Source organism: Alkalihalobacterium chitinilyticum, from assembly GCF_029028005.1.
Classification (GTDB): domain Bacteria; phylum Bacillota; class Bacilli; order Bacillales; family Bacillaceae_F; genus Alkalihalobacterium; species Alkalihalobacterium chitinilyticum.
The window spans coordinates 115,344-171,828 of record NZ_JAOTPO010000011.1; the positions used below are offsets into that span (position 1 = coordinate 115,344).

The 56,485-nt window shown below is 39.0% G+C and carries 53 protein-coding genes (1 of these 53 running past the window's edge); 31 read left to right on the forward strand and 22 right to left on the reverse strand.

Annotation, left to right across the window (positions count from 1 at the left end; all coding sequences use genetic code 11):
* Window positions 1–706 carry the 5' portion of a tyrosine-protein phosphatase gene (locus N7Z68_RS15830; RefSeq protein ID WP_275119440.1) on the reverse strand. It extends 113 nt beyond the left edge of the window, so 706 of the gene's 819 nt are visible here — the first part of the coding sequence; it begins with the start codon at window positions 704–706; its stop codon lies beyond the left edge, outside the window.
* A gap of 250 nt (window positions 707–956) precedes the next feature.
* On the opposite strand from N7Z68_RS15830, the gene N7Z68_RS15835 reads away from it, so the two are divergent.
* The 3 genes from N7Z68_RS15835 to N7Z68_RS15845 all read left to right on the forward strand — a co-directional run bounded on the left by N7Z68_RS15835 (window position 957) and on the right by N7Z68_RS15845 (window position 4,865).
* Window positions 957–2,291, forward strand: coding sequence for a S8 family peptidase (locus tag N7Z68_RS15835; RefSeq protein ID WP_275119441.1), 1,335 nt, complete (start codon window positions 957–959; stop codon window positions 2,289–2,291).
* A 294-nt stretch (window positions 2,292–2,585) separates the two neighbouring features.
* The gene (locus N7Z68_RS15840; protein WP_373323163.1) at window positions 2,586–4,043 is read left to right on the forward strand and encodes an alanine/glycine:cation symporter family protein; all 1,458 of its coding nucleotides are present in this window, start codon (window positions 2,586–2,588) and stop codon (window positions 4,041–4,043) included.
* Between the two features lie 129 nt (window positions 4,044–4,172).
* Complete coding sequence (locus N7Z68_RS15845; protein WP_275119442.1) at window positions 4,173–4,865, forward strand: pseudouridine synthase; 693 nt, start codon at window positions 4,173–4,175, stop codon at window positions 4,863–4,865.
* A gap of 401 nt (window positions 4,866–5,266) precedes the next feature.
* Here the strand turns inward: N7Z68_RS15845 and N7Z68_RS15850 are convergent, their stop codons facing one another.
* Complete coding sequence (locus N7Z68_RS15850) at window positions 5,267–5,581, reverse strand: DUF3817 domain-containing protein (RefSeq protein ID WP_275119443.1); 315 nt, start codon at window positions 5,579–5,581, stop codon at window positions 5,267–5,269.
* Between the two features lie 165 nt (window positions 5,582–5,746).
* A complete protein-coding gene (locus N7Z68_RS15855; protein WP_275119444.1) occupies window positions 5,747–6,517 on the reverse strand; it encodes an endonuclease/exonuclease/phosphatase family protein in 771 nt (256 codons plus the stop codon).
* A gap of 159 nt (window positions 6,518–6,676) precedes the next feature.
* Here N7Z68_RS15855 and N7Z68_RS15860 point away from each other — a divergent pair, with 159 nt between their 5' ends.
* The gene (locus tag N7Z68_RS15860; protein ID WP_275119493.1) at window positions 6,677–7,783 is read left to right on the forward strand and encodes a nitric oxide synthase oxygenase; all 1,107 of its coding nucleotides are present in this window, start codon (window positions 6,677–6,679) and stop codon (window positions 7,781–7,783) included.
* Window positions 7,784–7,848: 65 nt separating this feature from the next.
* Here the strand turns inward: N7Z68_RS15860 and N7Z68_RS15865 are convergent, their stop codons facing one another.
* Window positions 7,849–8,712 carry a metal-dependent hydrolase gene (locus N7Z68_RS15865; RefSeq protein ID WP_275119445.1) on the reverse strand — a complete coding sequence of 288 codons (864 nt, stop codon included), beginning with the start codon at window positions 8,710–8,712 and terminating at the stop codon, window positions 7,849–7,851.
* 78 nt (window positions 8,713–8,790) lie between these two features.
* Between N7Z68_RS15865 and N7Z68_RS15870 the strand changes: the two genes are divergently transcribed.
* The 3 genes from N7Z68_RS15870 (at window position 8,791) to N7Z68_RS15880 (ending at window position 10,115) form a co-directional block, all read left to right on the forward strand.
* Window positions 8,791–9,261, forward strand: coding sequence for a DUF3052 domain-containing protein (locus N7Z68_RS15870; protein WP_275119446.1), 471 nt, complete (start codon window positions 8,791–8,793; stop codon window positions 9,259–9,261).
* Window positions 9,262–9,458: 197 nt separating this feature from the next.
* Entirely contained in the window at window positions 9,459–9,623 is a 165-nt protein-coding gene (locus N7Z68_RS15875; RefSeq protein WP_275119447.1) for a hypothetical protein, read from the forward strand.
* A 189-nt stretch (window positions 9,624–9,812) separates the two neighbouring features.
* A complete protein-coding gene (locus N7Z68_RS15880) occupies window positions 9,813–10,115 on the forward strand; it encodes a hypothetical protein (protein WP_275119448.1) in 303 nt (100 codons plus the stop codon).
* Here N7Z68_RS15880 and N7Z68_RS15885 read toward each other — a convergent pair whose 3' ends face one another.
* The 7 genes from N7Z68_RS15885 to N7Z68_RS15915 form a co-directional block, all read right to left on the reverse strand.
* The gene (locus N7Z68_RS15885; protein WP_275119449.1) at window positions 10,116–10,316 is read right to left on the reverse strand and encodes a PLDc N-terminal domain-containing protein; all 201 of its coding nucleotides are present in this window, start codon (window positions 10,314–10,316) and stop codon (window positions 10,116–10,118) included.
* A 175-nt stretch (window positions 10,317–10,491) separates the two neighbouring features.
* A complete protein-coding gene (locus N7Z68_RS15890) occupies window positions 10,492–10,878 on the reverse strand; it encodes an ectoine synthase (RefSeq protein WP_275119450.1) in 387 nt (128 codons plus the stop codon).
* Between the two features lie 114 nt (window positions 10,879–10,992).
* Window positions 10,993–12,276, reverse strand: a complete 1,284-nt coding sequence (gene ectB / locus N7Z68_RS15895) for a diaminobutyrate--2-oxoglutarate transaminase (RefSeq protein WP_275119451.1) — start codon at window positions 12,274–12,276, stop codon at window positions 10,993–10,995.
* A 120-nt stretch (window positions 12,277–12,396) separates the two neighbouring features.
* The gene (ectA, locus tag N7Z68_RS15900) at window positions 12,397–12,921 is read right to left on the reverse strand and encodes a diaminobutyrate acetyltransferase (protein ID WP_275119452.1); all 525 of its coding nucleotides are present in this window, start codon (window positions 12,919–12,921) and stop codon (window positions 12,397–12,399) included.
* Between the two features lie 510 nt (window positions 12,922–13,431).
* On the reverse strand, window positions 13,432–13,593 hold the full coding sequence (locus N7Z68_RS15905) for a YfhD family protein (protein WP_275119453.1): 162 nt from the start codon (window positions 13,591–13,593) through the stop codon (window positions 13,432–13,434).
* Window positions 13,594–13,735: 142 nt separating this feature from the next.
* Window positions 13,736–13,846, reverse strand: coding sequence for a YfhE family protein (locus tag N7Z68_RS15910; protein WP_275119455.1), 111 nt, complete (start codon window positions 13,844–13,846; stop codon window positions 13,736–13,738).
* Between the two features lie 113 nt (window positions 13,847–13,959).
* A complete protein-coding gene (locus N7Z68_RS15915; RefSeq protein WP_275119456.1) occupies window positions 13,960–14,871 on the reverse strand; it encodes a TIGR01777 family oxidoreductase in 912 nt (303 codons plus the stop codon).
* A 244-nt stretch (window positions 14,872–15,115) separates the two neighbouring features.
* Between N7Z68_RS15915 and recX the strand changes: the two genes are divergently transcribed.
* The 3 genes from recX (at window position 15,116) to N7Z68_RS15930 (ending at window position 18,084) form a co-directional block, all read left to right on the forward strand.
* Window positions 15,116–15,922 carry a recombination regulator RecX gene (recX, locus tag N7Z68_RS15920; protein ID WP_275119457.1) on the forward strand — a complete coding sequence of 269 codons (807 nt, stop codon included), beginning with the start codon at window positions 15,116–15,118 and terminating at the stop codon, window positions 15,920–15,922.
* 96 nt (window positions 15,923–16,018) lie between these two features.
* Window positions 16,019–17,692: an L-lactate permease gene (locus N7Z68_RS15925; protein ID WP_275119458.1), complete on the forward strand. Its 1,674-nt coding sequence runs from the start codon at window positions 16,019–16,021 to the stop codon at window positions 17,690–17,692.
* Between the two features lie 80 nt (window positions 17,693–17,772).
* The gene (locus N7Z68_RS15930) at window positions 17,773–18,084 is read left to right on the forward strand and encodes a YfhH family protein (protein WP_275119459.1); all 312 of its coding nucleotides are present in this window, start codon (window positions 17,773–17,775) and stop codon (window positions 18,082–18,084) included.
* Window positions 18,085–18,202: 118 nt separating this feature from the next.
* Here the strand turns inward: N7Z68_RS15930 and N7Z68_RS15935 are convergent, their stop codons facing one another.
* Together N7Z68_RS15935 and sspK are read right to left on the reverse strand one after the other, a co-directional pair.
* Window positions 18,203–18,349: a YpzG family protein gene (locus tag N7Z68_RS15935; protein WP_075388112.1), complete on the reverse strand. Its 147-nt coding sequence runs from the start codon at window positions 18,347–18,349 to the stop codon at window positions 18,203–18,205.
* Window positions 18,350–18,399: 50 nt separating this feature from the next.
* Window positions 18,400–18,546: a small, acid-soluble spore protein K gene (gene sspK / locus N7Z68_RS15940; protein ID WP_275119460.1), complete on the reverse strand. Its 147-nt coding sequence runs from the start codon at window positions 18,544–18,546 to the stop codon at window positions 18,400–18,402.
* A gap of 144 nt (window positions 18,547–18,690) precedes the next feature.
* Here sspK and N7Z68_RS15945 point away from each other — a divergent pair, with 144 nt between their 5' ends.
* Entirely contained in the window at window positions 18,691–18,957 is a 267-nt protein-coding gene (locus tag N7Z68_RS15945) for a YfhJ family protein (RefSeq protein ID WP_275119461.1), read from the forward strand.
* An 81-nt stretch (window positions 18,958–19,038) separates the two neighbouring features.
* On the opposite strand, the gene N7Z68_RS15950 is transcribed toward N7Z68_RS15945, so the two are convergent.
* On the reverse strand, window positions 19,039–20,022 hold the full coding sequence (locus N7Z68_RS15950) for a metal-dependent hydrolase (protein ID WP_275119462.1): 984 nt from the start codon (window positions 20,020–20,022) through the stop codon (window positions 19,039–19,041).
* 395 nt (window positions 20,023–20,417) lie between these two features.
* Here N7Z68_RS15950 and N7Z68_RS15955 point away from each other — a divergent pair, with 395 nt between their 5' ends.
* From N7Z68_RS15955 to N7Z68_RS15985, 7 genes are read left to right on the forward strand one after another with little or no spacing between them, the layout of a single operon-like run.
* The gene (locus N7Z68_RS15955) at window positions 20,418–20,732 is read left to right on the forward strand and encodes a hypothetical protein (protein ID WP_275119463.1); all 315 of its coding nucleotides are present in this window, start codon (window positions 20,418–20,420) and stop codon (window positions 20,730–20,732) included.
* A gap of 43 nt (window positions 20,733–20,775) precedes the next feature.
* Window positions 20,776–21,834 carry an A/G-specific adenine glycosylase gene (gene mutY, locus N7Z68_RS15960; RefSeq protein WP_275119494.1) on the forward strand — a complete coding sequence of 353 codons (1,059 nt, stop codon included), beginning with the start codon at window positions 20,776–20,778 and terminating at the stop codon, window positions 21,832–21,834.
* A 9-nt stretch (window positions 21,835–21,843) separates the two neighbouring features.
* Window positions 21,844–22,602 carry an SDR family NAD(P)-dependent oxidoreductase gene (locus N7Z68_RS15965; RefSeq protein ID WP_275119464.1) on the forward strand — a complete coding sequence of 253 codons (759 nt, stop codon included), beginning with the start codon at window positions 21,844–21,846 and terminating at the stop codon, window positions 22,600–22,602.
* A gap of 12 nt (window positions 22,603–22,614) precedes the next feature.
* The gene (gene bluB, locus N7Z68_RS15970) at window positions 22,615–23,268 is read left to right on the forward strand and encodes a 5,6-dimethylbenzimidazole synthase (RefSeq protein WP_275119465.1); all 654 of its coding nucleotides are present in this window, start codon (window positions 22,615–22,617) and stop codon (window positions 23,266–23,268) included.
* 30 nt (window positions 23,269–23,298) lie between these two features.
* Entirely contained in the window at window positions 23,299–24,912 is a 1,614-nt protein-coding gene (locus tag N7Z68_RS15975; protein WP_275119466.1) for a gamma-glutamyltransferase family protein, read from the forward strand.
* Window positions 24,913–24,934: 22 nt separating this feature from the next.
* Complete coding sequence (locus tag N7Z68_RS15980) at window positions 24,935–25,501, forward strand: chromate transporter (RefSeq protein ID WP_275119467.1); 567 nt, start codon at window positions 24,935–24,937, stop codon at window positions 25,499–25,501.
* A complete protein-coding gene (locus tag N7Z68_RS15985; protein WP_275119468.1) occupies window positions 25,498–26,028 on the forward strand; it encodes a chromate transporter in 531 nt (176 codons plus the stop codon). The genes N7Z68_RS15980 and N7Z68_RS15985 overlap by 4 nt, the downstream gene beginning before the upstream one ends.
* 206 nt (window positions 26,029–26,234) lie before the next feature.
* Here N7Z68_RS15985 and N7Z68_RS15990 read toward each other — a convergent pair whose 3' ends face one another.
* From N7Z68_RS15990 to yfhS, 4 genes are all read right to left on the reverse strand, one after another.
* Complete coding sequence (locus N7Z68_RS15990; RefSeq protein WP_275119469.1) at window positions 26,235–26,570, reverse strand: hypothetical protein; 336 nt, start codon at window positions 26,568–26,570, stop codon at window positions 26,235–26,237.
* Window positions 26,571–26,761: 191 nt separating this feature from the next.
* Window positions 26,762–27,724 (reverse strand): NADPH:quinone reductase, encoded by a 963-nt coding sequence (locus tag N7Z68_RS15995; protein ID WP_275119470.1) that lies wholly within the window; start codon window positions 27,722–27,724, stop codon window positions 26,762–26,764.
* A 12-nt stretch (window positions 27,725–27,736) separates the two neighbouring features.
* On the reverse strand, window positions 27,737–28,888 hold the full coding sequence (locus N7Z68_RS16000; RefSeq protein ID WP_275119471.1) for an LL-diaminopimelate aminotransferase: 1,152 nt from the start codon (window positions 28,886–28,888) through the stop codon (window positions 27,737–27,739).
* A 196-nt stretch (window positions 28,889–29,084) separates the two neighbouring features.
* On the reverse strand, window positions 29,085–29,306 hold the full coding sequence (gene yfhS, locus N7Z68_RS16005; RefSeq protein WP_275119472.1) for a mother cell protein YfhS: 222 nt from the start codon (window positions 29,304–29,306) through the stop codon (window positions 29,085–29,087).
* Window positions 29,307–29,476: 170 nt separating this feature from the next.
* Here yfhS and N7Z68_RS16010 point away from each other — a divergent pair, with 170 nt between their 5' ends.
* The 5 genes from N7Z68_RS16010 to N7Z68_RS16030 all read left to right on the forward strand — a co-directional run bounded on the left by N7Z68_RS16010 (window position 29,477) and on the right by N7Z68_RS16030 (window position 40,891).
* Complete coding sequence (locus tag N7Z68_RS16010; RefSeq protein WP_216830517.1) at window positions 29,477–29,671, forward strand: gamma-type small acid-soluble spore protein; 195 nt, start codon at window positions 29,477–29,479, stop codon at window positions 29,669–29,671.
* Window positions 29,672–30,306: 635 nt separating this feature from the next.
* A complete protein-coding gene (locus N7Z68_RS16015; protein ID WP_275119473.1) occupies window positions 30,307–30,765 on the forward strand; it encodes a DUF3939 domain-containing protein in 459 nt (152 codons plus the stop codon).
* Window positions 30,766–30,783: 18 nt separating this feature from the next.
* Complete coding sequence (gene ntdP / locus N7Z68_RS16020; protein ID WP_275119474.1) at window positions 30,784–31,314, forward strand: nucleoside tri-diphosphate phosphatase; 531 nt, start codon at window positions 30,784–30,786, stop codon at window positions 31,312–31,314.
* A 687-nt stretch (window positions 31,315–32,001) separates the two neighbouring features.
* Window positions 32,002–33,747, forward strand: a complete 1,746-nt coding sequence (locus tag N7Z68_RS16025) for an ABC transporter ATP-binding protein (protein ID WP_275119495.1) — start codon at window positions 32,002–32,004, stop codon at window positions 33,745–33,747.
* A 499-nt stretch (window positions 33,748–34,246) separates the two neighbouring features.
* The gene (locus N7Z68_RS16030; RefSeq protein ID WP_275119476.1) at window positions 34,247–40,891 is read left to right on the forward strand and encodes a pullulanase; all 6,645 of its coding nucleotides are present in this window, start codon (window positions 34,247–34,249) and stop codon (window positions 40,889–40,891) included.
* 106 nt (window positions 40,892–40,997) lie between these two features.
* Here the strand turns inward: N7Z68_RS16030 and N7Z68_RS16035 are convergent, their stop codons facing one another.
* The 3 genes from N7Z68_RS16035 to N7Z68_RS16045 form a co-directional block, all read right to left on the reverse strand.
* Window positions 40,998–42,080 (reverse strand): FUSC family protein, encoded by a 1,083-nt coding sequence (locus tag N7Z68_RS16035; RefSeq protein WP_275119477.1) that lies wholly within the window; start codon window positions 42,078–42,080, stop codon window positions 40,998–41,000.
* Between the two features lie 416 nt (window positions 42,081–42,496).
* Window positions 42,497–46,984 (reverse strand): glutamate synthase-related protein, encoded by a 4,488-nt coding sequence (locus N7Z68_RS16040; RefSeq protein WP_275119478.1) that lies wholly within the window; start codon window positions 46,982–46,984, stop codon window positions 42,497–42,499.
* A gap of 741 nt (window positions 46,985–47,725) precedes the next feature.
* A complete protein-coding gene (locus tag N7Z68_RS16045; RefSeq protein WP_275119479.1) occupies window positions 47,726–49,018 on the reverse strand; it encodes a glutamate-1-semialdehyde 2,1-aminomutase in 1,293 nt (430 codons plus the stop codon).
* A gap of 153 nt (window positions 49,019–49,171) precedes the next feature.
* On the opposite strand from N7Z68_RS16045, the gene N7Z68_RS16050 reads away from it, so the two are divergent.
* The 7 genes from N7Z68_RS16050 to perR all read left to right on the forward strand — a co-directional run bounded on the left by N7Z68_RS16050 (window position 49,172) and on the right by perR (window position 54,744).
* Window positions 49,172–50,188 (forward strand): ABC transporter ATP-binding protein, encoded by a 1,017-nt coding sequence (locus N7Z68_RS16050; protein WP_275119480.1) that lies wholly within the window; start codon window positions 49,172–49,174, stop codon window positions 50,186–50,188.
* Window positions 50,178–50,972: an ABC transporter permease gene (locus N7Z68_RS16055; protein ID WP_275119481.1), complete on the forward strand. Its 795-nt coding sequence runs from the start codon at window positions 50,178–50,180 to the stop codon at window positions 50,970–50,972. Before N7Z68_RS16050 ends, N7Z68_RS16055 begins: the two co-directional genes overlap by 11 nt.
* Before the next feature lie 4 nt (window positions 50,973–50,976).
* The gene (locus tag N7Z68_RS16060; RefSeq protein ID WP_275119496.1) at window positions 50,977–51,762 is read left to right on the forward strand and encodes an ABC transporter permease; all 786 of its coding nucleotides are present in this window, start codon (window positions 50,977–50,979) and stop codon (window positions 51,760–51,762) included.
* A gap of 754 nt (window positions 51,763–52,516) precedes the next feature.
* Window positions 52,517–52,939, forward strand: a complete 423-nt coding sequence (locus tag N7Z68_RS16065; protein ID WP_275119482.1) for a potassium channel family protein — start codon at window positions 52,517–52,519, stop codon at window positions 52,937–52,939.
* A 59-nt stretch (window positions 52,940–52,998) separates the two neighbouring features.
* Window positions 52,999–53,469 (forward strand): thioredoxin-dependent thiol peroxidase, encoded by a 471-nt coding sequence (gene bcp, locus N7Z68_RS16070; RefSeq protein WP_275119483.1) that lies wholly within the window; start codon window positions 52,999–53,001, stop codon window positions 53,467–53,469.
* A 423-nt stretch (window positions 53,470–53,892) separates the two neighbouring features.
* Window positions 53,893–54,180: a cyclic-di-AMP receptor gene (locus tag N7Z68_RS16075; protein WP_308447230.1), complete on the forward strand. Its 288-nt coding sequence runs from the start codon at window positions 53,893–53,895 to the stop codon at window positions 54,178–54,180.
* Window positions 54,181–54,306: 126 nt separating this feature from the next.
* Window positions 54,307–54,744: a peroxide-responsive transcriptional repressor PerR gene (gene perR / locus N7Z68_RS16080; RefSeq protein ID WP_275119485.1), complete on the forward strand. Its 438-nt coding sequence runs from the start codon at window positions 54,307–54,309 to the stop codon at window positions 54,742–54,744.
* 32 nt (window positions 54,745–54,776) lie between these two features.
* On the opposite strand, the gene N7Z68_RS16085 is transcribed toward perR, so the two are convergent.
* A complete protein-coding gene (locus N7Z68_RS16085; RefSeq protein ID WP_275119486.1) occupies window positions 54,777–55,127 on the reverse strand; it encodes a YgzB family protein in 351 nt (116 codons plus the stop codon).
* Window positions 55,128–55,324: 197 nt separating this feature from the next.
* On the opposite strand from N7Z68_RS16085, the gene N7Z68_RS16090 reads away from it, so the two are divergent.
* Window positions 55,325–56,191: a nucleotidyltransferase-like protein gene (locus N7Z68_RS16090; RefSeq protein ID WP_275119487.1), complete on the forward strand. Its 867-nt coding sequence runs from the start codon at window positions 55,325–55,327 to the stop codon at window positions 56,189–56,191.
* Window positions 56,192–56,485 lie beyond the last annotated feature (294 nt).

The following is a 56,485-nucleotide window of genomic DNA, read 5'->3' on the forward strand; positions in this document are numbered from 1 at the left end:
CTTTTAAGTAATCAGGTCTGGCTTCTAATAAAGCATCAATAGCTTTCGGGTCAACATCCTTTGTTTTTTCTATAAATTTCTTAGTGAAAACTTTTTGTCTCAACTGGTCAAGGTATTTATTAGTGTACGTAAAATCTTCGAGTACGATTTCTTCGGGAACACCTAAAGTCATTAAAATAACTGAGCTGCAAACTCCTGTCCTGTCTTTCCCAGCAACACAATGGAACACTAAAGGAACATGTTCTTCTTCAAATATCATTTTTAAAAATTGAGTGTAAGCATCGGTTTGATGAGCAATCACACGATTTAAACGTAACAGCATTTCTCCCGGCTCACCTAAGTTGATTTGTTTCCCGTGTAACGATAGTTCCCCGATTTGCTTTACTTGTTCTTTATCTTTATTCTCCGGAATGATCGGTAAGTGAACGTTATCAATCCCAGGAATAACAGGATTAGGCTGTGCTTTCGTTTCATTCGTACGTCGGAGATCACATATTCTTTTAATACCTAGCTTTTGAAGGTGAAGAATATCATTTTCTGTCAGGTCGCTTAGAGCCGCCGATCTAAAAAATTGCCCCCATTTTACTTTTCGTCCATCACCGGTCGGATATCCGCCTAAGTCACGGAAATTGATTGCTCCTTCTAAGGAAACATCCCGCACATCATTCTCACCTTCGTATTGTGAAGAAAACTTTAGTTTATTCATTAATTTAACTCCTCTACCTATTTTTTTGAACCGCTCCTATAATCCTGTTTTTTTATTAAAATAGATCTAGGTTGAACGTACAGGTTTTACAAAAATCTCCTTTTAGTTTAACAGATTATTCTGAAAGTAATCAAATGACCAAATAACGTGTGTTAGTTTCTCGCACAATTTTTAAGAGTATGGACATTGACCAAATCAACTCCTATAAAAATCTCATAGAGTAATACATGTGAGGAAAGGAGGAATTGAATTGTTCGGATACTCTATGGTTCAACTCGTACGGACCCATGCTCATAAATTAGACAAACCATTGCGGGAGAAGGTGTTAAATCAATACAAGCCTTTTAAGTGGACACCTTGTTTTCTTCATAAAATGTTCGAAGGTTTTATAAAGAGAACGAAAAAACTCTCGGTTATTATTGAGTTTGAAGAAGGGTGTTATGAAGAGGGTTATGACCAAGTAAGGCAAATTTTTAGCCGTCATTTTGGATGTAAGATTCGAAATGAGTTTACTAGTGTATCATGTTGTAGTGCGCAAATGACACCTAGCGCTTTAGAGAAGGTATTAACAACCTGCAGCCATGTGAGAAAAATTTATTTAAACCGTGAAGTTCATGCTTTATTAGATACGGCTGTTGCTGCATCTAATGCACGGGATGTTGTCAGAAATGGTACAACACTTACCGGCGAAGGTGTAACGATTGCTGTTATTGATACGGGAGTTTATCCTCACGAAGATCTTTCTGGTAGAATTGTAGACTTTGTAGATTTTATTAATCAACGCTCTGATCCATATGATGATAATGGACATGGAACTCATTGTGCAGGTGATGCGCTAGGAGATGGATCTGCTTCTGACGGAAGCTATCGAGGGCCCGCACCAAAAGCTAATTTAGTAGGGATAAAAGTGTTAAATAAATTAGGGTCTGGCTCATTAGAAACGGTAATGCAAGGGGTAGAGTATTGTATTCATTACAACGAAAGTAACCCTGAGAATAGAATCGATGTCATTAACTTGTCTTTAGGTTCACCTGCGCTACGCTATGAAAATGAGAATGAGGATCCTATGGTGCGAATGGTAAACCAAGCGTGGGATGCAGGGATTGTTGTCTGTGTCGCTGCCGGAAACAGCGGACCAGAATTTGAGACTATTGCAAGTCCTGGCGTTAGTCAGCAAGTAATCACAGTTGGTGCAATAGATGATAGAGACACGGTGGAAAGAGAAGGTGACGATGTTGCTAGTTTTTCGAGCAGGGGCCCAACCGTATATGGGGAGATAAAACCTGATATTTTAGCTCCTGGTGTAAATATCGTTTCGCTTCGATCACCGAAATCATTCATAGATAAACTGCAAAAAGGAAACCGCGTTGGTTCAGACTATATTACTCTATCAGGTACATCCATGGCGACACCAATATGCGCGGGTATTGTCGCATTAATGTTAGAACATGATCCTGCACTGACTCCTAACCAAGTTAAAGAGAGACTAATGGAAGGTACAGATCTATGGAATAATTTTGGGGTACCTGAAGTTTATATTTACGGTGCTGGTTATATCAATGCAGAAAACTCTATCCCTGAATAAAAAAATGGTGCCAGGTACCTTTTTAAGGTACCTGGCACCATTTTTTTTATTTTCACTTCGGTCTATTTTGGATGGGTAAGCAATAAATTAATATTGTTAAACATTAGAATATTAAAACTATTTGTAATGAAAAACATTTCTTAGTTGTTGCTTTATGTAAGATTTTTTACCATAATACTTTAGTTAACTAATTAATTAACGTTTTAGTATATTGCCATAAGGAAATTTTTAGATTATAATTCGAATATAAAAAAAGTTCAAAAAATTATAACGGGAAAAAGAGGAGGGATTTACTTGGAAAGTTTGATAAACTGGCTTAATGGTATTTTGTGGAGTAATCCGATGATTTACTTTTGTTTGGGAGTAGGGTTATTATTCTCCATCCTTACTCGCTTCTTACAAGTAAGACACATTAAGGATATGGTCACTTTAATGTTTAGAGGAAAAAGCTCAGATGCTGGGGTATCATCGTTTCAAGCGATGTCAATTGCACTCTCAGGAAGGGTTGGAACAGGTAACATCGCAGGTACCGCAACTGCTATAGCATTCGGGGGACCTGGTGCAGTATTTTGGATGTGGACGATCGCATTTATCGGAGCATCAAGTGCATTTATTGAGTCAACATTAGCTCAAGTTTATAAAGAAAAGCAAGATGGATTATACCGCGGGGGACCAGCCTATTATATTGAAAAAGGTATTGGCTGGAAATGGTACGCAGTTATTTTTGCGGTAGCTACTCTTCTTGCTATGAGTCTATTAATGCCTGGAATTCAATCTAATTCAATTGCAATCGCTGTTGATAATGCATTTTCGATTAATCCTTATATAACAGCTTCAATTTTAATTGCTATTATTGGTATTATCATTTTTGGTGGGGTTAAAAGGATTGCAAACGTTGCACAGCTAGTTGTTCCTTTTATGGCTGTAGCCTATATCTTACTTGCTTTCGTAATTATCGGTGCAAACATTACACAATTACCAGCTGTAATCTCATTAATTGTTAGCAGCGCATTTGGAGCAGATGCTGCATTTGGCGGGATTATTGGTTTAGCGATTGCATGGGGTGTTAAGCGTGGTATTTATTCAAACGAAGCAGGACAAGGAACAGGCCCGCATGCGGCAGCAGCAGCTGAAGTTTCTCACCCTGCAAAACAAGGTTTAGTTCAATCATTCTCAGTATACATTGATACATTACTCGTTTGTTCGGCAACAGCATTCATGATCCTATTTACAGGAATGTATAACGTTGTTGATGGAGCAGGAAACACGATCGTAAGTTATATTGCTGAAGTACCTGCCGGCGCTGGTTATACGCAAGCCGCCATTGAATCTGTAATCCCTGGATTTGGTGCAGCATTTGTTGCAGTAGCGTTATTCTTCTTTGCATTTACTACGATTATGGCATACTACTATATGGCTGAAACGAATGTGGCCTACCTCATTCGTGGTAAAGGGAAAAAAGCAGCGATGTTTGTGTTAAAAGTTATTTTACTTGGTGCAGTATTCTTCGGTGCTGTTCGTGAAGCGGACCTTGCTTGGGCTTTAGGAGACGTTGGTTTAGGATTGATGGTTTGGTTAAACTTAATCGCCATCCTTATCCTTGCGAAACCTGCATTACGAGTCCTTAAAGATTATGAAGAACAGAAGAAACAAGGTCTTGACCCAGTATTTGATCCGAAGAAATTAGATATCAAAAACGCGGATTATTGGGAAAATGAGTATAACAAAGATAAAGACAAAATGTCGAGTTAATTAGATAGTTAAATGGAATAACTGCAAAGAAAACTACAGTTTCAGATGAAGCTGTAGTTTTTTGCGTATATTAAGATATGATCTAATAGGATAACCTTTAAGTTCTCAACTGTAAGAAAGGAAGACAAAATGAGAATAAACAAATTTATTAGTTTAACAGGTGTTTGTTCAAGACGAGAGACGGATCGTTTGATTGATGCTGGACGAATAACGATTAATGACAGGATCTGTGAGCATGGGGATACAGTCGAACTCACTGACATTGTCTGTATCGACGGAAAGCAAATCAAAATCAAAGAAAATGAGGAAAAGACGTACATTGTCCTAAACAAACCAGTCGGTATAACATGTACCGCACAGCCTTTAGTCGAAGGAAACATCATACAATTTATAAACTATCCGAAGAGAATTTTTCCGGTCGGGCGGTTAGATAAAGCTTCAGAAGGTTTAATCTTGCTCACAGATGATGGGGATATCGTCAATAAAATGATGCGTTCTGAACATAATCATGAAAAAGAATATATTGTAACGGTGGATCAGCCAATTACAGATGAATTTATAGAGGGGATGTCTAATGGAGTAGAAATTCTTGGGACAACAACAAAATTATGTCGCGTGTCCCGCGTCAATGATGATACGTTTCGGATCATACTTACTCAAGGGCTTAATCGGCAAATCAGAAGAATGAGTAAAGTGTTTGGCTATAAAGTTACGCGTCTGCAGCGGATTCGGATTATGAATATTGAGCTCGGAACCCTTAAGGCGGGGGAGTGGCGCGAACTAAGTGATAGTGAACTCTGCGGATTACTAGAGTCGTTATAGGACATGATGACAAAGTTGAGCAGCGCAGATATAGGAAGAAAATTGATCTAAAGAATGAATTAGAGCAAGGAAATTACAGTAAAAGGGATAAAACTGATCTAAAAAATGATTTAGAGCAAGAAAATTACAGTAAAAGGAAGAAAACTGATTTAAAGAAAGCTTTAGAGTAAGGGAATTACAGTAAAAGGAAGAAAACTGATCTAAATATAGCTTTAGAGTAAGAAGGTTCCAGTAAAAGGAAGAATATCGGCTATAGCCGATAAAATGCTAATAAAAGGAAGATTATCGCCCGTATCACCCGCAGTACCAAACTCAAATCAGCGTAAACCACAAAAAAACCGCTAGCCTTCAATGCAAGGCTGGCGGTTTTCATCTTTCACTACATGTATAGTAAATGTCTTTTACACACTTTCTTTCACTTCGATTTGGTACTGCTTTAAGATGCGGGCATCGTAGATAAACGGTCCAAACGGAAGCATCGCTGCAATGGTAGCACCGATAAAGCGGGTTAATGGCCACTTGTATTTTACAGTAACGTATAGCGCAATGGATAAGTAAAGAACAAATAAAGCTCCGTGTGCAGCCCCAATGACTGTAACGAACTGAGGAATATCTGCAAGGTATTTTAAAGGCATAGCCAGCCCTAGAAGTAATAAATATGACCAACCTTCTAAAAAGCCAATATTTCGAAACCATTTTAGTGGTGTATCTAACATGTTGAACCTCCTCTTGAGATAAACAAGCTTTATATAGTGATTATATCAGTAAATGTTTACACTTAAAAACAACAATATTGTGAAGGGAACTTTCAGCAATATGAATAAATGTAACGCTCTCATTTTAAAAGCTTCCTATCTTCATTCAGTGTGAAGAGTAGGAAGCTAAGAAGTTAGTGATGAATTATTGTTTAATTTGATGAGTGAGGTTATCGGTAAATGATCAGAGGCTTCTTTATACGTAGTGATGACGTCAGAATAGATGACTTCGAACTTGTCGTTAACAAAAATGTAGTCAAGCTGAACCTTTGGTCTCCGTGAAGGAAACGTCCCGAGCTCTTTTTTGATACGCTTATCACACGTATTATGAAAATATTTAGCTATTTCACGGTAATCTCTTGAATAAGGCCTGCAATTCAAGTCTCCCATTAATATAGTAGGGTGTTCACTGTTAGCTTCTTCTACTAATTTTTTCATTTGTTTTTTCCGTAACAAAGGATGCAGGCTGAAATGCGTAACTAAAGTTTTGACTAATGTTTGGTTTATTTGGATCGTAGCATCAATGATTGACCGTGGCTCACATAGAAAAGGACGGAGACGAACGATGTGGCTTTTAGAGTGTTTAATAGGGAACCTAGAGAATAATGCATTTCCGTATTCTCGTTGTTCAACTTTTTTGGATTGAATGGAAATGGCCGGTGCAAACACATATTCCATTTGCAACTGCTCTGCCAGCCAACTCGCTTGATCGATAAAGTGGCTACGTTTTGAAAAAGATTTATCAACCTCATTTAGTCCAATAATATCAGCATCACTTTGTTTGATAATCTTGGCAATTCTATGTAAGTCAACACGGCGATCCGTACCTAAACCATGACGGATGTTGAAAGATAAAACTCTAAGTTTAAATGGAACTCCCCCCTTTTCACTTAGCAACTATCTTTGCCGAGACCTGATCGATTTAGACATCTAAACGGAACATTTCATCGTGTGTCTTTTTAGTGAAATAGTCTTAGATCATGGGCTAGATGGATAAATGTCAGCTATAATAATGGTGTTTAATACGGTCATACTAAATGAAGGTTATTTATGACAATGAGGTGGGCAATTTTGCAAACAAAAGAAGATTTGTACAAAGAAGCTGAGAAATTTATATATAGTTGCTACAGAGAACTAGGAAAAAATGAAGACCAAATCAAAGCAAGGCTGGCAGAAGTCAGGGCGGAAATAGAAAAAAAAGATCACTACGTTCATACATATGAAGAGCTGGAGCACGGGGCACGGATGGCTTGGAGAAACAGTAATCGCTGCATTGGAAGACTGTTTTGGGACAGTTTGCACGTCTTAGATGGGAGGAACGCCGATACGCCTGAAGAAGTAGTCGATGCTTTAAATAAGCATATTGAGTATGGCACCAATGGAGGAAAAATTCTTCCGACAATTACTGTGTTGAAACCGATGATTAACGGAGAAGAGCAGGTAAGAATATGGAACTACCAGCTCATTCGTTATGCTGGCTATGAAACGGAATATGGAATTATCGGCGATCCGGCATCGATCTCTTTTACAAAATTATGTACAGAAATGGGCTGGAAAGGTGAAGGAACCCACTTTGATGTATTACCCTACGTCATCCAAATGAAAAAAGGTGAACCTCAATGGTTTGACATACCTAAAGAAATCGTATTAGAAGTTCCGCTTGTCCATCCTGAATTAGAAGCATTCTCTGACTTACAGTTAAAATGGTACGCTGTTCCGATCGTTTCTGAAATGAAACTAGAAATTGGCGGGATTCACTATACCGCAGCTCCTTTTAATGGCTGGTATATGGGAACAGAAATTGGTGCTAGAAATTTAGCGGATGAAGATCGTTATAACATGTTGCCGAAAATAGCTTCGATTATGGGGTTAGACACAAGTCGCGCCTCAACTTTATGGAAAGATAAAGCATTAGTTGAGTTAAATGTAGCCGTACTTTATTCGTTTAAAAAGCAAGGAGTAAGTATTGTCGATCATCATACAGCGGCGGCTCAATTTCAGCATTTTGAAGATAAAGAAAAACGTTGCGGGCGTTCATTAACAGGGGACTGGACATGGTTAATTCCACCGGTTTCTCCAGCGACAACGCATATCTTTCATAAACCATATGAAAATGAAGTGGTGACACCTAATTACTTTTATCAAGATAAGCGGTATGAATAAACAAGAAGCTGACTCGTGCCTCTTCACCTGATGTATATAAGGGTAAAGAAGACAGAGAGTCAGCTTTATTTTTCGATGTATTCAAATAAAAAAGATTGTCCGTTCCGGTAAAAACGTGGGTCATATACGCCGATTCGCTCGTCATCGTCAACGATGACGACAAAGGGGGACCATTCGTATAAAGTCTTAGCCTCAGGAACTTTTTTAAAGAGTTTTTCTAAATCAGTATCAGGAGCAGACTCTAAAACATAAGCAACGTTTTCTCTACCAAAGAGATTGGTTTCAATAATTTCAACTTCTTTATCATTTTTTCCAATCACTGAAAAATTCCAAGGAACAAAGCTAGCTGAGAGAGTATGTTGTTCATATACTCCTTCGTACTGTTGGTAAATCACATACCCTTGAAACGATTGAAGGGCGACGTGAAGAACAATGACAGCCCCAACGATGTGATATACTTGGTGAGTTGCAGTTTTATTGAATTTTTTATAAAGAAATCCAATTAATAAAATTCCCCAAATGACGAAGTCGATAATAGGGATTGTCCCAAACGTTAGTCGGATAGAGGAGAAAGGTTCAAGATAACCAGTTCCCCAAGCATTAAAAATATCACTGGTATTATGTATAAATACAGCTAGTAATCCAAGATAAAATAGACGCCGGTCTTTTACTCCCCAGATCATGTAACAAACAGCAATTAAGAGAAGCGCCCAAACTGGGATCATAAATAGAGAGTGGGTAATTCCGCGGTGCCACATCTGATATTGCCCCTCGGTATCCCAGAGTTGTGAAATGACGTCAATATCTGGAATGTGACTTCCGACAACAGCTGTAAAAAGAGTTGCTCGCTTCATCGGTTTGGACATTTCACGTTTATCTACACCACCATAAATGGCTAAGCCAAACAAGGTATGGGTAATCGAATCCACAGTACAACATCACTCCTTTTGATCCTTAACAATTACTCAACTATAATAAAATTAATTATAATCGAAAGGATGTCCATAATGGTAGAAGTACACCCTGTAATAAAGAAATTACAACTAAAAGATCAAAGCAAGCCTGTCTTAATATTAAACGCACCGAAAGAGTATGAAGAGGTTATCGCTTCGTTTGAAGCAGAGGTACATACAGAAGCTGCGGAAGATACGTATTCTTTTGTTCAAGTTTTTGGAACTACCAATGAAACCATTCGAGAGTTGGGTGGAAAAGCAGTCGAGTTTCTTTCGGAGGATGGGTTGCTTTGGTTGTGTTACCCTAAAAAATCATCTAAAACATATAAGGGATCGGATTGCAGCCGCGAATCGGTAGCGGAATTATTGGCAGAGAAGGATTTTGAACCCGTACGTCAGGTAGCAGTAGATGAGGATTGGTCAGCACTGCGATTTCGCCATGTGGACAATATTAAGACAATGATTAGAAAACAAGCGGTAACGGAAAAAGGGAAGCAACGAGTGAATGATCTAGAGAATAGTTAATGCTGCTCATAGGAACAGTTGAAAGAAATAAAGACACGAAGGCCTAAATGGTTTTCGTGTCTTTTTTACTGCCTTTTTTTAGCACAACGATAAGTTCAAAGGATATTCAATTTTCTGAGGAATGAAATATTTTAATTCGCATATAACGAGATTGGATTTCATATAGTTTCATAAAGCAAGTTACAAGGAGGGGACATATGAGTTTATTTGAAGGCTTTGTTGTCGTTTTTGTAATCGTATTTTTCTCTCTTTTCTTGGGCTTTATGATCATTGGAAATCGAATTGCACACGCAATTGAAAATCTTACTGCAAGAGACGCTGCTAAAGAATTAGCTGATATTGATAGTAAAATGAACAAATAAAAAAAAGAGGATGAATTCCATGGTGAACTGTTAGGTACATTAGCAAATAGTTACTATACTTTAAGATTAGTAGCTATAGCTGTGTAAGTACTATTAGACAGAAGCTGATGGGAGTCATCCTCATTTTTTGTGCCAGATCGTCTTTTTCGTGTTAGAATATGAACTAAACTAAGGAGGAGGAGTTAATACATGGAACAAGCTATATTTAAAGCGCATTTTGTTCATCCGTTAACCGATGTACCGCTTATTATACTATATAACAATGTCACTGGACTTATTGCGTTTGAGAGAGACGAAGAAGTGATTAAAGTTATTTCATCAATGAAAGATATTATCCCAGAAGAAATAATAACGGAAGAGAAATTATCAAAAACGGATCATATTTGCAGATCAACCTACCCTGCAGGCTCCTTAGAAGACGTGAAAGAGTTGTTAGAAACGATTGGAATTAATACGAAGCATATAAAATTTCAAATGATTTATTTACATTAATTAATCATTTCGAATGAAGAAATAAATGATTAATCCGAGAACAGGGAAAAATAACGTTCCGATTAATACGAGCAGGGCATATTCTTTACTATTCCCATTACTAATCGCATCACGGTAAGCCCAAATACTAGTAAATATATTTAATAAAAACAAACCAAATATAAAAAGTAAGACAATACTAGCCACTGCAAATACTTCCATATAAACGTCTCCTTTACATAACTATACTTTTTATTTTATCATACCTATGATTAGCTAAATGGAAATATGAATAACGAAAGCATCTCGATTAGGAAACAAAAGGCTGTGCCACCGGATCTGACATCCGTAGCACAGCCTTTTCTAGTGAACTAGTTTGTATTTAGTAAACAGAGAATTAATCTTCTACTACTGGATATACTCCGTTCTCATCATGTGTTTCAGTTCCAGTAATTGGAGGGTTGAACACACAAACCATACGCATATCTGTATTGGCACGCAGTAAATGCTCATCATGCTTATCTAAAGCATAGATCATATTAGCTGAAATAGGGTGGATTTTATTATCACTTAATGTTTCTACCTCACCATCACCTTCAATGCAGTAAACGGCTTCAAGGTGGTTTTGATACCAGATATGTGTTTCAGTTCCAGCTTTAATGATTGTATCGTGAACAGAATAACCCATACCATCTTTCTTTAATAATAGTCTGCGACTAGTCCAGTTTTCTCCTTTTACTTCTTGGTCAGTTCCAATAATATCTTCTAATTTAACAACTTTCATTTTAAATATCCTCCAGTAATGTGTTTTTTATAAGTGAAATTAATCTGTAATGTTTAGTTTAGAGCGTTATAAATTGATAGGTGAGCGGCACGGCTAAATAGTGCCGCTCATGTTTTAGGACGATACTGGTTCTTTTTCGTTTACTAAACTTTTGATGCTTTCTTCGATAATAGCAAATCCTTTTTCCAAGCCTTCATTATCAATGGTAAGGGCAGGGAAGAGTTTGAACACTTCATCTTCTGGACCTGCTGTTTCCATAATAAGTCCTCGCTCGAAGGCAGCTTTGGCAATATCAGAAGCAAGACCGTCTACTTCTGTTGCGATTCCTTGCATAAAGCCACGACCGCGTACTGTACCTTTAATTTGTGGATATTTCACAGTAAGGCCGACTAAAAACTCAGTAATTTTATCAGATTTTTCTTGAATGCTCTTCTCAAAAGAGTCAGTCTCCCAATAAGTAAGTGCTTCAGTAGCTGTAACAAAGGCTAAGTTATTTCCACGGAATGTTCCGTTATGCTCACCCGGCTCCCAAATATCGTATTTTGGATTGATTAGGGTTAATGCAAGTGGTAATCCATAGCCACCAATTGATTTTGATAAGCAGATAATATCTGGTGTAATTCCTGCTTTTTCAAAAGAGAAGAAAGTACCTGTTCGGCCCACACCCGCTTGAACATCGTCGACGATGAGTAAAATTCCAAAACGGCGGCAAATGCTTTCTACTTTTTGTAGCCACTCGAAACGGGCAGCGTTAATGCCCCCTTCACCTTGGACTGTCTCGAGGATCATTGCGGCCGGAATTTCAACTCCACTTCCGTTATCTTCTAAAAAGCGCTCGAGATACTCCAGAGTGTCGAGTTCGTCATTGACGAAGCTATCGTATGGCATTGTTACGACGTGTTGCAATGGAATACCAGCACCTTTACGCTTAAAAGAATTACCTGTAACTGATAGAGAACCAATTGTCATACCGTGGAAGCCGTTGGTAAAGCTAATTACATCCGTACGACCAGTTACTTTTCTTGCAAGCTTTAATGCACTTTCTACCGTATTTGTTCCTGTTGGACCAGGGAACATTACTTTGTATTCCATATTACGAGGTTTAAGGATAACATTGTTGAATTTTTCTAGAAACTCAGCTTTTGCTGCTGTAGCCTTATCTAAAGAATGGGCAATACCATCATTTAAAATATAATCCACTAATTTCGCTTTCATTTTTGGATCATTGTGCCCGTAGTTTAATGCCCCAGCACCTGAGAAGAAATCAATATATTCGTTTCCTTCGACATCCCAAAGTTTGTAGCCTTTAGCCTTGTTAAAAATAGCGGGGAAGCTTCTACAATAACTACGTACCTCAGATTCTAATTCGTTAAATATACTCAAATTGTTAGTTTCCATTTTTATAATAGATCCTCCTTTTATTTTGTAAGAAAGGAATTATTCATCAAGGTAATTTGTGAAGTTTTTCACATGTACTGATCGAATCATTCATCTTCTAAGATTATTTCTAATAAATGTTTACTTATCTCGATTGAATGGTCCAATTCGGAAAGTCAGTTCTGCTTCATGGTCGTCTCCAGGAAATAAGTCCTCTGAGAAACATTCTAATACTTCACAGTCTGTATTGAGATCTCGCCCTAGGCGTCGGAATAGTGATTGAGAGGCCTGATTAGAAGGTGTAACAGTGGCTTCAAGATAATTAATATTTTGGCAACCTTCTCGGATAATCAACTCTTGTAAGAGGTGAGATGCTAGACCTTTTCCTCGTTGAGAAGCATCCACTCCGATTTGCCAGACAAAAATGACATCTGGTTTAGTAGGGGGGATGAAAGCTGTTACGAAACCTACTAGTTTGTCATTTTCCTTTGCTACGACACAAGTGTCTGAGAAAAACTCACAAAACATAATGTATTTGTAAGAAGAATTTAAATCGAGCGTAGAGTTATTTACCAGTTCCCACATGGCGGCGCCATCTTCAACAGAAGGCTTTTCAAAAGTAACATTTGGAATAGGTTGGGTAATTGTCTTCGTTAGTTGACTCATCGCTTTTCACCTACAAATCGCATTTTATTGTAAATAATAGCGTATTCCTCCTTAAAATGGATCGTTTATTAATTTTATTCTAGCTATTATAAATGATAAGGGGATGCTGAAATTAAAGCAAACCAGCTATTTATTGATAATTCATGATTAATCAGGATGACTTACGTTGCCATCTAGTAAGAGCACGTATCTTTCATATTCCTTCCATATCTTTGTGTTTTCAAACAATTTGAAAAAATGTGAGCAAATCTAACAAAAGATGACGAAATATGAATAAAAAAATAAATGGCGTGTAAATGACGGTCTAGAGGTAGCTAAAAACAGGCATTTTTCTGTGGAGTATCGAAAGGATAAGCGTGAATTTCATTACTATCTAATGGATTAAATAGCCATTAGAAAAGCTGATTCATGAGCAACAGGCTCATGAATCAGCTTTTTCAAGAATTAAGTATAGAGTTTGAAGGTGTCCAGCGCTTGTCACCGATAAGCAGGCCCCTTACGCTTTTCTTGTTATTTATTTTTCTTTTTCTTTTTGGCGCGGCGATCTGCTGCAGCTCCACGGGCATTTGCTTCAATATCCTCAGCGTCTGCTAATTCAGCAGAATATTCTACGTCCATTCCGTCGTTATCCACGTTCGCGATTTGCTGTTGTTTCTTTTTCTTTTTACCCATTTCGAAACACTCCCCTTAATAATAGTGGTGCTGCAGGTTTTCCGAGCAACACCTGTTACTAGTTTGAAACAGGCGCAGATCATTCATGTTATTAAATAATTTCCAAAAAAAAAAGGTACTCGAAGTGGAGTACCTGCATCTACTATCGGCGTGCAGCACGGTCAGCCGCTTTAAAGTCGGATTGATACGTTACTTGCTGAGCTTTCTTAAGAGTATGTCTTTCTTGTTGGTCACGGCGTTTCTTTTTCTCCATAATATTTCCTCCTCGTAATGAAGTGATATATATAGTATGAGTAAGTAAGAGGAAAAATATTCTAACAGGAGCTAAATCAAATATGTCTTTTTTTAACTCAACAAGAAAACGAATTAACGATCTTGTGTTAATAAATGTTGCAGTGCTTCATCTATGGTTGAGTAATTAAATGTAAATCCATAACGAAGCGCTTTTTCAGGTAAAACCCGTTGTCCTTGCAAGAGTAATGAGCTCATTTCTCCTAACAACAGCTTTAATGCAAAAGCCGGCGTTGGTAACCAGTGCGGTCGCTTAAGAGCAACTGCAATAGCTTTGCCCATTTCTGTCATTTGAACAGGTTGAGGAGAAGTAACATTTATTGCCCCTTCGATCTCGTTCGTTTTAATAGTGAAATCAATAAGTCGAACAACATCTTGAATATGAACCCAGGAATACCATTGATCGCCTGAACCTAAAGCGCCTCCAGCAAACAGGCGATAAGGCAGCAGCATCTTTGGTAATGCACCTTCATTTTCATCTAAAACTAAACCTAAGCGAGGAAGAACGGTTCGAATTCCCAAATCTTCTGCTTTCAGCGCTTCTGTTTCCCACTGAATTCCCACTTCTTTTAAAAAGTTATTTTCGCCTCCTGTGACGTGATCTTCTGTAAACGTGTGGGTGTCAGAGTGACCGTAAATGCCAATGGCCGAGGCATTAATAAATACGTTAGGTTGATGTTCCAACTGTTGAAGTAACGTTATAGCAGCATTTGTAGCTGTAATACGACTTTTTAAGATCCGCTCTTTCTTTTGTTCTGTCCAGCGTCCAGAGCCGATTGAATCTCCTGCTAAATTAATCAGTGCATCAAGAGGCGGGAGGCTTTGCGCTGGTTGCGCCCCTGAAACTAACCACTGAACATAATGAACGTTCTCCTTCTTTTCTTTAGGTGTTCGCGTTAAAATATAAACTTGATGACCTTGTGATATGAAATATTCAGTTAAAGCTGTACCGATAAATCCAGTACCGCCAGCTATTGCTATATTCATACAACCACTGCCCTTCAAATTGAGTATAAAGTACGTTCAATTGTTGTTTAATTATAGTATAAGTAATTTATAAGCTTAACAAAAGAAAAATAATCACTTAAATAAAACTTCATAAATGAAAAGAGCAGAAACTGCAGCCTTTCAGTATACTAAAAATGGGTACATACAAATCAATAACCAGTAACGGTACAATTTAAACAAGTAGTTCTAGCTGATTAATAATAATAGAAAGTAGGTGGTTGATATGGCTGTCATTACAAAAATTACAACTCAAAAGAATAACAAGGAACGGTTTAATGTTTTTATTAATCAAGGAGCAGGAGAAGAGTACGGATTTAGTGTTGATCAAGATGTCCTTATTTCATCGCGCTTGAAAAAAGGGATGGAGATCGATGTTGAGGAATTACAGAAAATCTTAGCTGAGGATAAAGTAAAGAAAGCCTATAACTTAGCTTTGTCCTACTTGTCTTATCGGATGAGGTCAGAAAAAGAAGTTGTCGACTACTTAAAGAAAAAAGAGTATGAAGAGTGGGAAATTCATCAGGTCATTAAAAAACTGAAAGAATATAATTTTTTAAACGATCAAGACTTTGCGGTGGCTTTTGTACGAACGAAAAAAAATACAGGAGTAAAAGGCCCAAAAGTGATTGAACAGGAGCTATTTAAGAAAGGCGTAAATGAAAAAATGGCAGAAGTGGCTCTTGATGAATATACGTATGCAGAACAGTTGGAACATATTATGAAATGGGTGGAAAAACAAGCGAAAAAGACTTTAAAAGAGTCACAGCAAGCCTATGAACAAAGGATAAAACGACAACTTTTATCGAAGGGTTTCTCCTACGAAGTCATTGAAGAAGGACTCAAAGAAAATGGTGTGTCGTTTAACACGGATCAACAATGGGAAGCTATTGTCCATCAAGGAGAAAAAGGTAAACGAAAATATTCTCACCTGAGTAATTATGAATATCGTTATAAACTGAAGCAATGGTTGTACCAAAAGGGTTTTCCAATCGACCTAATTGAACAATATTTAGAGGAGAATCGGGAATAATAAAATGTCATAAAATAATAACATAAAGATTGTGAAGTATTGCACAAAGTTTGTTATTATTAAGTTTATCTTACATAAGAAAGGGAGTAAACAATTGTGAACAGCATCATTGCTTTAACTCCAATCCTTGCCGTTTTATTATTCTTAGTCGTTATGAGGATGCCTGCTATGAAGGCAATGCCAATCAGCTTAATTGCAACAGGCTTACTGGCTTATCTCTATTGGAAAGTTCCTTTTGTACAAATTGTTGCGGCCTCAATCGAAGGAATTATTATTGGTTTTTCCATCTTATATATTGTATTCGGGGCAATTTTATTATTAAATACGTTGCAATTGAGCGGGGCAATTACTACGATCCGTAATAGCTTTTTAGAGATTAGTCCGGATAGAAGAGTACAGCTCATTATCATCGCCTGGTTATTCGGAGCCTTCATTGAAGGAGCAGCTGGCTTTGGCACACCTGCTGCAATTGCTGCGCCTCTTCTCGTTGCACTAGGCTTTCCTCCATTAGCAGCTGTTGTATTAGCGCTAATCGCCGACAGCAGTCCTGTTTCGTTTGGAGCCGTTGGAACACCTATTATTGTCGGTGTCGAGCAGGGATTGCAAGAAGGCTCTCAAGTAGCTGCTGTTGTAACACCTTATTTAGCGGATCCAACTCAAATTGGTGAATATGTAAAAGGTGTTGGAGCGCAAGTCATGCAAATTGATATTTTTGTTGGCACCTTTATGCCACTCATTCTTGTCGTCATGTTAACTCGTTTTTTTGGTGAAAACAAATCTTGGCGAGAAGGGCTGCAAGTATGGAAGTTTGCTTTGTTTGCAGGATTCGCATTCACAATACCTGCTTTAATAGTAGCTGTGTTTCTGGGACCAGAATTCCCGTCCATCTTTGGCGGGTTGTTTGGACTGATGATTGTTGTTCCGGCAGCGAAACGAGGCTTTCTTCTTCCTGAAAAAGCATGGGATTTTGCACCCGCTGATAAATGGTCACCAGACTGGGTAGGAAAGGTGTTAGCTTCGCGTAACAAAGAAGATAAAGGTCCATCGTTAAGTCTAGTGATGGCATGGATTCCGTACCTTTTAGTCGGGTTGTTTCTTGTACTCACACGTCTTGAGGTCCTTCCATTTAAAGCTTGGTTTCAGTCGGTGAGATGGAGCTGGCCGAATATTTTAAATACGAATATAAGTACGGCTCTTGAACCTCTTTATTTACCTGGGACTATTTTTGTACTAGTCGTATTAATCACTTTTGTTATTCATAAGATGAACATCGAAAAAATCAAAACGACATTCGGTTCCTCTGCACAAGCGGTCGTTGGGAGTGCGGTTACATTATTTACGGCGGTGCCGATGGTTCGGATTTTTATTAATTCTGGAGTGAACGCCTCTGGATTGGAAAGTATGCCAATGGAGCTGGCAAATACCGCTTCCGCAGCATTAGGGGGCAGTTGGCCGTTAGTAGCACCTTTCATTGGAGCGTTAGGATCATTTGTGTCAGGTAGTGCAACATTCAGTAATATGATGTTTTCGCTATTTCAGTTTAGCGTTGCCGATCAAATTGGAGTTGACCCTACGTTAGTACTTGCGTTACAAGTGTTGGGGTCGAATGGTGGAAATATGATTTGTGTACTTAACGTTGTCGCAGCTGCTTCAGTTGTCGGTTTATTAGGGAAGGAAGGTCCTATTATACGATTGACATTACTGCCTATGTTTTATTATGCCATCTTTTCAGGTGTGATCGGATTAATTTATGCCTATATCATTTTGTAGCTCAGGCTTGTGATTGGTCGCATAGTGTAAAATCCAGTATAATAAAAACAGGTAGAAATAAGCCGATGGAGGCGTAATGAATGGAAAAGCGTTTTAGTGAAATGACCGCATATGAATTAAATAATGAAATTGCTCAACTGAACGAAAAAGCAAAAAAGGCAGAACAAATGGGGATGGCTAGCGAATTCGCAGTGTATGAGCGCAAAATGCTTATTGCAAAAGCGTACTTGCTAAACCCGGATGATTACCAACCTGGTGATACGTATGAAATGATTGATGAACAATCGAGCTTTTTAATTTCTTATATGAATGGCAGGTTTGCCTGGGGGCACCGGAATGGGAGCAGTGAGCTAGAAGGAGTTCCGATTTCTGTATTAAAATTAAAAAAATAAACTCTTAGCCGTCATCGACAAAGAGCTTACTGATAAAAAAAGGAGAAGCAGAGGAGTTGCTTCTCCTTTTCAAAGTAAGGAAGGAAAAGGTTTGAAGATCGGACACGTTCAATGAAAATTATGAACGTTTTCTTGTCTGGACTTTAAGAACGTAATTGTGGAGGCCTCTTTCTGTTTCACCGTTCACTTGATGGAATGCATGCTTTGGATTAGCTCGTGGAGATTGAAATGGGTCAGCATAGTTTTTACCTCTTACCTTATGCAAGGTAAAACACCTCCTAGATAGCTTAGAGAAATGAAATCAATGTCATGTCATTAGCGGGATTGATTCGATTGCATCATTCGTTGTTGAGGATGATCCCGAATACTGCCATCAGCTCGTTTTGAAGAATACTCTTCTTTCGCTCTTGGTTCTCCCGAAAATGATTTACGGTTTGGAAATCCTTTCTCTTTGTTACGCATCGGTGAACCCTCCTTTTACGACACTTTAAAGTTAAACCAAACATTAAAGCAAGCAAGCACTGTATTGCCTGTGCTTCTCTCCTAGTATGAGATGGTACAAGCGATCATATGATATGCAATAATTGTTAGAGGAGGTAACCTTTAATGAATGAGCGAATTGAACGCTTAGCGGATCAATTACTGAAACGAAATGATCAATTATCCTATGGACAAGCTCGAAAATGGGTCGAGAATTTATGGGAAGATTTTGAAGCGACACGAGCGAAATCAGGAAGAACATATGATGGGCCTGAAAAGACAGAACAGATTGTGCTGCAATGGATAACCAACTATGGTCCTTATCTGCACGAATATGCATCAAAAAATGAGAAATTTAAACACTTACTGGAAGACGACAGTTTGAAAAATTAGTATTCATTACAATGAAAGAATATGGTTACATAAAAAAGGTTGACTCAAGTGCCAGTAAAACTAGACACTCAAGAGTCAACCTTATGATTGTGTAGAAAGATGCAGTTTTCGTTTTAACGTTTCTTCACTATATACCCAACCGGTATAGGAGCTTGCGATATCGAAGTTTTCATCTAATTGAACAATCGCTACAAACGGATAATGGCCTTTTGTACGATATCTTAAATCAACAAATCGAACTTCATGTTGATTATTAACACTTTCGACTTCCCAACGATAGGTCGGAGAAAAGGAAAGAAATGCAGATAGGTTGGCATCTTTTCTTGCTGCATTGATAATTGGATCATCGGGTATCGGTTCAAACGGATATTGTTCAAAGAAATTGATCTTGTGATTTCTGGATTCGGCCACGTACAACATTTCTTTTGTTCGGATCACAAGATGCCATTGATTCCAGCGAAATGTAGGTGAAATGAACACATGAGTTGCACTTGGATGGAGAGACTTAGCATGTGCAATAACTTTTGAACGTGCTTTAAACCTCCAAATGTAATAAAAGATGAGAATGAAGTAAATCGTCAAGAATGTATACCCCGGATCAAATCCATAGCGCCATAAAATAATCCCGGCGACATGTGCTAAGAAAATAAAAGGGTCAAAAATATTAATAGAACCTAAAGCAATCCACCTATGTGTTACAGGTCGCAAAGCTTGTGTACCATAAGCGTTAAATATGTCGACAAAAACATGCAGGAAAACCGCAATGAATGTCCAAAGCCATAAATGTAAATAATTCGCTTCAGGAACAAACATAGATATTCCACCCGCGATAATGAAAGGCCAGATCAATATAGCTGGCAAGGAGTGAGTGATACCGCGGTGATTACGTATATAAACGGCATTATTTCTCAATTTTAGGACGGTATCAAAATCGGGTGCTTGGGAACCGATAATTGCCGCTACCATGACCGTTTGTCTCATCACCGGGTCATTTCCAACGACAGGATCTAATGTAGCAAGCCCACCGAGAGCAATTCCCATAACCACATGAGTTCCAGTATCCAAGTTTGAACGACCTCCTTTCGGGGAAGCTTGATTATTTTACAGCGGAATGACAGAAGCGGACACACAGGCCCTTATTTCGTTCAGAACGCTTCATTTCTTAATTTAGAGGACTCAGAAGCCTTTATTTATGTAGTTTCACGATTTTTTCAACTGATTTTAGGCAAATAAGGGCCTCTCAGTCCGTTAAGACCTATAAAAAGGTGTTTTTTGTTAAAATAAGGGCCTCGGAGTCCGCTAACAATAAAAACAACACCAAAGTTTGTATATAGCTGACCGACAGCTCAATATCCACTGCAGTATACGCCACCTGAGCGTTTGCATCCGTTTTTCTTACTAAAAGTCATTACTATATTTATACCCGAAATCGCACTTATTAAAAAGGGGGAATTGAGATTATGACACAATCTTTACAAATTTTTATGGAGTATAGAATAAAATCACAAATGGTTAACGAATATGAACAAGCTATGGAGCATATTATTGCGGAACTTCCAAACTTTGAAGCGTCAGAAATTCAGTGGTTTGTAGCGACCGACCAGCCGCATTTATATGTTGAAATGTTTAAAGTCCCAACTGAAGCTCATTATGTAGCACTTAAGAAATTAAGACGAGATGAGGAGCATCATCTGTTTAGTAAAATTCATTCAATGGTTGAAGGCGGCAAAGAAAAAATTCATTGCTGGGCATTTCGTGCCAAGAAAGAAGTGTAATCTGGAGGTTAAAAGGTTGACAGAAATACTACAAGAATTTGACATGACTGGTTTTCGTGATCAGTTAGTTCATTGGTTTGAAGAACATAAAAGAGACTTACCATGGAGAAGAACAAGCGATCCGTATCGAATTTGGGTTTCAGAAGTGATGCTTCAACAAACCCGTGTCGATACAGTTATTCCTTATTATAATAACTTTGTACAAAAATTTCCAACATTACAAGACCTTGCTTATGCAGAAGAACAGGATATTCTTAAGGCGTGGGAAGGATTAGGCTACTATTCTCGGGTGAGGAATTTACAAACAGCTGTCCGTGAAGTTGTCGAACACTATGGTGGAAAGGTGCCTGATACTAAAAAAGAGATCAGCCAATTAAAAGGTGTAGGGCCTTATACAGCCGGGGCCGTATTAAGTATTGCCTATCATAAACCGGAGCCCGCTGTAGACGGGAATGTCATGCGGGTTATTTCAAGAGTTCTCTTAATTGAAGAGGATATTGGGAAAGCAAAAACGAGACCTATTTTTGAAAATGCATTAGCTGAGATGATCTCACCGGACAAACCGTCTGAGTTTAACCAAGGATTAATGGAGTTGGGGGCATTAGTTTGTACACCGAAATCCCCTGGCTGTTTGCTGTGTCCCGTTAGAGAACATTGTCGAGCTTATCATGCAGGTAAAGAGAAAAGCCTGCCGATTAAAGAAAAGAAAACAAAAGTTACAGTAAAAGACATGGCTGCGATAGTACTTCGAAATAAACAAGGCGAAGTCCTTATTCAACGCAGGCCGGACACAGGTTTGTTAGCAAAGCTGTGGCAGTTTCCGAATGTCGAAGTTGCCAAAGGGACAGAAAGTGAACAGGAGTGTCTGCAAGAATTTTTTCGTTCGGAACTCGAAATTTCTGTTAAAATAGAAAAAGCGGTCCAAAAAGTGGAACATGTTTTTTCACATCTCGTTTGGAACATCACGGTTTATGAGGGGACTCTTTTATCAGATAAAGAAGGAACCAGTGAAGATATGAGATGGGTAGATGAAAATTCGATTGAAAGCTACCCATTTCCGGTATCACATCAGAAAATCATCGAACAGCAAATAAGAAGGTGAATAAATGTTATGGATTTAAACCTAAGAAATAAAGTTGTATTAATCACAGGTGGTTCCAAAGGAATTGGTAAAGCAATCGCCAAAGGATTTCTCGAAGAAGGCGCAAAAGTAGCCGTCATGGCTAGAGACACTTCTGTTTTAAAAGAGGTAGAACAAGAATTAAAAGGTGTTGTAGGTTTTTCTGCAGATTTAACGAATGCTGCTGAACGTCAGCAAGCTTTTAATCAGTTCCTATCCGAATTTGGAACAATTGATATTTTAATAAATAATGTTGGCGGGAGTAATGGATCAACCACAACAGAAACAGACTTAACGCTGTTTGAAGAAGCGATGCAGCTTAATTACTTTTCTGCGGTACATTTTAGTAAACTAGCTTTACCTGTTATGAAGAAACACCAATCAGGTTCAATCGTAAATATTTCATCTATATTTGGTAGAGAATCTGGCGGTAAACCGACATATAATAGTGCAAAGGCAGCAATGATCAGCTTTACGAAATCTCTTGCAGACGAAGTGATTAAAGAGGGGATTCGTGTCAACGGGGTAGCACCAGGTTCAATCCTTCATCCAACGGGAAATTGGCAAAGACGATTAGAGGAAAATCCAGAGAAAATTCAGCAGTTTATTGCGAATGAAATCCCAGCTGGTCGTTTTGGTACTGTTGAAGAAGTTGCTAATACAGTTCTCTTTCTAGCGAGCGACAAAGCATCATGGGTAGTTGGAGCTACGTTAAATGTTGATGGGGGTCAATCAAAATCGAATTTTTAAGGGGGAAATCCTATGTATTCAGACGAGCAGAAAAAAACGCTGTACGATGTGATTAAACGTCGTCGTGATGTAAGAACTTTTAAAAGCGAAGAAGTTCCTGAAGAAGCGATCATGAACATTATTCAGGCCGGCCATGATGGACCATCCGTCGGTTTTATGCAACCGTGGAATTTTATTATCATTCAATCTCAAGAAGTAAAAGAAAAGCTAGCTTGGGCAGCCAATAAGGAAAAAAGAGCCCTTGCGATTCATTATGAAGATAAAGATGAGAAGCATCAAAAATTTCTTGGTTTAAAAGTACAAGGCTTAAAAGAAGCACCGATCACAATCTGTGTAACATGTGACCCAACCCGAGGCGGTTCACACGTGCTTGGAAGAAACTCGATTCCTGAAACGGACGTTATGTCTACAGCGTGTGCAATTCAAAACATGTGGCTTGCGGCTACTGTAGAAGGATTAGCCTTAGGCTGGGTGAGTTTTTACAAGAAAAACGATATAAGAGATATTTTAAATATTCCTCCACATATCGATCCAATCGCTCTGCTTTCCATTGGCTATACCGATAATTATCCTGAAAAACCAATCTTAGAAGCTGAAGGCTGGGAGAAAAGGCGTCAATTAGACGGACTTATTTTTGCAGAAAAATGGGGCAACAAAGTAGAATAGAAAACAACAGAAAAATAAGGGGGCATTTATATGCTATTAGAAAAAGGAAATGAGTATCCTTACTCATCACAGCGAACGGTCACATACGGAAAAAAAGGAATGGTGGCGACTTCTCAACCACTTGCTGCTCAAGCAGGACTGGACATCTTAAAAAAGGGTGGAAATGCAATTGATGCAGCAATAGCTACAGCAGCTTGTCTGACGGTAGTGGAACCTACATCCAATGGAATTGGCGGGGATGCATTTGCTCTTGTCTGGACCAAGGGGAAATTACACGGGTTAAATGCAAACGGGCCTTCACCGAGCTCCATTTCTATCGATGCAGTTAAAGAAAAAGGACATGAAGAAATCCCGAAATTTGGCTGGATTCCAGTTACGGTTCCTGGTGTGCCTGCAGCGTGGGCAGAATTATCGGAAAAGTTCGGGAAATTATCTTTAAAAGAAGTACTTCAGCCAGCGATTGAGTATGCAGAAAACGGCTATCCGTTATCTCCAGTGTTAGCTTATTTCTGGAAAGGTGCTTATAACAGCTACAAAAAACAATTAAATGGCGATGAATTCAAACATTGGTTTGAAACGTTCGCACCAGGTGGCAAACCGCCGGAAGTAGGCGAAGTTTGGTCATCAAAAGGTCATGCTGACACATTAAGAGCCATTGCTGAAACGAATGCAAAAGATTTTTATGAAGGTGACCTTGCTGATAAGATCGATGCATTTTCAAAAGAATACGGAGGCTTTCTACGTAAAGAGGATTTACAAAACTATAAGCCAGAGTGGGTTGATCCGATTAATGTAAACTACCGCGGCTACGACGTATGGGAAATTCCGCCGAGCGGTCAAGGACTCGTCGCATTAATGGCGTTAAATATCGCAAAAGGGTATGAGTTTTCTCATCGCGATAGTGTGGACACATTACATAAGCAGATTGAGGCGATGAAATTAGCATTTGTCGATGGCTTGAAGTATATTACTGAACCGAAGCATATGAAAACAACAGTGGACAAGCTATTATCTGAAGAGTATACAAAAGCGAGAAGAGACTTAATCGGGGAAGAAGCTTTACTGCCTGAAGCAGGAGAACCACCTCGAGGCGGAACAGTATATCTGGCAACAGCTGATGAAGAAGGAAATATGGTGTCGTTCATTCAAAGTAATTACATGGGCTTTGGGTCGGGTCTTGTAGTTCCAGGTACGGGAATTGGCCTGCAAAACCGCGGTCATAACTTTTCGATGGATCCAAACCACGATAACGCTCTTGCACCCAATAAAAAGACGTTCCATACCATTATCCCTGGCTTCTTAACAAAAGATAATGAAGCTGTCGGTCCGTTTGGAGTGATGGGTGGATTTATGCAGCCACAAGGTCATATGCAAGTGGTTATGAATACTATCGATTTCCAATTAAACCCTCAAGCTGCATTAGATGCACCGCGTTGGCAGTGGATGAAGGACAAGACGGTATTAGTAGAGCAATCGATGCCAAGTCATCTTGTCCAAGCGTTAGCAGCAAAAGGCCATCAAGTTCAGATTGCACCTCATTCCGGCAGCTTTGGCAGAGGACAAATTATTTGGCGTGATCCTAAAACGGGTGTTTTAGCAGGTGGAACCGAGATGCGTACAGATGGGGCAATTGCTGTCTGGTAAATAGAAAGGAAATCCAACAAACATGAAATTACAGTGGGAAATATTTATAGCTTTTTTTAGAGTAGGGATCTTTGGTTACGGGGGTGGGCCTGCGTCCATCCCTCTCGTTCAAAAAGAGGTTGTCGAGCGATATAAGTGGATGGATAATGACGAATTTGGAGATATCCTTGCCATTGGCAATACACTGCCAGGGCCGATTGCAACGAAAATGGCAGGTTATATCGGTTACCGAGTAGGCGGTTATATGGGCATGGTAACTGCACTTATGGCATCTATTGTTCCGACGATTATTTTAATGATTGTATTTTTAACGTCATTAGCCGCATATAAAGATCAAGCGTGGGTTCAAGGCATGACTCATGGTGTTCTTCCTGTTGTCGGTGTAATGATGGCCGTTTTAACTTGGCAATTCTTTGATAAAGGCAGAGAAGGCCTTGGTTGGGTGAAAACATCAGCATTAGTTATCATTTCTTTAGTTATCATTGAGTTTTTAGGAATTCATCCGGGAATTGTCATAGCTGTTCTCCTCACTTATGCACTAGTTGGCGGCAAGAAGAAATCTAGTGAGAAGGAGGGGGCTCAATCATGATTTATGTTGAAATATTTATCGCCTTCTTTATTCCAGGGATTATTGGTTATGGTGGCGGTCCAGCCTCCATTCCGCTCATTGAGCATGAAGTCGTTCATCGGTATGGTTGGATGACTGTTGATGAGTTTGGGGAAGTGTTAGCATTAGGTAATGCGTTGCCAGGACCAATTGCAACCAAGATGGCAGGATTCGTCGGTTATGAGCAAGGAGGAGTACTCGGTGCGATTGTCGGTGTCTTTGCTACTGTAGCACCATCTCTTGTCTTAATGATCGCATTACTTAGCCTTCTATACAAATTCCGTCATTCACCAAAAGTAAAAAAAATGACGATGCTCATCCGTCCAACGATCGCTGTATTATTAGGTGTACTAGCATATCGCTTCTTTGCTTCTTCCTACGAAGCAACAGGAGTATGGCAAACAGGTCTGCTCATTGTTATTAGTTTATTACTTTTAGAAAAATGGAAAGTGCACCCTGCGCTCGTTATTGCTGGTGCATTAGTATATGGCGCGGTATTTTTAGGGTAAGGCAGTTACATGAAGTCAAACTAATGGGCAGTTCAACTGCACTTAAATGAATTAAAAAAGGTCGCATGTGTTGTTTACGTTTAAACGTCACCATGCGACTTTTCTATTTTTATCCCGTTTAACTGGTGCTAAGGACTCCAGCTTCAAAGCAAAGTTTCACTTTAACAGTTAACTGAACAATAGGTACGCCTCTTGTTAGATGAACCTTACTCGTCGTTATCCATCAAATGGATTTCTTCTAATGCTTGTTTTGTCTGGGGTGTACCGAGTTCGTATATCAGTCGATAAACTTGATTTAGCCCGCGTTGTGTTTCACGGCGGTCCGCTTCTGAAAATTCTTCGTTAAAATGCTTGAATGTAAACAGGTCAGCTGCTTCGAGGTCGTGCGCTTGAACTTCTTGTAACAATTTTTGAAGGTCACGGTATTGTTCGTCTGTAGCCTCAATTTCATATTCAATCATCTGACCGTCATTGACAGGTGTACGGCTGATGTTGTCCATACTAATCGGATTTAAATTGACGTAGTAAATATCTTTTCCCATGAAAAAACTCCCCCTTCACATGTTTATGAGATGTCTAGCTCCAGGCGCCATCGGCTCGAGGTCGCTTCGGTCCGCCAAACGTGTCTAAAGGGCAAGACACGTATTGTTGGCCTTCCAGCGCTTGTCGCCGATGAGCAGGCGCCTTCCGCTTTTCTTGTTAGGTTTTGCAAGAGGGAGTGTTTATAAACATTTTAAAACTTGATTAGAATATTTCCGCTAAAATTTTTACTTTCGATCGCTTCATGAGCTTTGGCAGCATCTTTAAAGTCGAACACTTTACCAATATGAGTTGATAATTTTTTTTGAGCAAAAAGCCTTGAAATTTCTTCACCCGCACTCTTTAATTCATGTGGCGGAGCCTTAAATAATAGAACACCTATTAGCGAGGCATTTTTCATATTTAAATAACGCCACGGTAATGTCGGAGTATTATTTTTCGGTGAACCAATCGTAACAATGCGGCCCCCGTTTGCTAAGACTTCAAAATTAGTCTCCATGTTCTCACTTAATGAAACATCCAAAATGACGGGAACGCCTTCGTTGTTCGTCCATGCAATCACCTCATCGACTAAATTCGCTTCATTATAGAGCACCACTTTATCAGCACCAGCATTACTCGCAATGGTTGCTTTTTCAGCAGAACTTGCGGTTGCAATCACATTAGCCCCGTGTTGTTTGGCAAGCTGAACAGCAGCATTTCCAACCGCGCCAGCAGCCCCGTAAATCAGTACAGTCTCTCCGGCACTTAATTTTGCCCGGTTAAACAATGATAAATAGGCAGTTACAAAAGCCATGGATAAAGCAGCACCGTCTTCTTCACTGAGATGACTTGCAAGTGGAAATACCTTATCTTCTGGTACCGAGACAAATTCAGCTGCCGTTCCTTTAATATTTGTTCCCCAAACACGGTCACCGATTTTCCACTTCGTTACATTGGCTCCTAATTCAACAATCGTTCCACCTAAGTCAAAATGGGGGATATATGGGAATTGGTCGACGGGTCGGACACCTGATCGAAAATATGTATCAACTGGATTCACGCCGCTTGCGCCTACTTTTACTAATACCTCACCTGGTTGTGGAGATGGTTTTTCAACCTCTATTATTTCAAGAACTTCTGGTCCGCCATGTTTTTGGTAAGCTACTGCTTTCATTTTTATTCCCTCCTATAAAATAGTCTTTAGCCGTTGGGCTGCTTCTATTAATTTTTCTTCATTTTGAACTAAGGCAATCCGTACATATCCTTCGCCTCCGGTACCAAATGCATTCCCTGGTGTCACAACAACGCCAGCATCTAAAGCAGCAAGGGAAAACGACATGGAAGAATAATGAGGAGGAACCTTAGCCCATACAAACATACCGCCATCGGGCTGACGGACAGTCCAACCAATTTCATGAAGTGCCTCAATTAAAACATTACGGCGACGCTCATAGGTTTGGCAATGTTCGTCTAAAAAAGTAAAGTCTCCTGTTAGAGCTTCCACTGCAGCATGCTGGACAGGTAAAAATACGCCATAGTCAAGATGTGATTTTAACACAGCAAGTGGTTGAAGAAAGCTTGAATCACCGATTACGTATCCTATTCTTGCTCCAGCCATATTAAAACTTTTTGATAAGGAATTAAACTCAAGGGCTGTTTTTTCAGCTCCTGGAATTGAGAAAATACTTAATGGTTCCCTTCCATCAAAAATAAGTTCAGAGTATGCAAAATCATGCAGGATTAAAATATTATGATCAGAACCAAATTGAATTAAATTTTCAAAATAGCATTTATCCGCCAAGGCAGCAGTAGGGTTCCCAGGATAGTTTGTGATCATTAACTTTGCCCGTTTTCTAATATCAGCTGGAATCGCTTCAAGGTCTGGCATAAACTGGTTTTCTTCCGTTAAAGAAACATAATATAATTCAGCACCAGCAATATGTGCACAAGCCGAATAGATCGGGTATCCAGGGTCAGGGACGATAATGACATCCCCTTCATCTAAGTAAGCTAACGCGATATGAGCTAAACCATCCTGCGAGCCCATAAGTTGAAGAACACTGGAAGGCTGAAGTTCAACCCCGTATCTTTCTTTGTAAAAATAAACAACAGCTTCATTAAATGCTTGTGTGCTATTAATTGCATATTGATAAGAATGCTCACGAAGCACTTCATCAGCAAATATTTTTCGTACGTTTTGTGGCGGCGGCTGATCGGGGCTGCCGATACTTAAATCAATCATATCTATTCCTTGACTCAGTTTTTCTCTTTTTCGTCCAGCCATTTCAGAAAAAACACTCGTAGTTAAATGTTCTAATCTCCGTGAAGGGTTGATCATTATATTCTCCTCCAATTCATTACTTTACAGAATATTCTAACGGAAATTAAAAGCTTTGCCTATTTATACGGCTGAATTGAATCAAATTTTTTAAATGCATTTGAGAGGTGAGCCAAGGGAGGATCATTAAGAAAGAGGACACAGTTTTTGCAGCTGTGTCCTCTTTCATTACGGGAGCAGATGAATTAATTCACAATTAGTCATAATGAATTTGACTGCCATGCTCATAATCAGCTTCTTGTTTAAAACCGCCTCTATGTTCGATTTCTTTTATGATTTCACGATGAATCGTAACTCCTTCAGAATTTAAATATGGAGTCATTTGCTGTAAGCTTTTATGAAAATAAGCCAATTCCTTATCAGACCAATCTGTCTTAGACATCATTGAAAGTTCAGTCATGTCACGTCCTACGTACATACAGAGTGTCCCCCTTATTTAATGATACTTATAGTGTTTGTGTGAAGCACTCGTCTTATGCTTGACAACGGTTTGAATGGTTGGTGGAGATAATTCATTTTTTTGTAAAAAATTTTTTTGGATAAAGTGTTAAAGTTCAGGACAATCTAACTTCTGTGGAGGTGATACTCATGAATAACAACCAACAAAACCAAGCTTCTAAAACAAACGCTCAACAGGTGAGACAGCAAAACGCTGCTTCAGCTCAAGGGCAAAGCTACAACACTGAATTTGCTAGTGAAACTGATGCACAAGAAGTACGTCAGCAAAACCAGCAATCAGCTGCACGTAAGCAACAAGCTTCTTCAAACCAACAAGGTCAATAATTTTTATTGACGCCAGGCACTTTCTGAGAGACGTTCAGAAAGTGCCTTTTTTATTTTTGTGTGGGTGGGAATGTTTTTACGGCGTAGACCATTTACTGGATGAATGCCGATGATGAGATCCATGAATGAGTTTAATTAAAGTAAATACCATTAAATGTATTAATTATTAGCTAAGCAGATACTTAGGTTAAATAATTTAAAATAAATGTAATAATGAACATCTAAAAAGATATTTAGATTAAACGATTTACAATAAATGTAACATTTTCATACTAAAAAGGGATTTAGATCAATTATTTTCCACATCCTAGTAAATTATGAGGTCTAAATGCGTACTTAGGTTGTTTTTTTACCATTATAAGTAAAATTCTTGTCCTAAACCTCGCTTGAAGCTTGCTTTTACATCATAAGGTCGATCTGCACCGCTTCAAACCGAATCACAACTAGTCCAATCCTAATCCGTTTAATCAAGCTAATTCGTCTAAATGTTATTTCTTCAAAGTAAACCGTTAAGAAAAAAATGGTTATTCATTTTAAAATAAATTTGAAAAATGTATAATAATAGAGATAAAACTTTTTGTGGCGTAAAAACAGTGAATCGTATTGATAGTTTTCTTAGGGGAAGGAGAAACGTTATGTTCTGGAAAAGGAAACGTAAAAAGGAGGAAGAAGAAGAAAGAAATCAACAAGAAATTGATGTTTCAATTGATGAAGTAAGACAGGCAATCAAGCAATGTGCCAGTGATATGCCAATGGGGATTTCGTTACGGTCGCTAGTGAACGATGATCATTCCATTAACTTTAAATTACTAAAAAATATTCTAAAAGGTATACCTAAGCAAAAATTTTACATGTCAAAAGAGACGTTTGAAGTATTTGAAGACGCTGAAAAGGCAAAAACAATTGATAAAGTACAAGTTGCTGTCGATCAATATATAAGCGAAAAAAATGAGATCCCGGTTATTCCTGGTGAGCCAACATTTCGAATTAGTTACTTTCTAATTAAGGAATATTTACATCATGAGCAGCCAGATTACCCATTATATATCGATCCGAACGACCGTTTAGTTACACACCGGCGTCCAAATCAGTAAGCGAGAAAGGAGTAATCCATGGATTTCCCCAAGACTGGAAGTGTTATTCAAATCCAGAGTTACAAACATAATGGCTTCATTCATCGCGTCTGGGAAGAAACTGTGGTACTAAAGGGGACGTCAAAAGTAGTAATTGGTGGTAATGACCGTATTTTAGTAAAGGAAGCAGATGGTCGCCAGTGGCGGACACGTGAGCCGGCTATATGTTATTTTGATGCAAATCATTGGTTTAATACAATTGGTATGATCAGATCCGACGGGATTTACTATTACTGCAATTTAGGCTCCCCTTTTACATGGGATGAAGAAGCGTTAAAGTATATTGATTATGATCTAGATATTAAAGTTTATCCTGATATGACGTATAAGCTTTTAGATGAAGATGAATACGAAGTTCATCGAAAACAAATGAAATACCCTGAGCAAATTGATCATATATTAGAGCGAAATGTAGAAGAGCTCATCTCTTGGATCCATCAACGAAAGGGACCATTTGCACCTCAATTCGTTGAAATGTGGTACGAGCGCTTTTTACAATATCGGCTATAGAGGCTGACTCATAAGTATCTGTTCTCCTCATATTGTGATATATAGGGTGTCCCATAAAAGGGTGATACTCTGTACATCTTAATAAGGTGCAACAGATACTTGTCATTGAGTCTGCCTTTTTTTATCATGGTTCCCATTTAACCGCTTTATCGAAATATTAGAGCGCATTATTGAGGTTAAAGAGCAAGAGAACAAAGAGCGGTTAGTTGGCACTAAGGCGCCCACTTCAAAGCGTTGAAGGGAAAAATGGCTTAGTAGAGGCGATTGCGCAGGAAGGTGGTGCCTAGAGCTAGAAATCTTCAAAGTTTTTTTGCTCTTTGCTTTTTCCTACAGGATTGAAATAGCGGACTCAGAGGCCGTTATTTCGATTAAAAGCGGTTAATTGATTAGTTTAAAGGACTGAGAAGCCCTTATTTACCATTTTCGGGTGGGTTCATCGTGTTTTTTTTGAAAATAAGGTCCTCTGAGTCCGCTAAACCCTTAAACAAAGGCGATTTTGTTAGAATAAGGTCCTCTGAGTCCGTTAAAAAATGAGCTAGTGTAAAACAGAAGTTTTGGGATTGTTGGGCTTTCGCCTAGCCATAGCAAGGCTACCATTAACAAGGGTAAATGTTAATGCTGGATTTAGCACGAAAACACCGACTTTAGCTTAAAGCACGTAATACATAATGATATGGGGGGATCGATCTGACCTCTATAAGAAGATATTTACAATTTGTAAAGCCGTATTGGAAGATTGTTGCAGTTGCTGTTTGTATCGGCATTTTTAAATTTGGGATTCCGCTTTTAACACCGCTAATTGTGAAGTATGTTATTGATGACATTGTCTTAGCGGAAACATTATTACAAGATGAAAAAATCACAAAACTACTTTGGCTAATGGGGATCATGTTCTTCGTTTTCGTAGTTGTGCGGCCGCCCATTGAGTACTATCGTCAATACTACGCGCAATGGATTGGAAGTAAAGTATTATATGATATCCGTAAAAAGCTGTTTTCACATATTCAAAAATTAAGTCTCCGTTACTATTCCAATCGAAAAGTTGGGGAAATTATCTCGAGAGTCATCCATGATGTTGAGCAAACGAAAAACTTCGTCATCACAGGCTTGATGAATATTTGGCTTGATTTATTTACTATATTAATAGCACTGGCGATCATGTTTACAATGAGCCCGTGGTTAACGTTAGTTGCTATATGTATGTTCCCGTTTTATGGATTTTCGATTAAATTCTTTTACTCTAGATTGCGTCATTTAACAAGGGTGAGATCTCAAGCACTGGCAGAAGTTCAAGGTCACCTTCATGAGAGAATTCAGGGTATGAATGTAATTAAAAGCTTTGCTTTAGAAAATTACGAAAAAGAGCAGTTTGCAAATCGAAATGGACATTTTCTCGAGAGAGCCCTTGATCATACCCGCTGGAATGCAAAGACATTTGCGGTGGTTAACACGATAACAGACGTTGCGCCACTTCTTGTCATACTTGTTTCGGGTTATTTTGTCATCACTGGACGGTTAGAAATTGGGGCGATGGTGGCTTTTGTGATGTATATGGAGCGCCTGTATAATCCTCTTAGAAGATTGGTTAATTCTTCGACTACTTTAACTCAATCGATTGCTTCAATGGACCGTGTCTTTGAATTTTTAGATGAGAAGTATGACATTGTAGACCTTGAAAATGCTAAGCCCCTAAATTATGTAAAGGGCGATATTTCATTTAAAAATGTAACCTTCCGTTACGATGAAGACAGTTTAACGGTTATAAAAGATTTTAATTTGGAAGTAAAAGCTGGAGAAACGATCGCCTTCGTTGGGATGAGTGGCGGGGGTAAAAGTACAATTATTAGTCTAATACCGAGATTTTATGATGTAACAGAGGGTTCCATTGAAATTGACGGTTATGATATTCGAAATTACGAAGTTCAAAGTATTCGAGATAAAATAGGCATGGTGTTGCAGGATAATATCCTTTTTAGTGACACAATTAAGATGAATATTTTGATGGGGAATCCAAGTGCTTCCGACGATGAAGTCGTCGCTGCAGCTATGGCTGCTAACGCCCATGATTTTATTATGAATTTACCTAATGGATACGATACAGAAGTGGGTGAACGAGGAGTTAAGCTGTCAGGCGGGCAAAAACAACGGATTGCCATTGCGAGAGTTTTTCTGAAAAATCCACCTATCTTAATATTCGATGAAGCCACATCAGCACTCGACCTAGAAAGTGAACACTACATTCAAGAAGCATTAGAAATACTAGCGAAAAACCGGACGACATTTATTGTGGCTCATCGACTGTCTACGATTACTCATGCGGACCGAATTGTCGTTGTAGAGGATGGAAGAATGGCTGAAATCGGTAAACATGATGAGCTGATGAAAAAAGACGGAAGCTACAAACGGCTGTTTGAAGTCCAGCAGTTGAACTAAAAAGAACATGATCATTAATTAATAGTAACTAGAGCTTGAAGTGAAAAATGAAAAAAAGATATTAAATTGAAGAAGCCGATTATGGCTTCTTTTTTTTAGAAGACAAATTGCTACTTGTTGCACGTATTGCGCAATCATTTGCACAATGGGTTGAATAAATCATTTTCTCATTAAGTAAGAACTTTGACTGTAGCGTTGTAATCTTATTGTCAGTTATAAAAGTGTAAGAAAATTATAAAAAATAGAAATAAAATACAAAATTAGAGGTCGTATAGACTATTCGAAATATTAATTCAGTCGATTTAATAGTGTTTAAGATCTATCAACTATTAATAAAAAAGTCTACTTTTTGGTCATTGTTTAAAAGGGGTTTTCATAGTAACTTTTTAATTAAGGAAAGCGCTTGCATTTGTGTTATGGAATTTTGAGTATTCCTTAACTTTTTTTATCTTTAATTTGTGCAAACGTTTTTACATAATGAGGAAGGGGAGTAGAAATAATGGTTAAAAGGAAAGATCAAAGAAGTATTTCTATCTTTTTAGTTTTCCTAATGGTATTCAGCCTTTTAACTGGAGCGTTTCCAGCGGTTGCTGCAGGGACAAATGACACAATAAAAAGCCCGGTAGTCGACAAAAAAGGGAATGTTACTTTTAATGCTGAACACGAGGGGGACAACCTTTATGTAGTTGGAAGTATTAATGAGTGGGACGTTGCAAACGCAATTCCTATGGAAAAACGAAATGGCGTTTTTTCTACAACGTTAAACTTAAGTCCTAATAAATACGAATATAAATATACATTGGCGCAAAATTGGAATGAGGGTGACTTCATTGATCCATTAAATCCTCACAGTGAAGGTGGAAATTCCATTCTTTACGTACCAGGGGTAAAGGTAGATCAAATTCCCAGTTCTGTAGAACAAGGCAGTGAAACAAGCTTAAAAGGAAGCTTCATCGATGGAGCGGGAGGAACTACTGAAGTAACTCCAAACTGGTCATTAGTCACATCGATTGAGGGTGTTGAATTAACAGGTAATGTTTTAACCGTTGCAAGTGATGCTGAAGCTGGAAAAACGTTTAGAATTCAGGCGGAGCATGATGGCTATGTGTCCGAAAGAGAAGTTACAATCGTTAGTGGTTTAAATGAATTTATCATCAACTACTATTGTCATGATGGCAAGGCTATGGATTGGAATATGTGGATTTTTGGAGCAGGACTAAATGGTGCTGCTTATGATTTCCAAGCTCTAGATGGTGAGTTTGCTAAAGGTTCCTATCATTTTGTCCAAGATGAGATTTCTGTCATCACTAGACTTGGCAACTGGGATAGCCAAGAAATGGACAGAACGATTAAGGTTCCTCAAGGTGAAAGCCAGGTGGAAGTATGGTTAGTTCAAGGAGATAAAGAAGTCTACTATGAGAAACCAAGCTTCACAGACGATCCTTATCAACCTCCGACGGTTCGTTTTGTTTATGAAAGAGAAAACAAAGATTATGCTGATTGGAATATTTGGGTTTGGAATACAGGTGCCAAAAATGGCCAAATTGACTTTGAAAAAGTAAGTGATGTCGCGACTGCGAATATCGAAGTTGGTAAAACAACGAAGAGCATGGGCTTTAAACTGCGTAAAGGCACAGACTGGAGTGTCGTTGATGTAGATGAAGACCGCTCAATCCACATTAGTCCGACTGAAAAGCTGACGAAAGTTTACGTACAAGAAGGTAAGCAGGAATTCTTTACGGTTCCTTTCGCGCAAGCGCCTTCTATTGAACAAGGAAATGTAACTTTCTTCTATCGTGATGCGGATCTGTATAAACAGGGTGCAATGAACACGATTGATTCTGTACAAGTGAAGCTTGATGGAAAAGTTCACGATATGACGTTTGAAGAAAAAAACGAACGGTTTATCTTCACGTATGAAAATCTCGAAGAAGGAACATATGAATATACGTATCTCGTAACAAAAGATGGTGTTGCGACAGAAATAACGGATCCTTATAACACCAATGCAGATGGAAAATCAATGATTGATCTTTCGTCGGTCACAATAGAGATAACGACAGAAGTATCACCAAGCTCGATTAACTATAATCAAAATGCAGTACTAGCTTTAGAGGTTAAAGATCAAGAGGGTAACGATGCTAACCTTGAAGCAATTAGAGAAATGTATGTAGACCTTTCCGCTTTAGGTGGGAAAGAACGTACAACAATTGACCCGGAATTGAAAGCGATTACGATTGCTGTAAGAGACAATGTATCTGCTGGTACGAAGGCCCTGCCAATTACGGTGGTCGATGTATACGGGAATACACATAATGGAGAAGCGGAAGTTCATATCAAGCCTCGTGAGTTCGCAAACGAAGGTGACTTTGATTGGGATGAAGCTCGTATTTACTTTATGCTGACAGACCGCTTTGCTGATGGTGATGAAACAAATAATGTTCATTACGGGTATGATCCAAGCAATCGAGGATCTTATCAAGGCGGGGATTTCAAAGGAATTACTCAAAACCTGGATTACCTTGATGAATTAGGAATCAATACCATTTGGATTACGCCGATTGTAGAAAATGTCTATCATAATGTTGCCTACAATGATGCAAATGCAGCGATCCCTTATTACGGGTATCACGGTTATTGGGCATTAGATTTTGAAAAATTAAATCCACATCTAGGTACATTAGAAGATTTCCATGAATTAATTGATGCTACTAGTGATCGTGGCATGAACATCATGGTTGACGTCGTATTAAATCATACAGGTTACGGATTAAAACTGGAAAATGAAAATGAAGAGAACCCGCCGAATGGTTTTCCTTCAGATGAAGATCGTCAAAAGTATGCAGACATGCTTCGTCAAGATGGCGGCGGCGGTGATGCAGTAACTGGTGAACTGGCAGGACTTCCTGATTTGATTACGGAGGACCCAGCTGTTCGTGAGCAAATCGTCGATTGGCAAGTCGGTTGGTTACAAAAAGCTACGACACCTAACGGAAATACAATTGATTATTTCCGTGTCGATACCGTCAAGCATGTTGAAGATACGACTTGGATGCACTTTAAAAACGAATTAACACTTGCTAAGCCTGAATTTAAGATGATTGGTGAAGCATGGGGTGCAGGGGCGAATAATCAATATACCGAACAATATTTAAATTCAGGAATGATGGATTCTCTATTAGACTTTGATTTTAAATATATTGCACGTGACTTAGTAAATGGGCAAATCGAGTCGGTGAATCGAAGAATTAAAGACAGAAATGACAGCATTAACAACAGTGCAACATTAGGTCAATTTTTAGGAAGTCATGATGAAGATGGTTTCTTACATCTGATTAATGACCAGGATACGAGTAAATTGAAAGTAGCGGCAGCGCTGCAAATTACGTCTAAAGGTCAACCGGTCATTTACTACGGTGAAGAACTAGGGTTATCTGGCAAGGATAACTGGCCGCATTATGATAATCGTTACAACTTCCCGTGGGATCAAGTAGAAGGAAACGATGTTCATGAACATTATCAAAAACTACTTAATATTCGTGGAGATTATTCACAAGTATTCTCAAAAGGTAGTCATGAACTAGTTAAAGGTAATAATGCTTCAGGTCATATGATTTTCAAGCGAAGTTATGAAGGTCAATCTGTACTTGTAGGGATTAACACGAAAAAAGAGGCTGCAGAGGTAACATTTACTGTGCCATTCAAAGTAGGAGAGACTGTAGAGGATCTATACAATAACACGACAACTACAGTAGCAGCGGATAAGACTGTAACATTAACGCTTCCAGGTAGAGAAGAAGGAGGAACATTCATTCTCGCTTCTAGTGAAAAAGATGATGAAAGTGAGATTACGGTTCCGCCGATTGAAAAAGATACCTTGCGTATCCATTACCAAAGAGACGATAATAGCTTCAAAAATCTAGGGTTATGGTTATGGCATGATGTGGCATCACCTTCTGAAAACTGGCCAGCTGGAGGAACTCCTTTTGTAGAAGGGCAACGTACAGATTACGGAGCGTACATTGATATTCCTATTAAGAAAGATGCAAAAAAGGTAGGTTTCCTCGTATTAAATATGACGAATGGAGACAAAGATGGAGATGATAAGCTAGTTGATCTGTTTTCTCCTCAATTAAATGAAGTATGGATTAAACAAGGTTCAGATCAAGTATTTATCGTCGAGCCCATTGAGCTTCCAGAAAACACACTACGTATAAACTATGAAAGAACCGATAAAAACTACGACGGCTGGGGTACGTGGTTATGGGGAGATGTAGCTTCTCCTTCAAGTACTTGGCCAAGTGATGCAGTAGATGTAGCAGGTGTAGGTAAGTACGGTGCTTACTATGATGTGAAATTAGCAGATGCAGCAAAAGAAATTGGTTTCCTTTTTGTTAATAAAGCAAGTGGTGCACAAACAGGTGATTACAAGTTCTCACAACTAGAATACAATCAAATTTTTATTAAAGACGGCGACGAACAAGTGTATACTAACCCATTCGGCTCGATTCCGGTCGCATTACTCTCAGGTGAAGTCCTATCTGACTCAAAAATCCAACTTCGTTTTACAAAAACAGAAGGGTTAGTAGAACAGGATTTGAAAGATCAGATCGAAATTGTTGATCGAAATAATAGTGGTATTACTGTTGACAGTGTCACGATTAAAAACGATAACCTAGTTGAGCTTAATGGAACATTGGACTTAGAAACTATGCCATTTACTATTACGTACGGTGAGCAAACGATCACGGTAACGGGTGGATGGAGAATGATCGATGAGATGTTTAGCTATGACGGTGAGTTAGGAGCAACGTTACATGAAGATGGAACAGCGACGTTAAAGCTTTGGTCACCGAAAGCAGATAATGTTTCCATTGTTCTTTATGATAAAAAAGATCAATTTAAAGTAGTAAAAGAAGAAATTTCGATGACTTTAGGTGAACGCGGGGTATGGCAAGTAACACTTAATAAAGAAAATACGGGATTAAATAGTTTAAGAGGTTACTATTATCACTATGCAATAACCCATGGGGATGAAACAAGATTAGCGCTTGATCCATATGCGAAATCAATGGCGACTTGGGCGAATGAAGAACGTGGTGGAAAATACCCGATTGGGAAAGCAGCAATTGTGGATCCATCGGTCATCGGTCCGAAGTTAGATTTTGCTCAGATTGAAGGGTTTGAAAAGCGCGAAGATGCAATTATTTACGAAGTTCACGTAAGAGATTTTACATCTGATCCGAGTATTGAAGAGCAATTAAATGCGCCGTTTGGTACGTTTACAGCGTTAATTGACAAACTGGATTATATCGAGGCTTTAGGTGTTACTCATATTCAACTTCTGCCAGTAATGAGCTACTTCTGGGGTGATGAGTGGGCACGAACCATTCGAGAAATGGAGTACTCATCTTCAGGAAACAACTATAACTGGGGCTATGACCCACATAGTTATTTCTCCCTGACAGGGATGTACTCAGAAAATCCTGATAATCCGGAAAAACGAATTGAAGAGTTCAAAATGTTAATTGATGAAATTCATAACCGTGGTATGGGAGTGGTGCTTGATGTGGTTTACAACCACACAGCGCGCGTTGATATTTTCGAAGATTTAGTTCCTAACTATTATCACTTTATGGATGCGGACGGTACATCGAGAACAAGTTTTGGCGGTGGACGTTTAGGGACAACACATGAAATGGCACGAAGAATTTTAGTGGACTCGATTTTATATTGGGTCGATGAGTTTAAAGTAGACGGGTTCCGCTTTGATATGATGGGCGATCATGATGCAGAAAGTATTCAAATCGCTTATGATCGAGCAAAAGAACTGAATCCGAACATTATTATGATTGGTGAAGGATGGAGAACGTTTGTTGGTGATGAGGGAGACCCTGTAATGGCAGCGGATCAAGACTGGATGCAACATACAGAAAGTGTCGGAGTATTCTCTGATGATTTCCGAAATGAATTAAAGTCTGGTTTTGGCAGTGAAGGTCAGCCACGCTTCTTAACAGGAGGCCCAAGAAACATTCAGCAAATCTTTGATAACGTTGCAGCAAACCCGCATAATTTCGTTGCAACCCATCCTGGAGATGTCGTTCCTTATATTGAAGCACATGATAACTTAACGTTACATGATGTAATTGCGCAATCGATTAAAAAAGACCCTGAGTTCCATCAAGAAGAAATTCATCAAAGAATTCGTTTAGGGAACTTAATGGTATTAACTGCTCAAGGAACAGCCTTTATCCATGCTGGACAAGAGTTTGGACGTACGAAACAGTTTAGAGCTGAAACGTCAGAAGCGCCGTACAAATCAACTTATATGACAGATGAAAATGGTAAGCCATTTGTTTACCCGTACTTCATCCATGATTCGTATGATTCTTCAGACCGAATTAATATGATTGATTGGGAAATGGCAACAAATGCAGAAGAGTACCCAATTAATAATTTAACTCGTGAGTATACAACTGGTTTAATCGAACTGCGTCGTTCGAGCGATGCCTTTAGATTAGGTACGATGGACGAAGTAAATGCGAATGTCTCGTTAATTAATGCTCCAGAGATGAATGAGAGAGATTTAATTATCGGCTATCAAACCGTTTCTTCTAATGGAGCTGAGACGTACTATGTGTTCGTAAATGCTGATAGTAAGGAACGTACACTTACATTAGCAGATATTGATCTTACAGAAGGCAGTGTCATTGTTGACGGTAATGAAGCAGGTACTACAGAAGTCACTGAGCCTAAAGGTTTTGAACTATCTGCCGACCATATTACACTCGACGCTTTAACAGCTGTTGTTGTTAAGATCAGTGATGAAGAGGTTGAAGAACCAACTCATCCTGGCAAAGGTAAAGGTAAGGAAAAAGGCAAAGGTGAAGACCGAGGAAAAGGTAAGGAAAAAGGAAAAGAAAAAGGAAATAGTCAAGGAAATGACAAAGGGAAGGACAACAAGAAGCAAGGAAAAGGAAATCCAGGTCATTCCCCTAAAAAGTCAGATGAAGGTGCTGCTCACCCGAGAGTGAATAGTGGTAAGGACACGTTTCCTCCAGCAAACGGTAAAGGTGCGGCAAACGAACTGTTACCAGCATTCTTCAATTCATCTCCTTGGCAAATGAATTTTAATTACCAGTAATCATTTAAGTGAGTTCTTAACTCCTAGTGATTGGCAGGAAATGATAAAGTGAAAAAAACAGCAGGCACGCTTGTGTCTGCTGTTTTTCCTTATATACTGAGCTCAATTATTCTTCTTCTTTTTGAACGAGTACTTTATTATCTTTTTTATGATACGTAAAGAAACTGTCGACGAGATGATCTAAATGCTCGAGTTTTTCTTCGTATTCCATGATATGAGAAATGATAGGGAGAAGGTGAAGCCATTCTTCTTTACTGATTTCAGCTTGCTCATATAACTCTAAGTAGCTTTCCATTAAGTTAGTTTTACCTTCATCGATTTCCTCTAATACTTCTGGACTTGGTTGAGAGTTTACTTTTCCGGCATATCTGAGCAGTATTCGATTATGATAATCGGTTAACAGTCTTAACTGATCTCTAATGAGTTCCTGAAGATTTTCAGGCATATGAAACAGTTCATTCTCACGGCGTTCCATATTTTTTAAAATGGTTGAGATCTTTTGACTGCTTAAAATCATTTGTTTAAATAAAACGACTTTACGAGCCTTGCTGTATTTGTTTTTTATAAAGTAATTTCGTTCTTCTTTATATAAGAGAAACAGGTTTTCGAGCTTTACCATTTTCTCGTGAAGCATTGAAAGGTCTTTACGCATCGCTTTATGATCGGCATCCCGTGATAAAAGCAAAATCGTCCATTGAATAGTTTGTTCGGTATATTCGACGACTTGATGGTACAGTTTGGTTTCGTAACGCGGTGGGATAAACACCATGTTAACGATAAAGGCAGAAAATACACCGATTAGTATGAGTAAAAAACGAAATGAAGCAAACTCAATAAAGTTATCGACTGGGCTTTCCATAATAATAATGATGGTTACGATCGCTAATGGAATTGTAGAAGCCTCTAGCTTTAATTTTATAATAATAGCAATAGCGATGACGGTTACCAATCCAACGACAAATGGTTCAGGGCCGAATGTAAGAACAAAGATGACAGCGAGAACGGCGCCGATAATATTTGCTTGTATTTGTTCGAGTATCGTTTGAAACGATCGATGGATAGACGGTTGAACCGCAAATGTTGCGGCTAGGGCAGCGTAGGAAGGGTTTTCGAGACCAATCCAGATCGCAATATATAACGATAAGATGATAGCCAAGCCGGTTTTAAAAATTCTTGCACCTAATTTCATAGTCGTATGATCCTTTCATGCCTACAAGCATAATAAAACTAAGACAATGAGGTAATATACACCTTAACAAAAAAATAATCAAGTAGAAAAATCAAACTTCTATCATGTTAACACAATTTTAGTTAATACTTCTTATTATGCGGACTGAGAGGCCTCTATATGAAGTGAAAACTCCATTTTTTTGATTTAGCGGACTCAAAGGACGCTATTTGCTTAAAATCAGTGTCAACCGGCACATAAATTAGCTAATAGGGGCCTCTCAGTCCGTTAAGCACCCCCAAAGTATGCTTTATGTAGAAATAAGGGCCTGTGAGTCCGTTTGTTTCTTATGTAATAACGTTTTGGATGAGGGTGCTAGATACACGAGCTTTGAAAAAGAAAAAATCGCCCTCAAACGAAAGAGGGCGATTGAACTTTTACTCAGTTGAAACTGATGGATCTGCTTGTTGTTTAACTGGAATGACTTGCATGAAATTGGTTTCTAGGTCTTTGAGAAGTTCAGCGATGAAAGCAGCTTCTTCTGTTTGACCATACTCTGTTAAACGATCTTGATAGAGACCTAGTAGTTCATTTAAGTCTTCTTTTCCAGTTTCAGATAGTGGTTGAAGCTCAACTTTAGCACCTTTTGCGATACGTGCTTGTAACGCTTCTTTCGTTAAGCCGAGTTCAGGCTGATGACGAAGGTAAACCACCCCGCCTGTCATACCTGCACAAATCCATGGACCTGGATCACCTAGGACAACCCCGCGTCCGTTCGTCATATACTCAAACGCAAAGCCTTTAAGGTTAGCATTAACTCCAAGATTAGCGTAGTGATTTTCTTTTAATGGTTTTGTCAGGCGTCCACCGAAAATCATGTCAGCTCCTGATAGACGAATACCGGCACGAGCATCGGCATTTCCTTGGAACATGAATACACCTTGTTGTGCACCATAACCTGCTCCTTTACCGACAGAACCATTATAGAATTTTCCATCTTTTCCTTTGGCTTTAAAGATCATCATTTGACCGCCGAAAGATGTTTTACCAATTCCGTCTTGAGCACCGCCATCAACGTGAATAGCAATTCCTTCACTGTTATAAGCACCAAGACCATTTCCAGGAATTGAGCCGTCTTTGAAACTCAACTTAACTTCTGGAAGGTTGCGATATGAGCCATCTAAGTGACCTCTTACACGGTGACAAGAGACGCGGCTTCCGAGAATTCTTTGCTCAGCAGTAACCCCTGAGAACTCTCGAGATTTATTTAAATCTTCTACATTGTAGTCGAGGTATTCTGCACCGGCAGCAACAGCAAGTTGATTTTCTTCAGAAGAAGCAGCAACTTCAAGTTGCGGTAACATTGGAACATCTTGCGCAGCAACGACTTGTAACATGTTGTTTAAGTCCATTAAGTTTGTACCGCGTGTTTGCTCCAGCAAGTCAGAACGTCCGACTAAGTCTTGCGTACTTTCAAAACCGAGTGCACCTGTTAATGCTTGCAGTTCTTTACCAAACGCTGTAAATAAGTTCATTAACCCTTGAACAGCGCTGTCAAACTGACGAGGAACGAAACGGCGCAGGCCATGTTCTTTCGCTTGAGCTTCAGACTCGATTTGTGTTGCGATACCGACGTGACAGGTGTCTAAGTGACAGCCGCGACATGTTGTACAACCGACAGCAATCATGGCTAGTGTACCGAACCCAACACGGTTAGCACCAAGCAGCATAATTTTCACAACGTCAAGTGCACTGCGCATTCCGCCGTCTGCCCATAGCTCCACTTTATGACGGAGACCAGACTCTACTAAAGCGTTATGTGCTGCCTTGATACCAATTTCAACTGGCAGACCAACGTGTTGAAGGGCATGAACACGGGCTGCACCTGTACCGCCGTCAAAACCACTGAGGGTGATGTAGTCAGCACCAGCTTTTGCAATACCTACCGCGATGGTCCCGATGTTAGGAACGACAGGAACTTTAACACACACTTTCGCTTGGTCATTGGCTGTTTTAATTTCAGTAACCATTTGCGCTAAGTCTTCAATCGAATAGATATCATGGTTATTTGACGGTGAAATTAAATCGGAACCTAGAGTAGCATTACGAGCAGCAGCAACTTTCGCTGTTACTTTTGAACCTGGTAAATGTCCGCCTTCACCAGGCTTAGCTCCTTGACCAATTTTTATTTCAATTAGATTAGTAGAGTTAATGAGCTCAGCATTGACTCCGAAACGTCCAGAAGCCACTTGTTGTCCGCGTGTGTTCGGATATTTACCAAGCATATCTTTAATTTCTCCACCTTCACCGTTAAAGCTGATCATGTTCAGACGGTCCGCCGCTTCAGCATACGCTCTAAAAGCAATTTCGTTTTGTGAACCGAAAGACATTGAGCTGATAATGAATGGAAGGCTGTGTTTGTTAACTCCTACATTAACTTTTTCAGCTTCAACCTTTTGTTCAGCTTCTTTAATATCAGCTAGGTGACGAATAGAAATTGGATTGCTTTCTTCTTGGTCTTTTAATTTTTGACTGTATTGACTGTATTCTCCCTTGCCTGATGCAATATCACCAATTGCTTTCCAGATACGAGGGAAGAAGTGGAATGATTTACCCGCTCGTGCTTTATCACTTGTAAAATCTTCGACGCGATCTAATGCGTCTTTTTTCATTTCTTCAAAGTTATAGCTTAATTCATCTGAACCAAGGAAGTTGACGATGTTAAGAACATCAGATACTTCATTATTCAAACCAATTGCAGAGAATAGGCGTCCATACCCGCGCAACTCGTGAATACCAATGGTAGAGATTACTTTTTCTAACCCTTTATTTAACGCCTCTGTTACTTTCAAGACAGGCTCATTAGAATCACCACAAACCGTAGCAATGAGTAAATATGGATTAATCACGTCTGCACCTAAACCGAAAAGAACAGCAATATCATGTAAACTACGGATAGAAGCGGAACGCACGACCAAAGTACAGTGACGACGAATTTGCTTTTCTGTTAAACCTTGATCGATTGCAGAAGTCACAAGGTGAGGATCGAGCCACAGGTTTCCGTCGACATGTGATTTTGCATCGTCTATAACAATCAGCTCTTTGCCGTTTTGAACAGCTTCTGCTGCTTCTTGGACGAGGCGCTCTAAAGCTTCAGCAACACTTTCTGCTTCAGTGAATGTCGCTGATAATACGTGACAGCTTCCAAGGTTTGTATAGTAATTGACAATTTGTTCATAGGACGGGTGAGCTGTTTGTTCTGTTAAATAAACGCCAGCTTCACCTTCAACGATAATTGGTGAAGTAAGCTCTAAATTGGTATGACCTTCTTCATGATCAAATAGAGATGGGCGTTTACCTAAAATAACACGCGTAGAAAAGTGCTCCATTTCACGGTCACGGTCTATCGCTGGATTTGTAACAACAGCAACACTTTCTTTAATAAAATCAGCAATGTTTTTGCGCCCTTCATGCAGTGCTGCTAACGGTGCATCATGACCTAATGAACGAATTGGTTCAACACCTTTTTCTGCCATTTGCTCGACCATTTGAATGTGTTCACGATCCCATCCAAAGGCAGCGTAGTGATTATTGGTTACTTTTAACGGTAAGCTTGATACTTTATTGTTGGTTTCGAGAGCTGGAGGGTTTAGTCTATTGTGACTTCCTGCTGTATTTAACCGCTTATTTAGACGTTGGTACACTTCTTCTTGGTACTCGTCTTGGAAGTAAACGGATAATGTATCATCTTCGTTCCATTTCAGTCCGACTTTTTCACCTGGGGCAAAAGGTTTTGGCTCGGATACGAATTCAGAAGAAGAGATAATTCCTTGTTCTGAAGCAAAATAATACGATGTTTCACTCTCGATCATCCAAACGGGACGAAGACCAAGGGCATCGACACTGAATGCAGCTTCATCACCAAAGCGCGAAATAATCCCTGCTGGACCTTGAGCAAAGTGCCCCCAAGCTTCTCTAATATAAGCATATAAATCTTGCAGATGTTCAGGTAATGCTTTAATTTCATTGACGATCGGCGGAAATAAAATATCTAATACTTCAAACAAGCTGTAACCGTGTCTGTAAATCATCGTTTCAATGACGCGGTTTAAGTCTTGCGAATCAGAAGCACCATCTACAAGAGGAACATCGATCATTCGCGCTTCATCTCTCAGCTTGGCAATCGTATTAATTTCACCATTATGTCCAATAATGCTGAATGGCTGTACACGGAAAAATGTAGATAATGTATTTGTTGAGTAGCGATTATGTCCAAGCGTCATAGCAGAAGCGACGAGTGGATCAGCTAGGTCATCATAATAACGAGGCAGGACATCTCCTGCGCCCATTACCTTGTAAATAGCATAATAGTTACTTAAAGAAGCGACGTGAATACTAGTATCCTCTTCAATCTCAAGCATTAAGTTATAGATTGCTAGGTTTAACTTAGACGCGTCAAAATCAGGGAGTAAGGCAACCTGGAAGAATACCGGTTCTTCTTTACGACCTAATGGGCCTAACGCATCGCTGTTTGTCACTTGATCCGTTTCAAAAACGAGATTAAATTCATGTTTTCCAACTAAGTTACGAATTCGCTCTTTTGCTGATTCCGTATCTACTTTTTTATCAATGAAAAGATGTCCAACAACAAAATCAGGTCGCTCAACGAGACTGCTGTCCGCATTAGCAGCTGACAACTTTTGTTCCCATAACTTCTTAGGGATATCGATATGAATTCCGACTCCATCGCCTTCATCATTAATAAAACCAGCACGGTGGTTCATCTTAACTAACGCATCAATACAGTCATCGATGTTCTTTTTCGTCGGCTTTTTTGCTTTTTCCATGACAGATACAATCCCGCAGCTGTCATGTTCAATTGTGTTAAAATTTTTAAATGTACTCGGACTCCATGTTTTCTCCATATAACTGGTCAGAATATCTGACCTTCACCTCCTAAGGTTGAAAGTGCATGTTCGAAAAGTTTGCAAGCAGTGTGTAATCATGTAATAAAACCTTACAAAAATAACTAAAAGAGGTTGTTCAAAAGTCCGGGAAAAATCTCTTTCGATCGAGGACCTTCGACTAAGAGCCCCACGTCCTGTGGGAACGTCGAAGTCACCACATCCTGTGGTAGCTCGTCAGCTTGCTCTTCCGCTCTTCACGTATTAAACTCATACGCTCCAGTCCTTGGAAAAGAAGATCACTTTTCCGGCGTGCGAGGTCTATGCTTACGGAGCAACCAGCTTTATGCTCAGAGACTGCGCTTCCTCGAACTTCTCGGATCTTTTTGTCCCTTTTTGAACACACACTCAAAAAAATGCAAATGTGCTCAAGAATCAGTTCCACGTTCGTTCTTCTGTTTGTGAACTTTTCGAACAGCCTTCTTGGCTTTAAAACGTTGTAGAAATACTTTTCTAACATATCAAAAATAGAACCTCAAACAGCAGGTTCCAATTGTCAGAATTGTATATCAAGTATATCACGGCGAGTGAATAAATTCAATTATTTTTATTCACGTCTATGCTGTTGTCATTCAAAAATTCCAGTAAAATTGTTAAAAATAAAACAAGAAAATTATGGATGTGTAAGCGTTTTCATAGGGTTTTTCAATAAAAAAACCAGAAAAGGATTTTCTTTTCTGGTTGTATCGAATGCATAATTATTCATTTTGCCATTTTTGAAAATGTGTGTTTGACAGCGATGAGGGTATCGTTGATATCTTGTTCGGTATGGGCTATTGTAAGAAACCATGCTTCGTACTTTGAAGGGGCAAGGTTAATCCCTTGCTCAAGCATGAGCTTAAAGAATTTACCGAACATTTCACCATCACTTTTTTCAGCTTGTTCATAGTTTGTAATTTTCTCTTTTGTAAAGTAAACGGTTAGTGCTCCTTTAAGGCGATTGAGTGTTATCGGAATATTGTATGTTTTTGCATGTTCAAGTATACCCTTTTCGAGAACTTCGCCTAATTGATCCAGTCGATCATATAATCCTTCTTCTTGCAGAACTTCCAGGCAAGCGATCCCAGCACTGATAGAAGCAGGATTTCCAGCCATCGTTCCAGCTTGATACGCAGGGCCGAGTGGAGCGACTTTCTCCATGATCTCTTTTTTTCCGCCATATGCACCGATTGGAAGACCGCCGCCAATGATTTTTCCTAGAGCTGTCATATCCGGTTCAACGTTTACTAAGTTTTGCGCACCGCCATACATGAAGCGGAAGGCTGTAATGACTTCATCATAAATTACTAATGCACCAGCTTCGTGTGCTAATTGATTTACTCCTTCAAGGAAACCTTCTTTCGGTTCAACGATTCCAAAGTTTCCAACAATCGGTTCAACTAAAACCGCAGCTATTTCATGCCCCCATTTATCTAAAGCTTCTTTAAAACTATCGAGACAATTAAAAGGAACTGTAATTACTTCTTTAGCTATGGACTGAGGTACACCGGCAGAGTCAGGAGTTCCTAGTGTCGCAGGACCGGAACCTGCCGCTACTAAGACTAAATCGGAATGTCCATGATAGCAACCCGCAAATTTAATGATTTTGTCGCGCCCAGTATAAGCTCTAGCGACACGAATAGTTGTCATAACAGCTTCTGTGCCTGAATTAACAAAGCGAATTTTTTCCATAGAAGGGATAGCTTCTTTTAGCATCTTTGCAAATTGAATTTCAAGATTAGTTGGCGTTCCGTACAGTACGCCGTTTTCAGCAGCTTTTGTAATCGCCTTTGTAATATGCGGGTGGGCATGTCCTGTAATAATAGGTCCATAGGCTGCAAGGTAATCTATGTATCGGTTACCGTCAACATCCCAAAAGTAAGCGCCTTGTCCTCGTTCCATAAAAACGGGAGAACCGCCGCCAACTGCTTTAAAAGAACGTGAAGGACTGTTAACGCCTCCTACGATATGTTCAAGTGCTTCTGTGTAAAGTGTTTCAGAATTTGTATGATTCATTTCTTTGCACCTCTTCATGTAAATTTACCAACTTTATATTACCATAAGCTCCTATCTTGAGCGAAAACAGGGATTGCGTTAAACTATTTGAGTTATAGAAAAAAGATAGATGTATTAAATATGAAGATAAGGAAATTTGGAAGAGGTGTAAACATGAATGCTATAGAAGTACGTGAATTACGAAAAGAATTCAAGTCCTATTCCAGTCGCGCTGGTTTAGCGGGGGCATTTCGTGATTTATTTACGAGAAACTATAAGATACTTGCAGCGGTTGACGGAATTTCATTTGAAGTGAAAAAAGGAGAGATGGTTGGTTACATCGGTGAAAATGGTGCGGGTAAATCAACGACAATTAAGATGCTTACAGGAATTTTAACCCCGAGTGCAGGTGAAGTCGTTGTGAACGGTATGAACCCGCATAAAGAAAGGGAGCGCTTTGTTCGGACGATAGGTGTTGTATTCGGTCAACGTTCACAATTATGGTGGGATATCGCCGTACAAGAATCGTTCCGGCTGCTTAAAAAAGTTTACAATATTCCTGATGAACAATATGAACCGCATATTAAGGAAATCATTGAAACGTTAGATTTAGAACCGCTGTTAGATAAACCGGTTCGTAAGCTGTCATTAGGCCAACGAATGCGTTGTGAACTAGCAGCGGCTTTGATTCATAATCCGCCGCTCTTATTTTTAGATGAGCCGACGATTGGATTGGATGTGCTTGTTAAGTTAAAAATTCGTGAGTTTCTAAAGAGAATTAATGAAAGATTTAACACTACCATTCTTTTAACCACACATGATTTGAGTGATATTGAAGCGTTATGTGAGCGGGTGATTATGCTTGATGAAGGTAAAATTATATACGATGGCTCCTTAGCAGATCTAAAGGGAAACTGGGGTAAAGGAAAGGAAATTCAATTTCAGTTTGATGAAGTCGTTTCAAAAACGAGTTTAGTAGAAAAAACAGAAGGTCTTGGTTTTCCGATTGAATGGAAACAAGGTGATCAAGAAAATGTTTGGGCAGCGATCGTTTCTCAAGAAGAAGCAGTTTCGCAGATTATTAGTTTAATTGCTAGTCACTTTAAGTTGTCAGATATGAGGATTAACGAGGTTTCAACAGAAGAAATTATTCGTAACATTTATGAAGAAGGTGTGTTCTATGGCAAGTAAATATGTGGAGATGATCCGAATTCGTTTCCTCATGATGCTTGCTTACCGTACAAACTACTATAGTGGTATTCTGATCTACAGCATTAATATTGGTGCCTACTATTTTTTATGGATGGCCATCTATGGTGGAAACGATGAAATTCAAGGACTCTCCGTCTTACAAATGACAACGTATGTGGCCGTTGCTTGGATGGCGAGGGCATTTTACTTTAATAATATTGACCGTGAGATTGCACAGGAAATTAAAGAAGGTAAAGTTGCGATAGAGCTGATCAGGCCTTATAACTACTTGGGTATGAAGACGATGCAAGGGCTTGGAGAAGGGCTGTTTCGACTGTTTTTCTTCTCTGTTCCTGGAATGTTCATTGTCTGGTTAGTTTTCCCGATTACTTTTTCAGCGAGTCCTTCGACATGGTTGTTCTTTGTTATTTCTCTGATGTTCAGCTTTATTATTAATACGCAAATTAATTTACTTACGGGGATATTGACGTTCTTCCTCTACAATAATACCGGACTAATTCGAGGGAAACGGGTTGTGATTGATCTCTTTTCAGGTCTGTTATTACCGATTAGCTTTTACCCGATTTGGGCCCAAAATGTCATGATGTTTTTACCCTTTCAAGCGATTAGTTATATACCAAGTATGATATTCACCGAAGGTTTTGCTCATCATGAAGTTTGGCAAGGGTTAGCTATTCAATTGATTTGGGCGCTTGTTTTAATTGTCCCGATCCAAGCATTATGGGTGATTGCTAGAAAACAAATGGTTGTACAAGGAGGCTAAAATGATGTTTCACGTATCTATGTTTTTCCAATACGCCTCTCAATATATAAAAACAAGACTGACTTACCGAGTAGATACGGTTGTAGAGATTTTTTCAGATTTACTATTTCAAGCAGTTAATCTCGTATTTATTCTCGTTGTCTTTGGGCATACCTCGTTCTTAAGCGGTTGGAATCGAGAGGAAATTATTTTTATTTATGGTTTTTTCTTAGTACCTTATGCTATTTTCACTTCTTTCTTTAATATATGGGATTTTAATGACAGGTACATCGTTAAAGGGGAAATGGACCGTGTTCTAACCCGTCCGATCCATAGTTTATTTCAAATTGTGCTTGAGCGGATGGAGTTGGAGTCCTTATTTGGGGTTATTACCGGTATGGCGATTATGGTTTACGCTGGCAGTCAATTAGGGCTGTCGTTGTCCTGGTATGATCCGTTTATCTTTGCTGCGTTAGTAGCAGGCGGGGCGTTAATTTACGGCAGTATTTTTACAATGCTCGCCAGTATTAGCTTCTGGTCGGACAGTAAGACCGATTTCATGCCAATGATGTACAATATTGGGAACTACGGGCGTTACCCAGTGGACATTTATAATGGAGTGATTCGCTTTGTGTTAACGTGGATTTTACCATTTGCGTTTGTCGGCGTATATCCCGCGGCTTACTTTTTAGGCAGGGAAGAGTGGTTTATGTATGCGGCCCTGACACCTGTAATGGGAATTATCTTCTTTATCTTGGCCGTTGTGATTTGGAATGTTGGGGTAACTAAGTATCGTGGGGCAGGAAACTGATATGAGGCGAGGAGTTAGGTTTAACTCTTCGCTTTTCTCTGTCTAGCTCTAGCTCTTAGCGAGACTTCCCTCACTTGCTTTCGATAAGTCAACATTGGTTGAGCAGTGAAGGGGCCTTCATGACGTATGAAAATATTAGGGAACTCACAGGCCCTTATTTCTTTAAAAAGTCGCTAAGTTGACTCCTTAAGGACCTCAGAAGCCCTTATTTACTATATTTCATGATGATTTTGCCTAATATTAATGAAATAAGGACCTCTCAGTGCCGCAAACGTCTAAAAGAGATCAAATCTGCTAAAATAGCGTCCTCTCAGTGGCGTAAAAGTAAAACACTAGCACCTTAACTATAATCGCGTGTTAAAGTGTTGTCTTGAGTGGTGGACACCGAAAGATTACATATCATTAGGCATCTTGCGCTTTTCACTGTCTAGCTCCAGCTCCCAGCGCCTAGCGAGACTTCCCTCACCTTCGTACGATAAGTCAACATCGACTCACTAGCGATCGTCGTGTTTCCTTTATCTCCTACGGCTCAGTCCAGTCCGTACGTCGCTAACCGGTCGCTTCCGATTTTCACTGTCTAGCTCCAGGCGCCATCGGCTCGAGGTCGCTTCGGTCCATCAAAAGTGTCCGAAGAGCAGGACACATATTGCTGGCCCTCCAGCGCTTGTCGCCAATAAGCAGGCACCTTCCGCTTTTCTCTTGAAGTTGTCCTATTTTTTTTAATTTGCTCATAAAGTGGGTTAGAGGTGGTTTTATGGGGGAATTATTGATATTAACCGTTATCCTAATGTCCGTTTTGGGTGTTCTGATGAGTATATTGTTACTATTAAAAAACCGCCCGGTACGAGGTCAAGCGCTTTCGCTCCGTAATTTTGTTGTACTCTTAATCGTCTATGTCACAATTACGATTGGGTTTGGTGCTTTGTATATGGCTTTGGAAATGGCAGGTTATACGGTTCTTACTGAAGGAAAACGACATGTCGGGGGGAATGTGCTTCATCTGATAGAAGATACGATGTATTTTAGTGCGGTTACGTTATTGTCTGTCGGGTACGGTGATATTACTCCGCTGGGATTTGGTCGGCCGCTTGCGATGTTTCAAGCGTTAATTGGTTATGTTCTTCCGGCGGCATTTGTTGTCACGACGGTTATATATATGGACAAACGTTCAGATTAGTTGTACTTCTTGAGAACTTTCGTTAATCTATACGAAAGAAGACATTTGGAGGGATATAAGTGACTGTAGAAATTGGACAAACTGCACCTGACTTTAAAATACCAGCAAATACTGGAGAAACAGTTTCATTGAGTGATTATAAAGGGAAAAATATCGTATTGTATTTTTATCCGAAAGATATGACGCCGGGGTGTACCACTCAAGCATGTGACTTCAGGGACCATCATGAAAGTTTTGCGGATGTTGATGCTGTTATTTTAGGTGTCAGCCCTGATCCTGTGGATCGTCATACAAAGTTTATAGATAAACACGGACTTCCATTTATTTTACTCGCGGATGAAAATCATGAGGCAGCTGAAGCGTATGGTGTATGGAAGTTAAAAAAGAACTTTGGAAAAGAGTATATGGGAATTGAAAGATCGACTTTTATTATCGATAAAGAAGGAAAAATCGTAAAGGAATGGCGTAAAGTCAGAGTAAAAGGTCATGTGGAAGAAGCACTTTCTTATATAAGAGAAAATTTGACGTAACCACTTTGGAACGATTGGTTTCTTAATGGTGGTTGTAAGTAATGGGACTCTAGCTGAGCATCTGCTTGGTTAGGGTCCTAAAAAGCAATAACAACTTTAGAAGGATAGAGGGAGCCGGTATGAAGGTTGTTCATCTGCGAAAGTTAAATTAGATCGATAACAACTACTAAAAGAAGGTTTTGCGCTGTAACCTTTCCATTTGATTTCTAATATAGATGAAGTAGAATGAATCCGAAGATAAAGAAATACTTATATTCTACGGCGGATGTAACGGTAACACCATATTTCTTGTCAATTTCATTATCAAACATGTGGACTATATATTAAAAACCTGTAAAAAATGTTTAGATAAAAGTGATGGGTTAATTTAGAGAGTGTTAACAAAGGATAATAAGGAGAGGGGATGTAACAGGGTTGAAGTTGATGATTTGTATTATGGAAAACTATTATGCCAATGAAGTAGAAAAGCAATTAAAATATAAAGGCTTCCGCATGACGGAACTAGCGAGTACAGGTGGTTTTTTAAGAAAGGGCAGTACAACCTTCTTGTTTGGTGTCGAAGAAAAAGACATTGAGGAATTAAGGAAGTCATTACAGGATGCCTGCCTGCATGTAGAAAAGCAAAAAGGGAGAAAGAGATCGGTGGCCAACCGATATACCTCATTCATCATCCCCGCGAGTCCGGCATTAGTGCCTTTACTTCAGACTTGATATATGTGTTCAAATCGTTTTCTTTAATGATACGGTGGAAACATTGACAATTTATCGAATAATAATTATACTATTTATAAATATTATAAATTAAGAATTGTTGTTCTGAAAGCGAGGTGCATGACGATGGCCAAACATCGCCTGCAGGAAGCGATCGATTCTTTAAAAACGACGAAAGTTCGCATGACTCCGCAGCGTCATGCAATCTTAGAGTATTTATACGAATCGATGACTCATCCAACAGCGGATGATATTTATAAAGCATTAGAAGGCCGATTTCCTAATATGAGCGTTGCGACTGTTTATAATAACCTGCGTATGTTTAAAGAAGTAGGGATTGTAAAAGAGTTGACTTATGGAGATTCGTCGAGTCGTTTCGATTGTGTAACGACGGATCACTATCATGTGATTTGTACGGATTGCGGAAAGATCGTTGACTTTCATTATCCAGGTCTAGACGAAGTAGAAACTCTTGCTGAACATGTGACGAACTTTGATGTTAGTAATCATCGAATGGAAATCTACGGTGTATGTCCGGATTGTAAGAAGAAATCTACTCATTAGGATCAAAAAAAGCTGAATGCCTATAGAGGCATTCAGCTTTTTTTACGATTATATTTTAAATCGAATTCTTTACCTTCAAGCTCAGGATCTAGTGTTAATGGCTCGTTACAATTCATACATGCATCAACACGGCCTAATACTTTTGTTGTAGTGTTACAGTTAGGGCAGACGACTTTCACTGACTTCGTTGATATCATGCCGATCCAAAAGTAAACGACAGTACTTGCGATAACGAAAAGAAAACCGAGCAACATCGTTAAGGACATTATAATAGGAGAATTCCGAAAGAAAATTCCTACATACATAACGATAATCCCTATAAACACAAGTGATAGGGCGAATGTTCTTATTTTATTTATTTTATTAGAGTGTTTAGTAGACATAGTAGTTTCCCTCCTTTTTTTAGTATAGCATATAGAAGGATGTTAAAAAATTATTTAATAGCAATTTATAATTGGAAAAGGGTTTAGGGTTTTCTTGTCGAAGAACTATTTGACTTATTATATTAGGAACATTGATGTTCTTTAGTTGTAGTAACGAGAGTGTAATATTGTAGTGTTTGTAGAGAGGGGACCACTCAATGGAAGTGATGTTAAGACAATTGTATCAAGATAAAGCAAGCGAACCTGATACATTGGGGATACTTATAGTAGAGAAAGACGCAGGGTTTGACTCTATTACTGATGGGCAGGATGTTATCCTTTTAATTATTAAGGAAAAAGGAACGAGCCCTTGGTTTGTAAGACATTATGAGTATTTAGATAAGACAGTTTCAATGAATATTATTGATGAAGAACGACTTTTTCAATGGATGATATCTGGAGCTAACCGCAGATTTATTGACTGGGTGTTTAATGGGAAGGTTCTTTTCGATCGAAATGAATATGTCTATTATATGAAGAAAAGAATAAATGACTTTCCTTTTGAAGAAAGACAACAAAAGCTCGGGATCGAATTTTCTAAGTTAATTCGACGATATGAAAAAGGAAAAGCCTTATACCAATCTGAGAATTATTACGATGCATTTAATCATATCCTGCATGCACTTCATCACCAAGCGAGACTTTCTGTCATCGAAAGAGGATTTTATCCTGAAATTACAGTATGGGACCAAGTCAAACATATTGAGCCTGAGACATTTAAGTTATATCAAGAATTACTAATGGGTCAGGAGACGATCGAAAAAAGGATAGAGTTAGTTTTACTTGCAAATGAGTTTGCAATTACTTCAAAAGCGCAGCTAGGTAGTATGCATATTCTTAAAATTATGAACACCTCTATGGACCCTTGGTCGATTTCGGAATTAATGGAACACCCAGAGTTAAAGGAGTATTCTATTGACTTAGAACTGCTGGTCAGCTTCTTAGTCCAAAAAGGAGCAATAGAAGTTATACATAATGAAACGAAAGCCAAAGGGATCTACCACCGTTTGTACGAATGCAGATAAAAAAATTGTTAAAGTGTTGACCTAAAAAAATAGATATGATATATTATTAATCGTCGCTGTTGCGGCGATGTTTTATTTTAAAACAGCTTTTATTTTTTAAAAAACAAAGTGTTGACAATGACGTTGGCACGGTGTTATACTTTAAAAGTCGCCATTGGGGCGATGATAAAAAGTTCTTTGAAAACTGAACAAAAAGCCAAGCGAAATAAATGAGATACATGATATCTCGTCAATGTTTTAAAAACGTCACGTTTGTGACAATGAGCTATATCAAACACTTTTATGGAGAGTTTG

What these genes read in the sequence shown, in the direction of transcription:
- bluB (WP_275119465.1), top strand. Translation starts at nt 22,615, where the DNA reads ATGTATTCAGACGAGCAGAAAAAAACGCTGTACGATGTGATTAAACGT.
- N7Z68_RS15850 (WP_275119443.1), bottom strand. Translation starts at nt 5,581, where the DNA reads ATGTTAGATACACCACTAAAATGGTTTCGAAATATTGGCTTTTTAGAA.
- ntdP (WP_275119474.1), top strand. Translation starts at nt 30,784, where the DNA reads ATGGATTTCCCCAAGACTGGAAGTGTTATTCAAATCCAGAGTTACAAA.
- N7Z68_RS15910 (WP_275119455.1), bottom strand. Translation starts at nt 13,846, where the DNA reads ATGGAGAAAAAGAAACGCCGTGACCAACAAGAAAGACATACTCTTAAG.
- N7Z68_RS15845 (WP_275119442.1), top strand. Translation starts at nt 4,173, where the DNA reads ATGAGAATAAACAAATTTATTAGTTTAACAGGTGTTTGTTCAAGACGA.
- N7Z68_RS15995 (WP_275119470.1), bottom strand. Translation starts at nt 27,724, where the DNA reads ATGAAAGCAGTAGCTTACCAAAAACATGGCGGACCAGAAGTTCTTGAA.
- N7Z68_RS15915 (WP_275119456.1), bottom strand. Translation starts at nt 14,871, where the DNA reads ATGAATATAGCAATAGCTGGCGGTACTGGATTTATCGGTACAGCTTTA.
- N7Z68_RS16085 (WP_275119486.1), bottom strand. Translation starts at nt 55,127, where the DNA reads ATGTCTACTAAACACTCTAATAAAATAAATAAAATAAGAACATTCGCC.
- N7Z68_RS15870 (WP_275119446.1), top strand. Translation starts at nt 8,791, where the DNA reads ATGGTAGAAGTACACCCTGTAATAAAGAAATTACAACTAAAAGATCAA.
- N7Z68_RS16010 (WP_216830517.1), top strand. Translation starts at nt 29,477, where the DNA reads ATGAATAACAACCAACAAAACCAAGCTTCTAAAACAAACGCTCAACAG.
- N7Z68_RS15980 (WP_275119467.1), top strand. Translation starts at nt 24,935, where the DNA reads ATGAAATTACAGTGGGAAATATTTATAGCTTTTTTTAGAGTAGGGATC.
- N7Z68_RS15975 (WP_275119466.1), top strand. Translation starts at nt 23,299, where the DNA reads ATGCTATTAGAAAAAGGAAATGAGTATCCTTACTCATCACAGCGAACG.
- yfhS (WP_275119472.1), bottom strand. Translation starts at nt 29,306, where the DNA reads ATGTACGTAGGACGTGACATGACTGAACTTTCAATGATGTCTAAGACA.
- N7Z68_RS15880 (WP_275119448.1), top strand. Translation starts at nt 9,813, where the DNA reads ATGGAACAAGCTATATTTAAAGCGCATTTTGTTCATCCGTTAACCGAT.
- N7Z68_RS15955 (WP_275119463.1), top strand. Translation starts at nt 20,418, where the DNA reads ATGACACAATCTTTACAAATTTTTATGGAGTATAGAATAAAATCACAA.
- N7Z68_RS15875 (WP_275119447.1), top strand. Translation starts at nt 9,459, where the DNA reads ATGAGTTTATTTGAAGGCTTTGTTGTCGTTTTTGTAATCGTATTTTTC.
- N7Z68_RS15990 (WP_275119469.1), bottom strand. Translation starts at nt 26,570, where the DNA reads ATGGGAAAAGATATTTACTACGTCAATTTAAATCCGATTAGTATGGAC.
- N7Z68_RS15890 (WP_275119450.1), bottom strand. Translation starts at nt 10,878, where the DNA reads ATGAAAGTTGTTAAATTAGAAGATATTATTGGAACTGACCAAGAAGTA.
- recX (WP_275119457.1), top strand. Translation starts at nt 15,116, where the DNA reads ATGGCTGTCATTACAAAAATTACAACTCAAAAGAATAACAAGGAACGG.
- N7Z68_RS16040 (WP_275119478.1), bottom strand. Translation starts at nt 46,984, where the DNA reads ATGGAGAAAACATGGAGTCCGAGTACATTTAAAAATTTTAACACAATT.
- mutY (WP_275119494.1), top strand. Translation starts at nt 20,776, where the DNA reads ATGACTGGTTTTCGTGATCAGTTAGTTCATTGGTTTGAAGAACATAAA.
- N7Z68_RS16045 (WP_275119479.1), bottom strand. Translation starts at nt 49,018, where the DNA reads ATGAATCATACAAATTCTGAAACACTTTACACAGAAGCACTTGAACAT.
- N7Z68_RS16000 (WP_275119471.1), bottom strand. Translation starts at nt 28,888, where the DNA reads ATGATCAACCCTTCACGGAGATTAGAACATTTAACTACGAGTGTTTTT.
- perR (WP_275119485.1), top strand. Translation starts at nt 54,307, where the DNA reads ATGGCCAAACATCGCCTGCAGGAAGCGATCGATTCTTTAAAAACGACG.
- N7Z68_RS16050 (WP_275119480.1), top strand. Translation starts at nt 49,172, where the DNA reads ATGAATGCTATAGAAGTACGTGAATTACGAAAAGAATTCAAGTCCTAT.
- N7Z68_RS16015 (WP_275119473.1), top strand. Translation starts at nt 30,307, where the DNA reads ATGTTCTGGAAAAGGAAACGTAAAAAGGAGGAAGAAGAAGAAAGAAAT.
- N7Z68_RS16060 (WP_275119496.1), top strand. Translation starts at nt 50,977, where the DNA reads ATGTTTCACGTATCTATGTTTTTCCAATACGCCTCTCAATATATAAAA.
- N7Z68_RS16030 (WP_275119476.1), top strand. Translation starts at nt 34,247, where the DNA reads ATGGTTAAAAGGAAAGATCAAAGAAGTATTTCTATCTTTTTAGTTTTC.
- N7Z68_RS16055 (WP_275119481.1), top strand. Translation starts at nt 50,178, where the DNA reads ATGGCAAGTAAATATGTGGAGATGATCCGAATTCGTTTCCTCATGATG.
- N7Z68_RS15885 (WP_275119449.1), bottom strand. Translation starts at nt 10,316, where the DNA reads ATGGAAGTATTTGCAGTGGCTAGTATTGTCTTACTTTTTATATTTGGT.
- N7Z68_RS15985 (WP_275119468.1), top strand. Translation starts at nt 25,498, where the DNA reads ATGATTTATGTTGAAATATTTATCGCCTTCTTTATTCCAGGGATTATT.
- N7Z68_RS15905 (WP_275119453.1), bottom strand. Translation starts at nt 13,593, where the DNA reads ATGGGTAAAAAGAAAAAGAAACAACAGCAAATCGCGAACGTGGATAAC.
- N7Z68_RS15860 (WP_275119493.1), top strand. Translation starts at nt 6,677, where the DNA reads ATGAGGTGGGCAATTTTGCAAACAAAAGAAGATTTGTACAAAGAAGCT.
- N7Z68_RS16065 (WP_275119482.1), top strand. Translation starts at nt 52,517, where the DNA reads ATGGGGGAATTATTGATATTAACCGTTATCCTAATGTCCGTTTTGGGT.
- N7Z68_RS16075 (WP_308447230.1), top strand. Translation starts at nt 53,893, where the DNA reads ATGATTTGTATTATGGAAAACTATTATGCCAATGAAGTAGAAAAGCAA.
- N7Z68_RS15965 (WP_275119464.1), top strand. Translation starts at nt 21,844, where the DNA reads ATGGATTTAAACCTAAGAAATAAAGTTGTATTAATCACAGGTGGTTCC.
- N7Z68_RS16090 (WP_275119487.1), top strand. Translation starts at nt 55,325, where the DNA reads ATGGAAGTGATGTTAAGACAATTGTATCAAGATAAAGCAAGCGAACCT.
- N7Z68_RS16035 (WP_275119477.1), bottom strand. Translation starts at nt 42,080, where the DNA reads ATGAAATTAGGTGCAAGAATTTTTAAAACCGGCTTGGCTATCATCTTA.
- sspK (WP_275119460.1), bottom strand. Translation starts at nt 18,546, where the DNA reads ATGCGTAACAAAGAGAAAGGATTTCCAAACCGTAAATCATTTTCGGGA.
- ectB (WP_275119451.1), bottom strand. Translation starts at nt 12,276, where the DNA reads ATGGAAACTAACAATTTGAGTATATTTAACGAATTAGAATCTGAGGTA.
- N7Z68_RS15945 (WP_275119461.1), top strand. Translation starts at nt 18,691, where the DNA reads ATGAATGAGCGAATTGAACGCTTAGCGGATCAATTACTGAAACGAAAT.
- ectA (WP_275119452.1), bottom strand. Translation starts at nt 12,921, where the DNA reads ATGAGTCAACTAACGAAGACAATTACCCAACCTATTCCAAATGTTACT.
- N7Z68_RS15930 (WP_275119459.1), top strand. Translation starts at nt 17,773, where the DNA reads ATGGAAAAGCGTTTTAGTGAAATGACCGCATATGAATTAAATAATGAA.